Source organism: Streptomyces sp. NPDC004284, assembly GCF_042874035.1.
In the GTDB taxonomy this organism is placed as follows: domain Bacteria; phylum Actinomycetota; class Actinomycetes; order Streptomycetales; family Streptomycetaceae; genus Streptomyces.
The window spans coordinates 680,102-737,149 of the sequence record NZ_JBIAMJ010000002.1 but is presented as its reverse complement, the minus strand read 5'-3'; the positions used below and the strand labels follow the sequence as shown (position 1 = coordinate 737,149).

The following is a 57,048-nucleotide window of genomic DNA, read 5'->3' as shown; positions in this document are numbered from 1 at the left end:
GCCGCAGATGATGGCGGACCTGGGCGCGCTGTTCTCGGGGATCGTGGCGGGCAAGACGGAGCGGCCCGGCGACGACCTCACGAGCGCGCTGATCGAGGCGTCGGAGGGCGGCGACCGGCTGACCACGGAGGAGATCACCAACACCCTCCAGCTGATGGTGGCGGCCGGGCACGAGACGACGATCAGCCTGATCGTGAACGCGGTCGTCGCCCTGGAGACCCACCCCGAGCAGCGTGCCCTGGTGCTCAAGGGCGAGGTGCCGTGGGAGAACGTGATCGAGGAGACGCTGCGCTGGTCGACGCCCACCTCGCACGTGCTGATCCGGTTCGCCACCGAGGACATCGAGGTCGGTGACCGGATCCTGCCGAAGGGCGAGGCCCTGATCGTGTCGTTCGGCGCGATCGGCCGGGACGAGGAGCAGCACGGTCCGACGGCGGGCGAGTTCGACGTGACCCGTACCCCGAACCGGCACATCTCCTTCGGGCACGGCCCGCACGTGTGCCCGGGCGCGGCGCTCTCCCGTCTGGAGGCGTCGGTGGCGCTCCCCGCCCTGTACGAGCGCTTCCCGGACCTCCGTCTGGCGGTCCCCCGCGAGGAGCTCCGCAACAAGCCGGTCGTCACGCAGAACGACCTCTTCGACCTGCCGGTCCTGCTGTCCTGACGGCTTTCCGCGCGTTCGACCCACCGGCGCCCCGTGGTTTCCCGGTCACGGGGCGCTATGCTGGCTCCATGCATCTGTCGTCGTGCCTCAGCTGGTGGCGCTCCTCCTAGGAGCGGCCGCCATTCGCGCACGACCGGGCCGTTCGGACGAACGGCCCTTTCGCGTTTCCTGGCTCATGGGTCCTGTCGTCCCGACGGCGCCATCGACCCACACCGGGAGACCTCATGAGCACCCTCACCACCACCGTCACCGCCGCCTCCACCGACGCGCTCGGGACGTCCGCCGCCCGGGCGCGCAGCGCGGTCCTGGAGGAGCAGATCCGCAAGGACCCGGGGCGTTTCCGCATCCTGACCGGGGACCGCCCCACCGGGCGGCTGCATCTGGGGCACTACTTCGGCACCCTGCACAACCGGGTGCGGCTCCAGGACCTCGGGGTGGAGCTGTTCGTGATCATCGCGGACTACCAGGTCCTGACCGACCGCGACGTGGCGGACAGGCTCACCGAGCACGTCGAGGAGCTCGTCCTCGACCACCTCGCCATCGGCGTGGACCCGGAGCGCAGCACGGTCTTCGCCCACAGCGCGGTCCCCGCCCTGAACCAGCTGCTGCTGCCCTTCCTGAGCCTGGTGTCCGTGGCGGAGCTGAACCGCAATCCCACCGTCAAGGACGAGATCGCCCACTCCCGGCAGTCGGCCGTCAGCGGCCTGATGTTCACCTATCCCGTCCACCAGGCCGCCGACATCCTGTTCTGCAAGGCCGATCTCGTCCCCGTCGGCCAGGACCAGCTTCCGCATCTGGAGATCACCCGGACCGTCGCCCGCCGCTTCAACGACCGCTACGGCAACGGCACCGCCGTCTTCCCCGAGCCCGACGCCCTGCTGTCCGAGGCGCCGCTGCTCCTCGGCACGGACGGCACCAAGATGAGCAAGAGCCGCGGCAACGCCATCGCCCTGGCCGCCGACGCCGACGAGACCGCCCGGCTGATCAGGGGTGCGAAGACCGACTCCGAGCGGCACATCGCCTACGACCCGGCCGGCCGCCCCGAGGTGTCGTCGCTCCTGCTGCTCGCGGCGCTCTGCCAGGGCCGTACCCCCGAGGAGGTCGCCGACGACATCGGCTCCGCGGGGGCCGCGGCGCTGAAGCGGACCGTGACGGAGTCGGTCAACGAGTACCTGGCGCCGATCCGCTCCCGCCGCGCGGAGTACGCGCGGGACCGGGCGTACCTCCGCCAGGTCCTGCGCGAGGGGAACGAGCGGGCCCGGGCCGTGGCGGACGCGACCCTCGCCGAGGTGCGCGCGGCGATGAACAGTCACTACTGACCCGACGCGTGCTCCCGGCGGGGGATCCCGTGTCAGCCGGCCGTGCCGCTCTCCAGGATGCCCTTGAGGGTCATCTCGTCCCTGGGCATCTCCTTCCGCACGTGCGGGCGGACGACGAGGGGGACGAGGGCCTTGCCGATGCCGTGCCCCTCGAAGTCGAGGGAGAGCGTCAGCCGGGAGCGCTCGCCGTCGTCCAGCGGCTCGATGGTGCCCTGGATGTCGCCGCGTACGGGGCCGTCGATGCCGTGCACGTGCCAGTGCCTCGGCGGCTCCAGCTCGATGACCTGCATGGTCGTGGTGAACTCCCGCTTGCCGAGCCGCCGTGTGACGGCGACCTTGGAGCCGACCGCGAGGGGGGCGTCGCCGATCGCGCGGACCGAGACCGCGCTCTGCTGCCACTCGGGCAGATGCGTCGGGTCGGTCACGTAGGAGAAGACGTCCGCGGGTGTGCGGGAGATGTCGATGGTTTCCGTGATGGCGGGCATGTCGCCTTCTTCGTCCGACGGAAGGCCTCGCCGGAAGCGGATGCGCCGACGCGGGCCCGTTGTCGCTTCGTACAAATCCTCCCACTCCCGACGGCGCCCCGCCAGCCTCTCGCGATCACCACGGAGAGCGACCTTCGCGCACACCGTCCGCACCCACCGTCACCGCCGAGGGGTCTCCCGTCGGCGGGCCCACCCGCTTGCCGGTCCTCAGGTTGCGGCTAATGTCGATATATAGGCCATATGTACACCCTCGTTCCCGCGCTCACGAGGTGAGGGAGAAGGGGCGTACGAGAGGAGCCCCTCATGACCCGTACATTGCGGAGCGCGATAGCCCTGGCCGGAGCCGCGGCCCTCTCCCTGGGGGTGGCGGCGACGAGCGCGACGGCCCTGGGCGCGGGGAGCCAGAAGCAGGAGACCGTCAGGATCGGACTGCTGCTGCCGGAGAGCAAGACGACGCGGTACGAGAAGTTCGACCGGCCCTACATCGAGGCGAAGATCAACGAACTGGCGCCCGGGGCGCACATCGACTACTACAACGCCGCGGAGAGCGCCACCACCCAGCAGCAGCAGGTCAACACCGCCCTCGCCAAGGGCGACAAGGTCCTCATCCTGGACGCCGTGGACGCCAAGTCCATCCAGTCCTCCGTGCAGAAGGCCCATGACGCGGGCGTCAAGGTCGTGGCGTACGACCGCCTCGCGCAGGGCCCCGTCGACGCCTATGTCTCGTACGACAACCACAAGGTGGGCGAGCTGCAGGGCAAGGCGCTCCTCGACGCGCTCGGCGACAAGGCCAAGAGCGGCGAGATCGTGATGCACAACGGGTCTCCGACGGACCCGAACGCGGCCGAGTTCAAGGCCGGCGCGCACTCCGTCCTCGACGGCAAGGTGAAGATCGGCAAGGAGTACGACACTCCCAACTGGGACCCGAACAACGCCAACCAGCAGATGTCCGGCGCCATCAGCTCCCTCGGCAAGGACAAGATCGTCGGTGTCTACTCGGCCAACGACGGACTGGCCGCCGGTATCGCCACCGCCCTCAAGGCGGCCGGAATGAACGTCCCGTTGAGCGGTCAGGACGCCCAACTCGACGCGATCCAGCGGATCCTGATCGGCACTCAGACCTTCACCATCGAGAAGCCCTACAAGCCGGAGGCCGACATCGCCGCCACGATGGCCGTCAACCTGGCCGAGGGCAAGAAGCTCTCGTCCGACCTGGTGCCCACCACCGTCACCAGCGGCAGCAACCACAAGGTCGCGGCCCAGCTGCTCAACCCGGTCGTGGTGAACAAGACCAACATCAAGGACACCGTCGTCAAGGACGGGCTCTACACGGTCCAGGAGATCTGCACCCCGACCTATGCGGCGGCCTGCAAGGAAGCCGGTCTCGAATAGCCGGTCCCGAACAACCGGTTCCGAATAGCCGGTCCCGAACAACCGGTTCCGAACAACCGGCCCGGAACAACCGGTCCGGAACAACCGCGGAGCGGTTCGCGCGAGCGGAGGAGGCGGTTCCCTTGCCGGAGCCACCCGTGCTCACCCTGCGGGGGATCTCCAAACGGTTCGGCGCGGTCCAGGCGTTGAAGGACTTCGATCTGGAGGTCCACGCCGGCGAGGTCGTCGCCCTCGTCGGCGACAACGGCGCCGGCAAGTCCACCGCCGTCAAGTCGATCGCCGGGGTCAACCCGCCCGACGAGGGCGTCATCGAGTGGCAGGGCCGGGCGGTCTCCATCAACCGGCCCCACGACGCCCAGAACCTGGGCATCGCCACCGTCTACCAGGACCTCGCCCTGTGCGACAACCTGGACGTCGTCGGCAATCTCTTCCTCGGCCGCGAACTGCGCCGCTTCGGCGTCCTGGACGAGGTCCGGATGGAACAGCGCTCGCGCGAACTGCTCGACACCCTCTCCATCCGGATCCCCAGCGTCCGGATCCCGGTCGCCTCCCTCTCGGGCGGCCAGCGCCAGACCGTCGCGATCGCCCGCTCCCTGATCGGCGACCCCAAGGTCGTCATCCTGGACGAACCCACCGCCGCGCTCGGCGTGGAGCAGACCGCCGAGGTCCTCGACCTGGTCGAGCGGCTCCGCGAGCACGGTCTCGGCACCATTCTGATCAGCCACAACATGGTGGACGTGATGGCGGTCGCCGACCGCATCGCCGTCATGCGCCTCGGCCGGAACAACGGCTTCTTCGACAAGCGCGCCACGACCACCGAGGAGATCATCTCCGCCATCACCGGGGCCACCGACAGCGCCGTCACCCGCCGCCAGGCCCGCAAGCGGGAGGAGGAGGGGCGATGAAACGGGACCGCGCCCGGGGCGACTCCGCCTCCCAGGAACCGGCACGCGCCGCGATGCCGGCGGTCGACAGCCGACTGCTCGTCCGCGAGGAGGGCCTCAAGGGCTACCTCGGGGAGTTCCGCCGCAAGCTGCGCAGCGGAGAGCTCGGCTCGCTGCCGGTCGTCGTCGCCGTGATCATCATCTGGACGGTCTTCGGCAGTCTCAACAGCACGTTCCTCTCGGCCCAGAACCTCTCCGACCTCAGCCAGCAGATCGTCGGGACCGGCATGATCGCCGTCGGCATCGTCTTCGTCCTGCTGCTCGGCGAGATCGACCTCTCCGTCGGCTCCGTCAGCGGCCTGTGCGCCGCCATCTTCGCCGTGCTGAACGTCCTGAACGGCATGAACGAGTGGCTGGCGCTGCTCATCGCCCTCGTGGGCGGAGCGGCCGTCGGGCTCATCCACGGGTTCTTCTTCGCGAAGGTCGGCGTCCCGGCGTTCGTGGTCACCCTGGCGGGCAACCTCTTCTGGAACGGTCTGATGCTCCAGATCCTGGGCAGCAGCGGCACGGTCAACATCCCGAGCGAGAGCATCGTCTCCAAGCTCTACTCGACGATCTTCCACAGTCCCGCGACCGCCTACGTGGCCGCGGCCGTGGGGGTCGGGCTCTTCCTCGCGTCCTCGCTCCTGGACGCCCGACGCCGCCAGGCCGCCCGGGTGCCGTTCCGCCCGATCGCCGAGATCGTGCTGCGTACGGTGGTCATCGCCGCGATCGCGTTCGCCACGGCGTACATCCTCAACCAGTACCAGGGGCTGCCGCTGGCGCTCCTGATCTTCCTGATCCTGCTGGTGGTGCTGGACTTCGTGCTGCGCCGCACGACGTACGGGCGCCGGATCTTCGCCGTCGGCGGCAACATCGAGGGCGCGCGCCGCGCCGGCATCAGCGTGCCGTTCGTCCGGATGAGCGTCTTCTCGATCTCCGGGCTCATGGCGGCGGTCGGCGGCATCTTCCTCGCCGGGCAGATCCAGTCCGCGAGCCAGACCTCCGGCGGCGGCAACCTGCTGATGAACGTCATCGCCGCCGCCGTCATCGGCGGTACGAGCCTGTTCGGCGGGCGCGGCTCGGTCTGGTCCGCGCTCCTCGGCGCGCTGGTGATCGGGTCCATCCAGTCGGGCATGAACATCATGGGCGTCAGCAACGCCGTCCAGTTCATGATCACCGGATCGGTCCTGCTGGCCGCCGTGGTCGTCGACTCGCTGTCCCGCCGCAGCCAGAAGGCCGCGGGCCGCGCCTGACCCGCGGAGCGGCGCACCGGGCCGTACCCGGTCCCCGGGTCAGAACACCGGGGACGCCGCGAACAGTTCGTTCACCCAGTGGGCGCTCGCCTCCTCGCATCCCGTGGTCGGCGTGCCGGGGAAGAGGCGGAACCACGAGACCGCCCGGCCCAGCGCGGCGAGCCGGGTGGCGAGCACCGCGGCGCGGCGCAGCTCCGGGAGGGACGGCCCCAGATCGGACCAGGGTTCGAGGTAGGCGTCGCGCAGCCGGTGCACGTGCTCGGGGCCGTGGCGCTCCTGAACGGCCCGGGCGGGGACCAGCAGGCTGCTGAAGGGGTGGGCGACGTTGGCGTCGCCCCAGTCGAAGAAGGTGAAGCGGCCCGCGGCGGGGGCGAGGAGCTGCGCGTCGTGGAGGTCGCAGTGGTCGAGCGAGTCCGGGATGCCGTACGCGTCGAGCTCGGCGCACCAGTCCAGGAGCCTCGGCCGCTGCTCCCGGAGGGCGCGGCGGGTGTCCGGGGCGAGGGTGGCGTTGCCCTCGACGAGGCCGTCGAAGACGCCCGGCAGCTGACCGGTGCGCCCGCCGGGCACGCCGAGGTCGGTCATCCGGTCCGTGTACGGGGTCAGGGCCCGCTGCATCCGCGCGTACTGGCCGAGGGCCTCCGCCCAGGAGTCCGGCCCGGCACCGCCGGCGTCGAGGACGTGCCGGAAGAGGGGCCCGCCGTCGGGCAGGAGCGACCAGCCCCGCTCGGCGTCGACGGCGAGCGGGGTCACGACGTGTTCGGGCACCCAGTCGGCGAGCGCGCCCCCGAGGGCGGCCTCGAAGGCGGCGTCCGGGGCGCTCGCCTTGAACCACACGGCCTCGCGCTCCCCGGCTCCGGTCCGGAAGCGCACGAGGATCGACCAGGGCCGGACCCTGACCTCGCGGGGTCCGGTCTCGGCCAGGCCGTGCCGGGCGAGCTCCCGCTCCGACCAGCCGAGCGCGGCCGCCCGCCAGGCCGCTTCCTCCCAGGGGGTGACCGCGTCCGCGAACTGCCCGCGGTCGACCGTCATGGATATCGCTTGTCCCATCGGGTGATTCCACCACCGGACCGGCGCCCGGCGCACCCGAATATCCGTGGGGCCCGCACGGCGACGAGGACGACACGAGAAGAATTCGTATACCAAATCTCAGAGAAGCGGAACCCCTCGATGACAGCTCGACCTGAGCGGTAAGCCATTGCTGATCTTCACCCTTGTCCACCTCCCGCTACTTGGTATACAAAATCCGGAGTCCCTCCCGAAGGAGTCCCCATGCAGTCGTCCTCGCCCACCTCCGGCGCGCTCTCCCGTCGCACCATGCTGGCCGGAGCCGCCGCCCTCGCCGGCGCCACGGCCACCGGCGTCCCGGCGGCCGCCCCCGCCCAGGCGGCGACCGCCGGCACCGCGGCGGCCGGGCGCGACGGGCACCGGTCCAGGACCGTGGTGTTCCGCGACGTGCGCCCGTTCGGCGCGGCGAAGGCCACGGACCTCGTGGTCGTCGACGGCCGGATCTCGGACGGTCCCGCGCCGCACGGCGCGAAGGTCGTCGACGGCGGCGGCCGGATCGCCCTGCCGTCCCTCGTCGACGCGCACATCCACCCCGACAAGACCACCTGGGGCGGTTCCTGGGTGTCGCGGCGCCCGGCCTCCTCCATCGCCGACTACGTCGCGCAGGACGTGGACCTGTTCCGCGCCCAGCGCCGCCCGGTCGCCGAGCGCGCGTACGGCCTGATGAGCCACGCCGTCTCCCGCGGCACCCGCGGCATGCGCGCCCACGCCGACGTGGCCCCGGCCTACGGCCTGGCCGGGGTGGAGGGTCTGGCGGAGGCCCGCGAGAAGCTGCGCCACGCCCTCGACGTGCAGATCGTGGCCTTCCCGCAGCACGGTGTCATCCGCACCCCGGGCACGGCGGCGCTCCTGGAGAAGGCGGCGCGCGAGGGCCTCATCGACATGATCGGCGGCATCGACCCCATCGGCTTCGACAAGGCCCTCGACGAGCAGCTGGACACCGTCTTCGGCATCGCGGACCGGCACGGCGTCGGCGTGGACATCCACCTGCACGACCGCGGCGAGAACGGCATGAAGGCGATGCGCGGCATCGTCGAGCGCACCCGCGCCCTCTCCCTCGCCGGCAAGGTCACCGTCAGCCACGTCTTCTGTCTGCCGGGTCTGACGGACAGGGAACTCGGCGCCATCGCGACCGACCTGGGCGAGCAGGACATCGCCCTCACCACGGTCGCCCCGTCCGACTCCCTGGTGCTGCCGATCGCGCGGCTGCGCGAGCACGGCGTACGGGTCGGGCTCGGCTCCGACGGCGTGCGGGACTCCTGGAGCCCGTTCGGCGACGCCGACATGCTGCACCGCGCGCACATCCTCGGGTGGGTGACGGACATCCGCCTCGACGACGAGCTCAACGAGTGCTACCGGGTCGCGACCCACGGCGGCGCGGACGTCATGGGCCTCGCGCACGCCGACTTCCGGCCCGGCGCTCCGGCCGACTTCGTCCTGGTGCGGGGCGAGTGCCTGCCGCAGGTCGTCGTCGACATGCCGCGCCGGGACATGGTCGTCCACGGTGGTGTGGTCGTGGCCCGCGACGGGGAGTTCCTCGCCTGACGAAGCCGTGCGGGCCCGGTGCCCACCGGGCCCGCACGCGGGCACGGGGCGACTTACAAGTACGGCCGGGTGATCAGCTCGATCGCGTGCCCGGAGGGGTCCTTGAAGTAGACCCCGCGACCGCCGTGCTCGGTGTTGGTCTCGCCGGGGCGCTTCATCTGCGGATCGGCCCAGTGCTCGATGCCGCCCTCGCGCAGGCGCCGGTAGGTCCGGTCGAACAGGTCGTCGTCGACCATGAAGGCGTAGTGCTGCATCTGGATGTCCACCGGCGGTTCGGCGAACTGGAGCAGGACGCCGTCGGTGAGCTGGACGTTGCGGAAGGGACCCCAGGACGGCGCCTCGGGGAGTTCCAGCAACTCGCGGAAGAAACGCGCGGATTCGTCGCGGTTCTTGGACGCGATGATGGTGTGGTTGAACGTGACTGCCATGTGGATGACCTCGCTGTTGATTCGACACGGGGAAGGGACTCGCAGTGCTGGAGCACTGGGGGGTCCGCGTGCCGAACCGTCGGGGTGCCTGTCGCGCACCCGCCGAGCGGTCAGTCGTCCACCGGATGGCCCGTCTGTGCGTGGCTCGTCGCCGGTCCGGTGTTCATGACGGGCGACGCTACTCGATCGACCCGCGCCGGAACAAGGCGGACCGCGCGTTCCCGCCCCTCATATGGCCGAAATCGCGCGGCGCCCCGAGAAGTTCCCGCCGCGGTCCGCTCAGGGCGTGCCGGTGACGAACTCCCGGTCGCCGTACCGCACCTGGGCCCGGTCCCAGTCGGCACCGAGGGCGGTCGTGAGCCTGCGGGCCGGCGGCAGGTCGTCGACCGGGGCGACGAGGAGGAGCCGGCCGTCGACAGTGACGGAACCGCCGCCGAGCTTCTCGCGGGCCTCCGGGTCCGCGAGGAGCGCCTCGCGCAGGCCGCTCGCCCGGACCCCGGGGACCTCGATCTCGACGGCGTCGGTCTCCGGCGAAGTGCGCGGCAGGCAGCGGAAGGTGAGCACGGCCTCCTGGTCGTACCGCTCGGCGATGACGCCCGCGATGCGGCGGAGCCCGTCGCGGCCGACCCGTTCGACGTCGAACTCCCGGGACCGCTCGTACGTCGCCTGCCGCAGCTCCTCGGACCAGAAGACGCCGTCGAGCAGCTCCGAGGCGCCCGGCCGTGCGCCGTGGGCGCGGACGATCCGCCGCACCTCGTGGCCGAAGCGGGTGAGGCGGGTGTCGAGACGGGGGTCGTCGGGGTCCGTGATGATCGCGGTGTTGTCGGTCGCGAAGATCTCCGCGGCCGGGCAGTCCCGCGGGCCGGGGCCGGCGTGCGCGCCGGGCGCGCCGGCGGCGCCCAGGAGCAGGGCGGCGACGGCGCAGACGAGGAGGCGGGCGCGTCGCCCGGTGCCGACGTTCTTCACGGCGTGGTCAACGAGCCGGGGTGAAGATCGTCGCGCGGCGGGCTCCGGGCCCGCGTCCCTGCGCGCGGGCGGGTCAGCCGTTCGGGAGGATGACCGCCCGGCCGTCGATCCGGCCCTCGTGCAGCCGCTCGTACGCCTCCGGTGCCTCGTCCAGGCCGTAGGTCTCGACGTGGACGTCGACGGCGCCGGTACGGGCCAGGTCGAGCACCTCGATCAGCTCGGCGCGGGTGCCCCAGTACGGGGAGGCGACGGAGACCTCGTACGCCGGGCTGCCGAAGCCGACGGGCAGGGCGCCGCCGCCGAGGCCGACGATGGTGACGTCGCCCTCCACCGCGGCCATCGCGCCGGCGGCCGTCACCGTGGGCTGGACGCCCACGAAGTCGAGCACGACCTCCGCGCCCCGGCCGCCGGTCAGCTCGCGGATCGTGGGCGCGGCCGCGGCGTCGGACAGGACCGCGTCGTGCGCGCCGACCGAGCGGGCGAGGGCGAGCTTCTCCTCGGTGACGTCCAGGGCGACGACCCGGGCCGTGGTCATGGCGCGCAGCAGCTGGACGGCGACGTGGCCGAGCCCGCCGGTGCCGATGACGACGGCGGTGCTGCCGGGGACGAGCTTCGGCAGGGAGCGCTTGATGGCGTGGTACGGGGTGAGGCCGGCGTCCGTGAGCGGCACGGCCCGCACCGGGTCGAGGTCGCCGAGCGGCACCAGGTGGCGCGGGCTGTCGACGATCATGTACTCGGCGATGGCGCCGGGCGCTCCGAGGCCGGGCGGCCTGATGCCGAGCTCCGCGGCCCGCAGGCAGTAGTTCTCCTTGCCCTGGGCGCACATGAAGCAGGTGCCGCAGCCCCAGGGGCCGTAGACGGCGACGGGGTCGCCGACGGCGAACCCCTCGGCGCCGGGGCCGAGGGCGGCGACCGTGCCGACGCCCTCGTGACCGAGGGTCAGGGGCAGCGGGAAGGGCAACTGCTCGGCGGGCCAGCTCATCACGGCGATGTCGGAGTGGCAGACGCCGGCGGCGGTGACCTCGAGGAGCACCTGCCCGGGTCCGGGTTCGGGGTCGGGGACCGTGACGACCTCGGGCGGGGCGCCCACGGTGCGGTACTGGAGTGCCTTCATGACGGTGTCCTTTCCGGTGCCCCCGAGGATACTTGTAACATACACCGATCAATGTCCTCGCAGGACATTCAGCGATTTCGGTGACGAGTTGTCGCCAATCGCCCCCTCCCCCGGCCCGCGCGCGCCACAGTAAAACGGAACGCCCGCGGACCGGCGGAGGCCCGCGCGGAAAGGAGTGGTGCCGTGTTCTCCGACTTCTTCGACCGGTTCCTGCGCGGCGGCGGTTCCGGCGGGCGCGGTCCGGCGTCGACCCCCGCGAACCTCGTCCTCGACGCGGACTTCACCTCCGCCGACCAGTGGGTCGCGGGCCGCTCGTGGGCCTATCCCGACGGCGGACCGACCAATCGGGGCGACAACAAGCTCGACTACCTGGTGGAGGACCCCTCGTACAGCCGCACGGGGACCTTCCGGGCCACCCGCAGGGACGACGGGCTCTGGGACGCCGGGCTGCTCACGACGGAGGGCAGCGCGGAGGGATTCCTGGTGCGGACGGGCGACGTCCTGGAGACCCGGGTGCGGCTGCCCGTGGAGACGGGCGCCTGGCCGGCGATCTGGACCTGGCTCGACGGCGGCCAGGAGATCGACGTCTTCGAGTACCACCCCGACAACCCGGACCTCCTGGAGCTGTCGAACCGGGTGCGGGGCCGGTACCTCTACTTCCGGGACCCGGCGATCCGGCCGGGGGCGTGGGTGGACCTCCGGGTCGAGTTCGGGGCGCGCTCCGTGGTGTGGTGGGTGAACGGAGCGCGTGTCTTCGACGACCGCCGCGGAGTGGGGCGCTCCTGGCGGGCGCACCTCATCGTGAACCTCTCCGTCTGCGCGGGCCGGTACCACCCTGCGCCCGGCCCGGACGTCTCGGAGATGTCGTACGAGGTGGCGGAGCTGCGCGTGTACCGGAACCGATAGCCCCCCTCAGCCCTCCGCGAGCAGCGTGCGCAGGCCGGCGGCGAGGCGCTCGTACTCCTCGGGCCGGTTGTAGACCTGCCCGGAGATCCGGATGCCGCCGCCGTCCGGCCAGGGCCAGATCAGCACCCGGCAGCCGAGCCGGGCGGCGATCTCCTCGCGCAGCGCGGCGGCCTCCTGCTGGGTGCGGGCGAGGCCCCGGGGCAGGCGCAGCGAGCGCATCGCGAGGCCCTCGGTGTACGGCAGCGGGGTCAGGCCGGGGAGTCCGGCCAGCAGCTCGGCCCCGTGGCGTACGAGTGCGCCGTTGTGGGCGCGGACGCCGTCGGCACCGAGCCGGGCGATCAGGTCGAGGCCCTCGGGGGCGGCGAGCCAGCCCGTGTAGTCGGCGGTGGCCCGGTACTCGACCGCGCGCGGGAAGCCCCGGTCGTCCTCCCACGAGGGCACGGGCGCGGACACCCGGGCCCGGTGGGCGGGGGCCACCGCGAGGACGGCGCTGCCCGGCGGGGCGTACGCCCATTTGTGCAGGTTGCCGAACCAGAAGTCGGGGCGTCCGGCCAGCGGTTCGGCGAGCATGCCGGGTGCGTGGGCGCCGTCGACGACGGTGGTGACCCCGCGCTCGCGGAGCTCGGCGAGCAGCCGGGGCCCCGCCACGAGCCGGGCGGTGGGCGAGCTGATGTGGTCGAGGAGAGCCACCTTGGTCCGGGGGGTGAGCCCGGCGATCACCGCCTCGCGCACCGCGTCCTCGTCCGGGAGGGCGGGGTCGAGGGCGACGGTGACCGTCCGGGCGCGGCGGGCCGCCGCCGCGACGACCGTGCCGTAGCCGTGGTCGGTGACCAGGATCTCGTCGTCGGCGTCCAACCGGAGCGCATCGAGGGCGAGTTGCGCGGCCTCGGTGGCGTTGGTGACGAAGGCGACGCCCTCCGGGTCGGCGCCCAGGTGGGCGGCGACGCGTCCGCGGGCCTCGGCGACGCGGTCCGGGACGCCCAGGAAGAAGGCGTCGGGGTCGGTCGCCGCCTCGGCCACGAGGTCCCGGTGGACCCGGGCGACCGGGGTCGGCACGGCGCCGAAGGAGCCGTGGTTGAGGTGGGCCACGTCAGGGGTGAGGCGGAACAGCCTGGTCCCGCCCGGGAATTCGGCAGGCGTGCTCATCGGACCTCCACCGTGACGGTCCTGCCGGGGGCGACGTGGGTGCGGACGACCGTGTACGTCACTCCGTCGACGACCTCGGTACGGGCCGGGCGGCGGACTCCGTCGACGGTGACGGCGGTGTGGGCGCCGGGGAAGCGCGCCTCCCAGGTGTAGGCGGTGGTGCCGGTGGTGTGGGTGAGGGTCGAGCGGCGGTCCTCGTCGTGGCGGAGGGTGAAGGCGGAGTCCCCGATGCGCAGGTCCTCGACGCTCAGCCAGTCCATGCCGGAGGGCAGTCGCGGCTGGGTGGTGAGGGTGTGGGCGGGGGCGTTCGGGGTGACGCCCATGAGCCCCTGGACGGTCTGGGCGACGAGGGTGAAGGAGACCTCGGGGTAGTCGCCGTTGGTGCCCTGGCGGGAGTTGACGTGCTGGACGTCCTTCTGCGCGTAGATGTGGCGCATCCACTTCCAGGCGGTGTCGGGGCGGTTGCCGGCGAAGAAGGTGTCCGGGAGGTAGGTCAGGGCCTCGATGTTGTCGGGGCGTCCGTCGCCCTCGGCCTGGGCGTCGACGTAGTCGAGGTACGCCTCGCGGCGGGCGCCCGGGGCGATGATGCCCTTCATCGGCATGAACCAGCTGTTCTCCTTGCCCCAGCCGGTCAGGGCGCGTCCGTCGGTGGTGTAGCCGCGGACCATGTCGGCGCCCGAACCGGTTCCGCTCCAGGTGGAGTTGAAGTACGCCTTGAGGTCGCGGGCGCGGCGCCCGAAGAGGTCGGCCGTCGCGCGGTCGCCCTTGGCGCGGGCGAGGGCGGCCATCGCGCGGTAGGCCTGGTACTGGGAGCCGATGGCGTCGCCCGCCTCGGTGAGGGGTTCGTCGCTCTGCTCGTTGTAGCTGGCGGTGCCCTGGAAGATGCCCCGGCCGGTGCCCTCGGCGACCTTCACGGGGCCGTTGTCCTTCTGCCCGTCGTGGAGGGCGACGAACTCCTCGGTGGTGTGCCGGTAGAACTCCCAGAGGGCGGGGTCGTCGAGGTAGGCGGGGTCCCCGCTCCAGCGGTACGCCTCCTCGGCCTTCTGGACGAGTTCGAAGGGGGCGGGCACCTCGCGGACGAAGAGGCTCGGGCTCCGGTAGTCGATGGAGAGGGGCGTGCGGTTGTCGAAGTTGAGTGCCCAGACCGGGTAGTAGGCGTGCCCGGCGGTGGCGGAGGCGGCGAAGGCGCGCAGCATCTCCCGGTTCTCGGCGTGCAGGCCGAGGACTCCGGCGCCGGCGAGCTGGTGGGCCGCGTCGCGGGAGTAGTAGCCGCTCCGGTTGGCGTAACCGGCCCAGTAGGAGGGCGCGTAGACCCCGGTGCCCGTGCCGCCGGTCTGGCGTTCGTCGGCGTTCAGGGGGCCCTGGGTGCCGGGCAGGTGGACCCAGCTGCCGGCCTTGCTCTTCGCCCAGTCGAACATGGCGGCGATCTCGGGGTCGCTGGAGGAGACGCGGGGGTCGGCGGGGGTCGCCGGGGAGACCATGACGTCGTCGACGTTGATCCAGCCCTGGCCCGACTCGAAGGCGATCTCCAGGCGGTCGCCGGGGGCGAGCGTGACCCCGCCGAGGGTGTGGCGGCGGTAGTTCGCGGCGGCGGGCAGGGTGCGGGCGGCGACGTCGGCGCCGTTGACCCTGAGGACGTACCGGCCTCCGGGTCCGCCGGTGGCGATCCAGGCGGAGACGAGATAGCTGCCGTGGCCGGTGGCCGTCACGGTCTGGGAGACCGTCATGCCGCTGCCGGCGTCGAGGTAGGCGAGCCGGCTCCCGGCGTGCGGGTTGTTGACCGCGACTCCGGTGCCGCGGGTGAACTCCCATCCCGCACCGCCCTGTTCGAAACCGGGATCGGTCACGGCGAGCAGCGCGGGGGCCGGCGCGGACGGCCGCGCGGGGTCGGCGTGGGCCGTGGCGAGCGGAGCGAGGAACGCGAGGGCGGCGGCGAGCAGCAGCGTCGTACGGGAACGCGTCATGGGTTCTCCCGGATCGGGGGCGAGCGGTTCGGGGTGGGACCGCTTCGGGTGATCGGTCGGCGCGCGGCACGCTAACAACCCCACCTGACGGCTTGCAAGAGATCTGGCAATCATCAACAGCCTGTCGAACTGAAAGTTTTCTACGATGGATTGCAACTTCGATCGATCCGCTTGTAACGTCCCGCCCCATGACAGACAGAGACCCCGGAAGACGACAGGTCCTCCGCATGGGCGCCGGCGCCCTGACGCTCGCCCTCACCGGCTGCTCCGGCAGCGGCAGCGACACGGGCGGCGGCGCCGCCGGAGACGCGCGCAAGGGCCGGATCACGGTCTGGTCCTGGCAGGGCCCGGCCGCCGAGCTCAAGGCCCTGATACCGGAGTTCAACAAGACCTATCCGGACATCCAGGTGACCGTCGAGGACATCGGCAACCCGGCGATCTGGGACAAGATCACGGCCGGTCTCGCCGCCGGCGGCCAGGGCCTCGCCGACGTCCTGCACATCGGCGTCGACTACCTGCCGGGATACGTCGAGCGCTTCCCCGGCGCCTTCGCCGACCTCGCCCCGCTGGGCGCCACCGCGTACAAGGACGCCTTCGCGCCCGGCCTCTGGGGGACCGTCTCCCCCGACGGCAAGAGGGTCGACGCCCTTCCCTGGGAGGCGAACTCGGCCGGCTTCTACTACCGGGCCGACCTCTTCGAGCGCGCCGGCGTCGACGTCGAGGCCCTGCGGACCTGGGACGAGACCATCGAGGCCGGCAAGCGCCTCAAGGCGAAGACCGGCGTCCACCTCCTCGGCATCGACAAGCCGGCCTCGCAGCCCGACGCCGCCAACTTCTTCCAGATGCTGCTCCAGCTCCAGGGCGCCTTCTACTTCGACCTGGAGGGCCGCATCACCCTGGACTCCCCCGAGGCCGTCCGGGCCATGACGCTCATCAAGACGATGAACGACGCCGGGCTCGTCAGCGATCTCGCCGGCGGATGGAACGCCCTGATGAGCTCGCTCAAGCGGGGCACCGCGGCCGTCCTGCCCTGGCCCACCTGGTTCGGCGGGATCATCGAGGAGCAGGTGCCGGACGAGGCCGGCAAGTGGAAGGTCCGGCTGCCCCCGGCCGTCCGCCGCGGCGGTCCCACCGCGGCCACGGTGAACTCCACCCATCTCGCCGTCGCCGGCAGCAGCAGGCACCAGGCCGCCGCCTGGTCCTTCGTCGAGTTCGCGCTGACCCGCCCCGCCTCCCAGGTGCGGATCTACCGCGGCAAGGGCATCGCGCCCGCCCTCCTCAAGGCGTACGAGGACCCCGTCTTCCACCAGCCGTCGGCCTTCTTCAGCGGGCAGCGCAAGGGCGAGGTCTTCCTCGACGCCCTCAAGGCCCCCAGCCCCGCCGTGAACTACACCTCGGACTACGCCCGGGCCCTGAAGCTCGTCACCGACGCCCAGTCCAAGGTGCTCCTCAAGGGCGCCGACCCGGCGAAGGCGCTGACCGACGCGGCCCGTGAGCTGGCCCGCCAGACCGGCCGGAAAGCCGCCCGATGACCCAGGCCGTCAGCACGCGGCCCGCCGCCCCGGCCGCCGGACCCGCCCCGGCCGCCGGGCTCCGACGGCGGCGCGGCCGGGTCGCCCCGTACCTCTTCGTCCTGCCCGCGGTGCTGCTCTTCGCCGTGTTCAAGCTCTACCCCATCGGCCGCTCGTTCCTGCTCAGCCTGCACCGCACGACCGGCGGCACCGAGACCTTCGTGGGCGCCGACAACTACGTCCGGCTGGCCGACGACCCGCTGTTCTGGACCGCGCTGCGGAACACGGGGGTGATCCTGGCCGTCCAGGTCCCGGTGATGCTGGCGCTCGCCACGGCGCTCGCGGTCGCGCTCGACTCGAAGCTGCTGCGCGGCCGTCCGGTCTTCCGGCTCGGGTTCTTCCTGCCGATGGTCACGGGCCTCGTCGCGTACGGCATCGTCTTCTCCGTCCTCCTCAACAAGGACTACGGGCTCGTCAACTGGCTCCTCGGGCTGCTCGGCGCGGACCCGGTGCCCTGGCTGACCGACCCGCTGTGGGCGCGGATCTCCCTGGGCCTGGCGCTGACCTGGCACTACACCGGCTACAACGCCGTCATCCTGCTGGCCCGGCTGCAGACCGTCCCGCGCGAGCTGTACGACGCGGCCGCCGTGGACGGCGCCGGGGCCTGGGGCGCGTTCCGCCACGTCACCCTGCCCGGACTGCGGCCCGCGCTGCTGCTCACCACCGTCCTGTCGACCATCGGCACGCTCCAGCTCTTCGACGAGCCGTACGTCCTCACCGGCGGCGGACCGGACAACGCGACCCTGACCATCGGCGTGTACCTCTACCAGAACGCCTTCAAGTACTTCGACTTCGGCTACGCCTCGGCCATCGCGTACGCCCTCACCGTCCTCGTCGGACTGCTCGGTCTGATCCAGTTCCGCCTCCTCGGGGAGAAGACGTGACCACCCGAAACCCGGGCCGGAGCATCCTGCTCACCTCCGGGCTCGCCCTCGCCCTGGCCGCCGTCGCGGTCCCCTTCTACTGGCTGGCCGTCGGCGCCACCCACAGCTCGCGGGAGCTCTTCGACAGCCCGCCTCCCCTGCTGCCCGGCGGGCACCTCGCCGAGAACCTCGCCACCCTCCAGGACACGGCGGACTTCGGCCGGGTCGTCCTCAACTCCCTGGGCATCGCCCTCGTCTACACGCTCCTCGCCGGCACCGTGTGCACCCTCGCCGGATACGGCTTCGCCACCTACCGCTTCCGCGGCCGCGAGGCCCTGTTCGGCCTGCTCATGCTCGGCCTGGTCGTACCGGCGCAGATCACCCTCGTACCGCTCTTCACGATGATGGCCGAGCTCCGGTGGCTCGACACCTACCAGGCGGTGATCGCCCCCAACCTGGCGCTGCCCTTCGGCATCTTCCTGATGCGCCAGTCGATGGCCGCGCTCCCGGCGGAACTCCTCGACTCGGGCCGGATGGACGGCTGCGGAGAGCTCCGGCTGCTCTGGCGGGTCGCCCTGCCCCCGATGCGCCCGGCGCTCGCGGCGCTCGCCCTGTTCCTCTTCCTGTACCAGTGGAACGACTTCGTCTGGCCGCTGATCGTGCTGCGCGACGACAGCACGTTCACCCTCCCCGTGGCGCTCGCCTCCCTCCAGGGCCTGGACGAGACCGACTACGGCGCCATCCTCGCCGGCACCGCCGTCGCCGCCGTCCCGATGGCGGTGGTCTTCCTCGCCCTCCAGCGCCACTTCGTCTCCGGCCTCCTCGCGGGCGCCGTGAAGGAATGAACGAGATCATGCACATGGACCACTCGCACCCGACCGTCCCCGTGACCACCGCGCACGCCGCCCCGGCCCCCGCCGAGCCGCTGCTCGACGACGTGTCGATCGCCGTCCTCGCCCCCGACCACCCCGGGGTGACGCCCCGGTGGGACCTGGCCCCGCCCGCGGACGGGCTGCGCCTGCTCACCGTCCGCGCCGAGGGCGTCCCCGTCGAGATCCGCCTCACGGTGCCGCTCGGCGACGCGACCGGATACTGGCACCCGCAGGGCGGCTGGCGGCGCACCCTGGTCGCCGACTGGGCGGGCCGCACCCGGGCCGGCCTGGTCGAAGGACCCGCCGCCGGCTGTCTGTACGAGCACTCCGGCGCCACCCTCCTCACCTTCGCCGCCGCCGACCCGGTCCCCGAGGCCGACGTCCGCTTCGGGGTCTCGGAGGAGAACGACACCCACGTCGTCCACCTGAGCCTCCCCGCCTCGGCGGAGCCGCACCGGCTGCTGCTCGTGCCGCGCGCGCCGTCGGTCGCGGCCGCGCTGCGGCCGCTGCGCGCCTGGTTCGCCGCCGCCCACCCGCCGATGCCCGTACCGGACGCGGCCAGGCTCCCGGTGTACTCCACCTGGTACGCCTTCAACCAGGACGTCACCGCCGCGGCCGTCGAGGCGCAGGCCGGGCCGGCCGTCGACCTGGGCTGCGGCGTGCTGATCCTGGACGACGGCTGGCAGCGCCACGGCAACGGCCGGGGCTACGCCGGCTGCGGCGACTGGCAGCCGGACCCCGCCAAGTTCCCCGACCTGGCCGGGCACGTGGCACGGGTGCGCGCCCGGGGGCTGCGCTATCTGCTCTGGGTCGCGCCCCTCCTCCTCGGCCCGGAGGCCGACTGCCACGACCGCTGGGCCGCTTCGGCGCCCGCCCCGGCCACCGTGCCGGGCGCCCGGGTGCTCGACCCGCGCCTCCCCGAGGTCCGCCGGCACGTGATCGAGCTGTGCGTCTCCCTCGTCGACGCGTACGGACTCGACGGGCTCAAGCTGGACTTCCTCGACGAGGCCGCGGTGTACGCCGGGGACGGCGCGGGGGACGTGGGCCGGGCGATGGCCGGGCTCCTCGCCGAGCTGCGCCGGGCCCTGGAAGCCGTACGGCCCGGGCTGCTGCTGGAACTGCGCCAGCCGTACACGGGTCCCGGCATGGCGCCGTTCGGGAACATGCTGCGGTCCGTGGACTGCCCCGCGGACGCGACGGCCAACCGGATCCAGACCCTCGACACCTCGCTGCTCGCCGTGGGCGGCGCCGTCCACGCCGACATGCTGATGTGGTCCCGGACGGCGCCGGTCGAGGCGGTGGCCCGGCAGCTGATCGGGGCGCTGCACGCGGTGCCGCAGATCTCCGTGCGCCTGGACGAGGTGCCGCCCGCGCACCTGGCGGCCGTACGGTTCTGGCTCGGGCGCTGGCTGCTGCACCGGGAGCTGCTGCTCGACGGGACCGTGGAGCCGGGGCGGCCGGACGAGCTGTACCCGCTGGTGGTCGCGGCCCGGGGCGACGAGTGCCTGATGAGCGTGCACGGCGACCGGGTCGTGGGGCTCGACTTCACCGCGTACCGCCGGATCCACCTCGTCAACGGCTCCGACCGGGACCGGCTGGTGGTGGACGTGACCGGGGGCGGCGGCCGGGTGACCGCCCGGGTCCACGGGCCGGACGGCCGTATGATGGCTGATCCGCCCGCGCACCTGCCGGAAGGACCCCGCCCGCTGGCCGTCCCGCGCGGCGGCCTGGTGTCGCTCGTACTCACGGAAGGACCGCGATGAAGGTCGGCATCACCGACGTCGCAGCCCACGCACAGGTCAGCGAGGCCACCGTCAGCCGGGTGATCAACCGGCGGCAGGGGGTGTCGCGGAAGACCCGCGAGGCGGTCGAGCGGGCGATGGCCGAGCTCGGCTACGAGCGCCAGACGCAGGGCCAGCTGGTGGCGGTCGTCACCGAGTTCGTGTCGAACCCCTTCTTCGCGGACGTCGCCGAGCGCATCGAGTCGGCGCTCGCCCCGCACGGCCTGAAGACGGTGCTGTGTCCCGTCTTCGCCGGCGGGGTGCAGGAGCTGGACTATCTGACCTCCCTGGTCGACAAGGGCATCGCGGCCGTCGTCTTCCTCTCCTCCTCCAACACGGTGGAGGGCGCGGACACCGACGGCTACGAGCTGCTGCGCCAGCGGCGCGTGCCGTACGTCGGGATCAACGGCGAGTTCGCCGACGGCGTGCCCGTCCCGGTCTTCTCCACCGACGACGCCCTCGCGGCCGAGCTGGCCGTGGACCACCTCCACCGGCTGGGGCACCGGCGCATCGGCATGGCCTCGGGCCCCTCGGGGAACCGGCCGGCCGACCGGCGGGTCCGGGGCTTCGTCGAGGCGATGGCCCGGCGCGGCATCGACGACGCGGAGGGCTGGGTGGTCCGCCAGTCGTACAGCGTGGAGGGCGGGCAGGCGGCGGCCACGGCCCTGGTCGGGCTCGGCGCCACCGCGATCGTCGCGGCCAGCGACTTCATGGCGCTCGGCGCCGTCCGGGGCATCCGCCGCCAGGGCCTGTCCGTGCCGGACGACGTCTCGGTGGTGGGCTACGACGGCTCGTCCGTCACCGAGTTCACCGACCCGGCGCTCACGACGGTCCGTCAGCCCGCCGACCGGCTGGCCCTGGAGGTGGGCCGCAGCGTCCTCGCCCTGGTCGGCAACCGCGAGGTCCCCACCGGCGAGCTCCTCTTCGACCCGGAACTGGTCATCCGCGCCTCGACGGGCCCGGCCGCTCGGTAGCGGGGGCGGGTGTTGCGTAGGCTCGAACGGAGCGTTCCGTGAAGGGCCGCGCGATGCCGTACGCCTAGGCGAGGAGGACCCTGTGAGTACCGCCGGAGAAGGACCGCAGCAGCTGGACGAGGCCAGTGTCGTCAACGCGAAGCGGACGCTCCTCCAGCTGCTCGCGCGGGCGGGGGTCTGGTCCGGCGACGCCGAGGAGCTGATCGGCTTCGTCGAGGCGGGCGCGCTGGCCCTCGCGTACGAGGAGGTCGGCGCGGCCGGGCGGAGCGCGCCCGAGGGGAAGGGCGAGGCGTACGCCTCCGGCTGGCTCGACGGGGTCCGCACCGTCACCGAGGAGCTGGGGGCCGTCTCCGAGCGGGCGCTGCGGCACGCCGTCGCCGCGGATCCGTCGGCCGCCTCGCCGGACGACCGTCCTCCCGTGGGGCGGACGGAGCTGGAGCGGACCAATGTGGCGGTCACCCCGCTCTACCTCTCCTTCACCGAGGTCTCCGATCTCGACCCGGAGGTCACCGAGCAGGTGCTGCGGGCGCTCCTCGGCACGATGAGCTCGCGTCAGCGGGCGGGGTACGCGGGGCGGCTGACGGAGTTCACCTCGACGCACCGGGCGCGGCTCGAGCGGCTGTACGCCGAGTACGGGCCCGGCAGCGCGATCGCGATCCACGGCCGGTACTCCCTCATCCACTCCCCCACGAGCGTGGCCGTCCTGGAGCGGCTCGCCACCGCGTCGGCGGACCTGCACGAGGAGTGGGACGCCGCCGAGCTGCCGCCGGCGTGGCTGGACGGGCTGACGACGGCGTGGGAGGCGTCGGCCTGACGGCGCTTCACGGAGGGGCGACGGCACTTCACGGAGGGCGGGCCGAGGGGCGCGGCCCGGCGTACCGGACCGGGCGAGAATAGGTTAGGCTCACCTAACAAGCGCCTCGCGAGGGCCGCTGCCTCGGCATTCCCGTGCCTGGAGGAGCGCCGGGCGGGGCGTCAGCACACCTCTGCCCGGAGACAAGGATCCGCCATGCCTGCAGTGTTCACCCCCTTCCGCCGCCGCGTTCTCGTGGCGGGTGCCGCCGCGGTCTCGCTCGGCCTCATGGTGACCGGGTGCGGCTCGGACGACACGAAGGACGCCCCGAAGGACTCGGCGGCCAAGGCTCCGGCGGGGGCGTTCCCCGTCACCATCAAGAGCGCGCTCGGCGAAGCCGTCATCAAGGAGAAGCCGAAGCGGGTCGTCACCCTCGGCCAGGGCTCCGCCGAGACCGCCATCGCCCTGGGCGACGTCCCCGTCGGCATCGAGAGCTACCCCTGGGGCAGCGACAAGACCGGCTACCTGCCCTGGATCCACGACGCGGTGAAGAAGGCCGGCGCCACGCTGCCCCAGCAGTTCGACGGCGGTGAGGAGCTCGACATCGAGGCCATCACCGAGCTGGAGCCCGACGTCATCCTCGCCCCCTGGTCGGGCATCACGCAGAAGCAGTACGACCTGCTCAAGGACATCGCGCCGACCGTCGCCTACCCCGACAAGGCGTGGAGCACCGACTGGGACCAGCAGATCGACATCGTCGCCAAGGCGCTGGGGCAGCCGGAGAAGGCCAAGGAGCTCACCGCCGAGATCGACAAGCAGCTCGCCGACGCCGCCGCCTCGCGCCCGAACTACAAGAACGTCACGTTCTCGTACATCTACAACACCGGCCCCGGCACCCTCGGCGTCTTCAAGCCCGAGGAGCAGCGCGTCGCGATGGTCTCCAAGCTGGGCCTCAAGGTCGACCCGGTCGTCAACACCTTCAAGGAGACCGAGGGCACCGACTCCGCCCTCATCGGCCTGGAGAACGCCAACAAGCTCTCCAAGAGCGACATCGCCTTCACCTTCTACACGGACGACAAGTCCCGCAAGGAGATCGAGGCGCAGCCGCTGTACGCGGCCATCCCCGCGGTCGAGAAGGGCGCGCTCGTGTACAGCGACGACCAGCCCTTCGTCACCGCCTCGTCGATGATCAACCCGCTGACGGTGCCGTACAGCATCGAGCGGTACCTCCCGATGATCGACAAGGCCGTCGCCAAGGCCGGGAAGTAGCAGCGGGTCCCGAGCGTGACCACTCTCTCCCGGACCGGGCGGGGCCCCGCCGTCGTACGGCGGGGCCCCGCCCGGCACTTCGCAGCCGCCGCCCTGTGCCTGGTCCTGCTCGCCCTGGCGGTCCTGGCCAGCGTGATGTTCGGCAGCAAGCCGACGTCCGCGGCCGACGTCCTCCGGGTCGTCACCGGTGACGGCGAGGGCTATGTCCGCACCGTCGTCGAGAGCCGCTATCCGCGCACCGCGCTCGGCCTGCTCGCCGGCCTCTGCCTGGGCGTCGCGGGCACGCTGATGCAGGGCATCACCCGCAATCCGCTCGCCGAGCCGGGACTCCTCGGCATCAACGCGGGCGCGTCCGCCGCGATCGTCGCCGCGACCGCGTTCCTCGGCGCCTCCGGGCAGCAGGAGACCGTCTGGTGGGCCCTCGCCGGCGCCCTGGCGACCGGTGTGGTCGTCCACCTCGTCGGCACGGCGGGCGGCAGCGGGCCGGTCCGCCTGGTGCTCGCCGGCGCGGTGCTCTCCGCCGTCCTCGCCGCGTTCATCCAGGCCGTCGCGCTGTCCCGGCCGCAGGTCTTCGACACGTACCGCTACTGGGTGGTGGGTTCGCTCGGCGGGCGCGGCTTCGACGCGTTCTGGGCGGTCCTGCCGTTCGCCGCCGTCGGCCTCGTCCTCGCGGTGCTGCTCGCGCCCGGGCTCAACGCCATGGCGATGGGCGACGACAAGGCCGCGTCCCTCGGCATCAGCCCCGCGCGCGTCAAGGGCGCCGGACTCCTCGCGGCGACGCTGCTCAGCGCCGCCGCGACGGCCGCCGTCGGCCCGATCGCCTTCGTCGGGCTCGCCGTCCCGCACCTCGTCCGGGTGCTCGTGGGCGCCGACTTCCGCCTGCAGATCCTGTTCACCTCGCTCGCGGGGCCCACGCTGCTGCTGTTCGCCGACGTCATCGGCCGCGTGCTGCTCCGCCCGCAGGAGCTGATGGTCGGTGTCGTCACCGCCTTCGTGGGCGCGCCCGCGCTGCTCTTCGCCGTCCGTCGTATGAGGGGAGCGGCATGAGGACCGCCGAGCTGAACGAGAACCCGGCCGGGGCGGCTTCGCGGCCGCTCCGGCCCGCGGGCCGGAGCCTGCTGCGGATCGGCCCGTGGGTCGCGATCCCCGTCCGCCGTCCCACCGTGATCGCCGCCGTGGTGACGCTGCTGCTGCTCCTCGGGGCGGCCGTGGCGACCCTGTCGATGGGCAGGCTCGGCATCGACCCGGCCGACCTTCCGTCGGCGCTCATGGGCGAGGCCACCGGCAAGAACGCCTTCGTGCTGAACCGGCTGCGCGGCCCGCGGCTCGTCGTCGCGATCGGCACCGGCGCGGCCTTCGGCCTGTCCGGGGCCCTCTTCCAGTCGGTCACCCGCAATCCGCTGGGCAGTCCCGACGTCATCGGGCTCGGCGCGGGTTCCGGGGCGGGTGCGGCGGCCGCCGCGCTGTTCTTCCCGGACGTCGTGCCGGTGCCCGTGGGCGCGCTGCTCGGTGCCGTGACCGCGATGGCGGTCGTGTACTTCTCCACGGGGACGGGATTCCGCAACCCGGGGCGCCTGGTCGTGGCCGGCATCGGTGTGGCCGCGATGTCGACGGCGCTGACCCAGTACGTGGTCTACGCCGTCGAGCGGGACAAGGCCAGCGCGCTGACCGCCTACATCAACGGAAGCCTCGCCGCCCGCTCCTGGGACGACGCGACGACGATCTGGCTGGTGCTGCTCGTCTGCCTGCCGCTCGCGGCGCTCCTCGCACGGCCCCTGGGCATCGGCGAGATGGGCGACGACCTCTCCACCGGCCTCGGCGCCCGCCCGGCCCGTACGGCGACGGCGGCGGTCACGCTGTCGATCCTCCTGTCCGCCGGCGCCGTCGCCGTCGCCGGGCCGATCGCCTTCGTCTCCCTGACGGCGCCGCAGATCGCCAAGCGGGTCACCCGGAGCGGCGGCCCGCACCTGGTCATGTCGACCCTGCTCGGCGCGCTGCTCCTGGTCCTCGCCGACCTCACCGCCCAGCAGCTGCCGCTCTTCGACAACCTGCCGGTCGGCCTGTACACGATGGCCGTCGGAGGCGCGTACCTCGGCTATCTGCTGCTGCGGGAGTGGAAGCGCCCGGCCTGATCCGACGCGACGGGCCGACGGACCGCATCCGGAGGTCGACCGGTGCGGGGCCGAGGTGACGGCGGGCCGGGTGGTGCGGAGATCCGCCGGTGCCGAGGTGCCGCCGTCACACCACGGTGTGCGGCGGCCGGACCGGAGGGAGTCACCCGGACTGTCGGAATCCGGCATGTCAGGAACCGGACACCACCGAGCGGGTGACACGCACAGATCGGCGATGCCAGGCTCTCGGTCGGCCGCACGGAGCAAGGCGTTCCCCACGGGAATCTCGTATTGCCGCGGCCGTGTCCTCCTCACCGCACCGCCAGCTCTCCTCGGGCAGCACCCCCTGCCCGGGCTGTTACCGACCTCGACCCAGGTCGCCACAGAAGGAGTTCCGTGTGAGATCGACCCCTCGCAAGGCTGCCGCCGCCAGCGCGCTCATGGCGAGCGCCGCGCTGATCGCCGTTGCGTTCCCCACCTCCGCCACCGCCGGCACCCGGGCCGACGCACCCGAGGCACAGGTCCGGGCCGGCGCGCTGCAGGTCCGGCTCAGCCCGAGTGAGCGCGCCATGCTGCTCGCCGACGCGCAGGCCACCGCTGCCACCACCGCCGAGACCCTGGGCCTGGGCGGCCAGGAGCGGTTATGGGTGAAGTCCGTCCTGAAGGACGCCGACGGCACGGTGCACACCCGCTACGAGCGGACCTTCGCCGGGCTGCCGGTCCTGGGCGGCGACCTGATCGTCCACACCGCCGCGAACGGCTCCGCCAAGGGCGTCACCAAGGCCACCGACGCGACCATCACCGTCGCCTCCACCACCGCCGCCGAAAGCGCCGGCTCCGCGAAGGCCTTCGCGCTGGACCGCGCCGAGGCCGAGGGCGTCGCGGAGGCCGAGGCCGACACCGCCCGCAAGGTCGTCTGGGCCGCGTCCGGCACCCCGGCCCTGGCCTGGGAGACGGTGGTCGGCGGCACCCAGGCCGACGGCACCCCCTCCGAGCTGCACGTCGTCACCGACGCCACGACCGGCGCGAAGCTGTTCGAGTTCCAGGGCATCGAGACCGGCGTCGGCAACAGCAAGTACTCCGGTCAGGTCACCATCGGCACCACACCGGCCGACGGCGGCCACTCGATGACCGACGGCGCCCGCGGCGGCCACAAGACCTACGACCTCAACGGCGGCAACGGCACCGGCACCGGCACGCTGTTCACCGACCCGGACGACACCTGGGGCGACGGCACCACCGGCGACCGGCAGACCGCCGCCGTGGACGCCGCCTACGGCGCCCAGCTCACCTGGGACTACTACAAGGCCGTCCACGGCCGCAACGGCATCAAGGACGACGGCGTCGGCGCCTACACGCGCGTCCACTACGGGACCAACTACGTCAACGCGTTCTGGTCCGACACCTGCTTCTGCATGACCTACGGCGACGGCGCCGGCAACGCCAAGCCGCTCACCTCCATCGACATCGGCGCCCACGAGATGACCCACGGCGTCACCGCCAACACCGCGGGCCTGATCTACCGCGGCGAGTCCGGCGGTCTCAACGAGGCCACCTCCGACATCATGTCCGCCGCGGTGGAGTTCTGGGCCGACAACGCTTCCGACGCCGGCGACTACCTCGCCGGCGACAAGATCGACATCCGTGGCAACGGCACCCCGCTGCGCTACATGGACAAGCCCTCCAAGGACGGAAGGTCCGCCGACGCCTGGTACTCCGGCATCGACTCCCTCGACGTCCACTACTCCTCCGGTCCGGCCAACCACTGGTTCTACCTGGCCTCCGAGGGCAGCGGCGCCAAGACCGTCAACGGCGTGGACTACGACTCCCCGACCTCCGACGGCCTGCCGGTCACCGCGATCGGCCGGGACGCCGCCGCCAAGATCTGGTATCGGGCCCTCACCACCTACATGACCTCGTCCACCGACTACGCCGGTGCCCGCACCGCCACCCTCCAGGCCGCCGCCGACCTGTACGGGACGGGCAGCGACACCTACGTCAACGCCGCCAACGCCTGGGCCGCCGTCAACGTCGGCCCGCGCATCGTCGACGGCATCATGCTGACCAACCCCGGCCCCCGGACCAGCGCGGTCGACACCGCCACCGACTTCCAGATCCAGGCCACCGGCTTCAACCCCGGCGCCCTCACCTACTTCGCCACCGGCCTCCCCGAGGGCCTGACCATCAACCACCACACCGGCCTCATCACCGGCACCGCCACCACGGTGGGCACCAGCGACGTCACCGTCACCGTCAGGGGCTCCGTGCACGGCCTCAGCACGGCGACCTTCACCTGGTACGTCGCCCGGGGCATCTTCGAGAACACCACCGACGTGGCGATCCCGGACGGGGGCGCGGGCGTCCCGGGCACCCCGGTCTTCTCGGACGTCGACGTCACCGGGCTCTCGGGCCGGGCGCCGAGCGACCTCAGGGTGGACGTGGACATCAAGCACGCCTACCGCGGTGACCTGGTCGTCGACCTGGTCGCCCCCGACGGCACGGTGTACCCGCTGAGGAAGTGGAACTGGCGCGACTCGGGCGCCAACCTGCGCGCCACCTACACCGTGGACGCCTCCAGCCAGGTCGCCGACGGCACCTGGAGGCTCCGGGTCCAGGACATGGAACGCCGCGACACGGGCTACATCGACAGCTGGAGGCTCGTCTTCTGACCTCGGTGACGGCGCACTGACGCGGCGGGGCCCCTCCCGCCCGGGTCCGGCCGGCCATGACCGGCCGGACCCGAACGCCGTTCCGGGCTCCGGACCGCAAGAGCTCGGGACCGCCGGGGTCATCGCCCTCGGGATCGCCACCCGCCGCGGCGGGAACCGCCGGATCGTGCGAAGCCGCTGTCGCCCTCGTCATCCCTGCTGCGGGCGTGACACGCGACGGCAGAACTAGCGCGGTACGAGCTCCTCTCCCGCGCGCAGGTTCCAGCGCCCGGCGCGGCCGCTCAGGTGGACGGCGGTCAAGGGGCGGACGTCCAGGCGCCAGGCCGTCGCGTCCGGTGCCGCGAGGGCGTGGACCGTCGCGGCGCGGATCACGTCCGGTTCGACGACCGCGGTGATCCGCCCGGCGCCGTCCTGGAGGCCGTCGAGCCAGGCGCCGACCCGGACGCGCAGGTCGCGCAGGGACTCCCCGCCGTGCGGGGCCGCCGTCGGATCGGACAGCCAGGCGGAGAGCGCGGCCTCCTCGACGGCGGCGACGGCCTCCAGGGTCCGGCCGCGCCACCGGCCCATCGCGCAGCCGACCAGCTCGTCCAGCGGCTCGGCGCGCAGGCCGAGGGCCTCCGCCGTGCCGCGGCAGCGCCGGGACGGCGAGGTGTACGCGCGGGGGGACGGGCCGACGGCGGACGCGACGGCCTCGGCGCGGGCGAGGCCCGCCGGGTCGAGCGGACCGTCGTCGTCGAAGCGGACCTCACGCAGCGCCTCGCTCGTCGCGGGCGAGATCAGCGTCAACCGGACTGTCATCGGGGTCCTTTGCGGCGGATGGGGCGGTGGGGGCCGGCGGGATCGGAGTGGTGCGCGGGGACTCTACCGGGGGGTGTACGGAAAGTGATCCCGGCCTCACGCCCTTGGCTGCGGTCCCCGCACGCGGTACCGTCAGGCGACATTTGAACAGCGTGACGACGGCGAGACGGAAGTCCGGTGGGAATCCGGCACGGTCGCGCCACTGTATGCCGCGGCGTCCCCCGAGGGTGACGTCACGGCGAGTCAGACCCGTGGACCGTCGTCCTGCACCACCGTCTGGGACGCGAGTTCCCACAGGAGGTTTCATCATGGCCGAGGCCGTCGTCTCCGCTGCTGTTTCCGCCCCTTCCGTCGCCGTTCCGGCTCCGCTGCCCGTGCGCGCCGTACTGCCCTGGGCCTTCTTCGTCGGGCTCCTCGCTCTGATCGCGCTGTACTTCGTGGGCGCCGAGCAGGGCGCCACCTCCGTGTTCTCCGGCACCGACGTGCACGAGTGGGTGCACGACGGCCGTCACCTGCTCGGCTTCCCCTGCCACTGAGGGGCGCCCCGCACATGCACGCCTCAACTGTCAGATCCCTCCTGGTCCGCGGCATGCTCGCGGGCCTGATCGCCGGGCTGTTCGCCTTCGCCGTGGCCTACGCGGTGGGTGAGCCGCCCGTGAACGGGGCGATCGCCGTGGAGGAGACGCACGCCGCCGGGGAGGCCCCGGCGTCCCACGGGGCACACGCCGGGCACGGCGGCGGCACGGCCGCCGCGGAGCCCGCCGAGGAAGAGGAGGGGATCAGCCGCACCGCGCAGTCGACCTTCGGCCTCGCCACCGGCGTCCTCGTCTACGGCGTGGCGCTCGGCGGCATCGCCTCCCTCGCGTTCTCCTTCGCCCTGGGTCGCGTCGGCCGCTTCAGCCCGCGGGCGACGGCCGCCCTCACCGCCGCCGCCGCGTTCACCACCGTCTACCTGGTGCCGTTCCTCAAGTACCCGGCGACCCCACCGGCCGTCGGCAATCCGGACACCATCGGGAAGCGCACCACCCTGTTCTTCCTGATGATCCTGCTCAGCGTGCTCCTCGGGATCGCCGCCGTGATCGCCGGGCGCCGGCTCGCGCCGCGCCTGGGGAACTGGAACGCGACCCTGGCGGCCGGCGCCGGGTTCGTCGTCGTGACGGCGGTCGCCTTCGCCGTCCTGCCGGACAACACCGACGCCGTCGCCGCGGACTTCCCGGCCGCGCTCCTCTGGGACTTCAGGCTCGCCTCGCTCGCCATCCAGGCCGTGATGTGGGCCGTGTTCGGGATCGTCTTCGGCGTCCTCGCACAGAAGGCGCTGGCCCCCCGGACGGCCGACGCCGACGTCCAGGCGGCGGCTCCCGCCGCCGGCTGAACCGCACGCGCTCCGACGACGCCGCCCCGTCCGCCACCAGGTGGGCGGGGCGGCGTCGTCAGGTCTCAGAGCCTGTCCCAGGCCTCCTCGAACATCTCGTGGAGGGGTGCCGTCGGCAGCACCCGTACGAACGGGGAGCGGATGAGGTCGTCCCACATCGGCCGCACCAGGTGGGTCGTCAGCTTCACGGTCTCCAGCGGCAGGTGCGGGGCCTTGAGTTCGGTCCAGTCGCCGGGCAGGAACAGGGTCCGGCCGGCCCGTGCGCGCTTGGCCTCCAGGACCGTGCCGGTGGCGAGGAGTTCCGCCCGGACCTCCGTGTGCCGCTTGGTCGACCAGCCGTTCCACCGCCGTACGTTCCGGTCGGTGGGCGCGGCGAGGGCCGCCAGCTGGAGGTACAGGGCCGCCGCGTCCGCGCCCGTGCCGAGCTCCGCCGCCACGCGGGTGACGAGCTCCGGGCAGGAGCGGCGCGGATCCGCCTCGTACGCGCCGTCCGGTACGGCTCCGGACCGGGCGCGGACCGCCATCCGGGCGAGCCCGCCGCCGGCGAGGAACGGTGCCGCGCGGTCCAGTTCCTCGGCGAGGTCGGTGAGTTCGCGGAGCTGCCGCCACGTCCCGGGGTCGGTGACCGCCGCGGGGCGCAGGAAGGCCTTTCCGCCGGAGGCGCACACGACGAGCGGTCCCGAGTCGTACGCGCTGATCGGGGCGGACCGGTTCTCCGGGTGCCAGGCCACCGGCAGCCGTCGGGGTCCGAACCGCTCGGCGATCCGCTCCGACGTGTCCTTGACGCGGCCGCCCGCGAGGTCGAGCAGCAGTTCCGGGCGGTCCAGCTCGGCGCGCAGCCGTTCGTACAGGGCCTGCGCGCCGGCCACCGCCGGATCGCCGACGGGCCGGTCGGTCCACGCCCACACGAGGGCGCTCGCGATGTCCGTCAGGGCGAGCCCCACCGGGGTGCGGTAGGACAGTTCGGGTCCGGCCGGCGGCACGGCCCTGACCTCCACTCCCGTGCCGTGCCTGGTCCCGGCCAGCTCCCAGCCGACCGCCGGGACGGTCGCGTCCTCGGCGGCGTCGTAGCCCCCGGCGAGACGGCGGGCCCACACCTCGCCGAGGCCGAGGTCGGCCTCCAGGCCGTCGGCCGTCCCGTCGTGCACGGCGGGCCGCGCCCCGAGGAGCTCCCGCCACACTCCGGCCATGCGCTCCACGGCCGCTTCGACGCCGCCCGGCCGCCACAGCTCGGCCGGGTCGTCGGGCAGGGCGGCGGCGAGGACGGCCCGGCGGCCGGCGCCGCCGAGCCCGGTGCGGAGCTCCTCGTACGTCTCCGCCGCCAGCGGGGTCGCCTTGTAGGGGGCCTTGCGGATCAGGGCCCGGTGCTCCTCCCGGTCGGCCCGGCCGACGAGACCGGCGACGACGAGCCGGGCCACGGACCGTCGCACACCCGTCAGTTCGGCGAAACGCGCGGCCGCCGACTCCGGCACCGGGACCGGCCCGTGGGCGTCGACCGCCGCCACGAGGGCGCGCAGCCGCTCGGCGTCGTCCCGCTCCACGCGCACGTGTCGTGCCTCCCTGGCCACGCCCGGGACCGGATCGGCGTGCGGGTTCCCGGCGACGGGCGCGACGAACCAGCACTCCGCGCCGCCGTCCCGTACGCCGGCGGACGCGATGACCGTGCCGTCCGCGCGCATGACGTCGACGAACCCGGGGCCCGACGTCCGCCCCGCCCACCAGCGGCTGCCCGCGCGGGCGAACGGCTGCTCGGCCCAGGTGTCCAGGAGCGCGAGGAGAGCGGCCCGGTCGGCGTCGGGGGTCGGTGCGACCGCCGCCCGCCAGGCGGCGGCGTCGATCGCGCCGAGGAGCTGCGACCAGTCGTGCGGCGGGGCCGGCGGCGACAGCCGGCGCACCTCCTCGACGAGCGTCCCGGCCAGGCAGGCGCCGTCGGCGGCGAGCGCGGTCAGCGTCGCCGGCAGGGCCACGTCGGGGGTCCGCCGCCACTGGTCGGCCCCGCCGGTGTCGACGAGGCCGAAGAGCGCCGGGACGAGTGCGGTGTCCGGCGCGGACCGGCGGAGCCGCACGGGCGGCGCCTCGGCGAGCAGGGTGACCCGCCGGTGCAGGGCGCGCCGCCGCTCCTCCACCCGGGCGGCCCGCTCCGCCACGGCGACCACGGCCTCGACCAGGACGGGGTCGGTGACGTCCGGCAACTCCCGTGCCACGACCGCCCGGAGCGCCGCCGTGGCGTCGGACGCCGCCGAACGGCCGGAAGCGTCCGCGTGGTCGGGAACGGCCGTCCCTTCGCTCACCGCCGTCCCCCCGGACGCCGCCGTCAGCAGGGCGTCCGCCGTCTCCCCGCTCATCGTCCGCAGTGCCCGGGATCCGGCCGCGTCCCGGGTCCGCAGCAGGTACCAGAAGGCCGGGGGCAGGGCCACGCCGCCGGAGGCGGTGGCGCGGCGGGCCGGCTGCACCCGGGGGTTCCGGGGCGAGTGGTGCCCGTCCAGTTCCCACAGCAGGACGCCGTCGGCGGTGTACGCGCGCACGCCCGTCCGGGTCTCGGCCTCGGCGAGGACCACGTCCTCCGGGGCGCCCTCCGGCGGCGCCCACAGCGCCCAGGGCTTCTGCCCCTGCCGGTCGACGTCGAAGCGGGCGGTGCGCCCGTCGACGCTCTGCACCAAATAATGGTCGGGCGCGGGGTCGCGGTGCGGGGTGCGGAACAGGATCCGGGTCCCGACGAGACCGTCCCTGCTGCCGAGCGGGGAGTCGGGCAGGCCGGCGGGCAGCGGCGCGAGGTGGAGGGCCTCCTGGGCGAGGGCCATGCCCTCCTCGGACGGTTCCGTCGCCGGGTCGGTGCTCGCGGGGCGGCCGGGGAAGTCGGGCACCTCGGCGCCGCCCCGCGGCTCGCCGGTGACCGGGTCCACCGCCTCCCAAGGGCGCCGCCGGTACACGCCGTTGGTCCAGACGCGGGAGCCGTCGCCGAGTTGCAGTTCGTTCCCGTCGATGCCCTCCGTGCCGCCGGGCCGCAGCGCGCGCAGGCCGCCGTGCCGTCCTCCCCCGTCGGCGGTCTCGAACTGGAAGCCGTAGGCCCCGTCCAGCTTCCCGCCGAACGGCACCAGTCCGCTCTGCTCGTCGGGCGTGAACGGCTCCTCGGGCCGGTCCGCCCAGCACGCGGTGTCGCAGAAGTAGGGATCCGGTGTGACCGTCCAGCTCACGAGGAAGGATCCGCCGACGTGGTGGACGGCGTACATCGTCGCGTCCTCCGGCACCGTGAACCGGCAGGAGGCCCGCACCCCGTCCGGGTCGACGGCGACCGCCCGGTCGGCCCCGAAGACGGTGAGCACGGGCCAGGTGCAGGTCACTCCGGCGACGCCGGAGACCCCCGGGACGGGTCCGTCCTCGCCCTCGGCTTCCGCCGCGAACTCCGCGTACACCGACTCGAGCGCCGGCCAGGCCAGTTCCTCGGGAAGTCCGGCCGTGAGCGAGCGGTGCAGGGCGCCCGCCGCGCTCGTCGCGCCGAGGGCGTCGGCGATGCCGCCGAGCGCGGTCACGGTCGGCCGGTCGAGGAGGGTCTCCAGCTCGGCCACGGACTCCTCGGCGCCCGCCATGCCGCCGCCCCCGACGATGTCGACGAGCTTGCCGACCCGTCCGGCCACCTCGTGGGCGATGCCCTCGTTGCCCGGGAGCAGCGTCACCGCGGAGCCGGGCTGCCGCCCGCGCGCCATGGGCCAGCTGGGCAGCAGGTCGGCGTGCACGGTCCCTTCCAGGCGGGGGCCGAAGACGGGGTCGGCGGCGAGCGCGGCGAGGTCGCGGCGGGACTTCTCGCCCCAGAAGCGCATCCGGACGTCCGGGCCCGGGTCGGCGACGGCGACCCCGGCCGCCAGGCAGGCGTCGAGGACGTCCGCGTCGAAGCCCTGGTAGTGGTGGCGGGTGGTGTGCAGGGTCACCGGTGCGGCCTCGGCCCGCAGGCGCGGCCCCAACCGGCCTATCAGGTCGAGGAGTTCCGCCGGGAGCGCTGCCTCGCGACGCCGCCGCCGGACTGGAGGGCGTACTGGTACATGCGGACGAAGGTGCCGAGCCAGTGGTGCAGTCCGCCCTCCGGTACGACCCGTCCGTCCTCCATCGCCCCGGTCGCACCGGAGCCGATCAGCAGCCGCAGCCACGCGCCTCCGTCGGTGACGCCGTCGGGGAAGACCTCCACGAGGCCGGCCGCGATCGCGTCCGTCGGCGGATGGGCCGTCAGGACCGGTTCGGCCGCCGTCAGCAGGGCGTCCGGCACGGCCTTCTTCCGGGTGACCGAGAGGATCGCGCCCACGAGCCGGGCGACCTCCGCGTCGCCGAGCCCGGCCTTCTTGGCGGAGGCCCGTACCCGGCGCACCAGATCGGCGGGCAGGTCGGCGGGCGAGGCGGCCCAGGCGGTGAGGAACGCCTCCAGGGCGGTGTGGGCCGCCGCCGGGTCCGACGTCTCGGCGAGGAACCGCTGGTGGGCGCCGAACTCCTTGGCGGGCATGGCCCCGCCCTGGGCGAACAGCAGCCCGTTGGCCCGGCGGTAGGCGGGGTCCACGGGCAGTCCGTGCTGGGCCTCGGCGGCGCGCGCCGCCGCGTAGGCCCGCCCGCCCGGCCTGCTTCCGTAACCGATCAGCCGGTGGCCCACGGTGTCCCAGAACCAGGGCAGATGCGCCGGCGGCAGCTGCCGCGCCCGCCGGGCCATGGCGTCGACGAACGCGCCGGGCTTGGTCCAGGACCGGTTGAGCTCGGCCCCCATGTCCTGGACCAGCGCACGCGCGCTCTCGACCGCCCCCGGGTCGTGGGCGGCGACCCAGTCGGCGTACGTGGTCGACACGTGCGTACCGGCGGTGGGCAACAGGGCATCCGGCGAGACGATCATGCCGTGGATCGTCGCACGCCCCACTGACACCGCCGCCCGCCCGGAACCCGGAGCCCCCCGTTCGTCCCTCCGAAGGGAGGGTGCCGGGTCAGCGGGGAGAACGCGCCTGCGCCCGAGTCGGTCGAAGGCGAGGAGCACGGGGTGGCGATCACGCTCGCGGAAGAGATCACGCTGCTGTCGCTGGACGACGAGTCCGGGGCGCCGAGGGAACGGCCGTCCGCAGCGTGGGCCGTCGCCGGGAGCATCCTCCTCGATCTCGCCCTGGCCGGGCGCGTGGCCGTCGAGGCGGGGCGCCTGAGGGTGGCGGACCGGACGCCGACCGAGGTGCCGCTCCTCGACGAGCGGCTGCGGCAGATCGCCGAGTGGACGGCCCGGAAGAGCAGTGCTCCCGAGGTCACCGAGTGGCTGACCAGGGACCGGGGCAAGGCGCTGGAGGCCGCCATCGAGAGCCTGTGCGCGCGGGGCCTCGTCCGCGAGGAGCGGCACAGGGTCCTGGGCGTCCTGCCCGTCACCCTCCACCCGGAGGCGGACGGCGCCGCCGAGCGCGAACTCGGGGACAGGCTGCGGGCGGTGGTCCTCGACGGCGCCGAGCCCGACGCCCGTACCACGGGTCTCATCGCCCTGATCCACGGGGCGAAGCTCCACCGCCTCGCCTTCCCGGGCGTCCCCCTCAAGGAGATCGCCCCGCGCCTGGACGGCATCGCCACGGACAGTGGGCGGCGGAGGACGTCCGCCGCGCCATCCGCGACGTGCAGGCCGCCATGATCGCCGTCATGGCGGCCACGATCGTGACCATCACGAGCTGACCGTCACGAGCCGGTCCTCGCGTCCGTCCCCTCCGGCCGCGTCCCGGCCGGAGGGGGAGGACGGCGGAGGGGACGCGGCGTCAGGAGGCGTTCGGGCCGACGTCCGTGGAGGTGAGAGGGCGGCGGACCGGGGCCAGGGTCGTGTACTCGTCGGAGCCGATGTCGCGGGCGGTGCCGCGGGCGTGGCCGTCGATGTCCTCGGGGACCGAGACGCTGCTCAGCGTCGCCGCGCCGATCGCGGGGCTGCCCGCCGTGAGCCGGAAGACGCCGTCGGAGGACTGCGCCAGGCGGGGGTCGACGCGGGTGTAGCCGGCGTTGGGGAGGGTGCCGTCGGCGGCCGCGCCCCAGAGGATGTTGCCCTGCCAGAGGAAGCCGGTGGTCGCGCCCATCGCGACGAGGCTGCCGCTGTCCCCGACGATGAGGTTGTCGGCGACGACCACGTCGCTCGGCTCGTAGGTGCGGGTCTCGCCCGAGAGGGAACTCTTGTTGGCGCGCAGCGTGTTGTGGACGATCACCGCGCGGTCGCAGGCGTCGTTGCCGCGCCGCTCCTCGGTGGTCTCGCCGTCGTGGTGGTCGCGCGTGGTGCCGCTGCCGATGACGAGGGCGCGGCCGGTGAGGCCGGCGAGGTGGTTGTTCACGACCAGGTGGTCGTTGCCGTACAGGCGGATGCCCTCCTTGCCGCCGAGCAGCCAGTTGCCCTCGACGGTGGAGTGGTTGCCGTGGCGCAGCACGATGCCGCCCTGGCTGTCGCGGAGCGTGTTGTACCGGATCGTGTTGCCGGAGGACTTCACCGAGATGGCCTCGGGGTCTCCGTTGCAGCGCTCGAAGAGGTTGTACTCCACGATCGCGTCGGCCGTGGACAGCGCCCGGCTGCTGACGCCGAGCCGGATCGACTCGCCGCCGTTGGAGCCCGTGTACGCGTGGCCGGAGAAGTGGTTCTTGAAGACCTGGAGGCGCTGGGCGATGGCGGTGGTGCCGGGGCCGTCGACGACGAGGAAGATGCCCTGGGTGGTGCGGTCGTGGAAGTGGTTCCGGTCGATCTTGGCGTCGTTGCCCTCCACGAGGACCCAGTCGAGGCCGTCCACGTCGGCGAACCGGATGTCGTTGCGGGTCAGACGGATGCCGGTGCTGTCGGCCGGGATCGTGAGGGTGCCGCTCTGCCGCAGCGCGAAGCCGCTGATGGTGATGGAGCTCGCGCCGTCGAGGAGGAAGCTGCGCGGGCCGTTCAGGACGGCGCCGCCGCGGCTCTGGGAGACGATCGTGATGCCGCTGCGCCCCGAGAGGTCGATCGCGCCGCCGGAGGGGACGGTGTACGTGCCGTCGGCGACGACGATCCGGTCGCCGGGCACCGCGCGGTCGATCGCGCTCTGCAGCGCGCTCAGGGAGGTGACCGGTGCCGGTTCGGCCGCCGAGGCGCCGGTGGCGAGCAGGGTGTCGAGCGGGACGGCGGCGGCCGCCGCGCCCAGCAGGGAGCCCTTGAGGAAGGTACGTCGTCGCATGATGCCTCCTGGTGGATGGGGAAGTGGTCGTTCCGTGTCCCGCGACCAGGAAGCTCCGGACGCCGAGGCGGCCGGGGCCCGGTGCGGTCCCTCACGGCCCGCGCCGGGTCCCGGCCGCCGGGGCCGGTTCCGGACGCCGCCTCCCCGGCGGCGTCGCCCCGTCCCGGCGGGTGCCGCCCCCACGACGGCACCCGCCAGGACGGCGGGCGCCACGGCGCCCGCCTCGGTCCTGCTCATTCCGGTCTGCTCTTCGGAACGCGTCGGCGGGCGCGCCGGGCGGGTGGTCGCCCCTCCCTGGCCTGCCGACACGCACCACTCTGCTCGATGCCTCTCACGTTCCGCTCACGTTCCGCTAACGCCGGGGGCGGGGCGGACCTGCGCGAACGGCCCCCGGCCCGCCCGCCGATCGGGTAGACCTGGGGGCGGAGCCGGCCGGTGGGGTGCACGCGCGCGAGGGCCGGTTCGCGGCGAGGCCGGCGGCGCGCCCCGGTCCTCGTCCCCGTGCGTCCACGTGATGGGGGAGACATGGCCGGCCGACGCAGGGCGATCGCCCGACTCCTGACGATGTCTCTGGCGGTGGGCCTGTGGGGCGGGGCGGCCGGCGGGACCGCCGTCCCCGCCCCGCGCGCGGCGGCCGCGTCCGAGGCCGACCAGACGACGATCTCCCACGACGACCTGCGCACCGGCTGGGACCCGGACGAGCCGGGGCTCGCCCCCGAGCAGGTGTCCGGCTCGGACTTCGGGCTGCGGTTCTCCGCCGCGGTCGACGGGCAGGTGTACGCCCAGCCGCTGGTGGTGGGCCGGACCGTGGTCGCGGCCACCGAGAACAACAAGGTGTACGGGATCGACGCGGCCACCGGCGCGATCGGCTGGACGAAGAGCCTCGGCGCGCCCTGGCCCGCCTCCGCCATCGGCTGCGGCGACCTGGTGCCGAACATCGGGGTCACCTCGACGCCGGTGTACGACCCGGCGAGCAACGCCGTGTACCTCACCGCGAAGGTGGACGACGGCCCGGACGTCCGGCATCCCGGCTGGTACGTGCACGCGCTCGACCCGGCGACGGGCGCCGAGCGCGCGGGCTGGCCGGTGAAGGTGGCGGGCGCCCCGGTGAACGACCCGGGCCGGGCGTTCAACCCGTACACCGCAGGCCAGCGCCCCGGGCTGCTGCTGATGGGCGGTTCGGTGTACGCGGCCTTCGCCTCGCACTGCGACCGGGGGCCGTACGTCGGCTACGTCATGGGCGTGAACACCTCGACGCGGAAGACGACGCTGTGGGCCACCGAGGACGCCTCCGCGAACGGCATGGCGGGGGTGTGGATGAGCGGGGGCGGTCTGGTCTCCGACGGTCCCGGCCGGATCCTGTTCTCGACGGGCAACGGGGTCTCCCCCGCTCCGGGTCCCGGCAACCGGCCGCCGGGCCAGCTCGCCGAGTCGGTGGTACGGCTCGGGGTGAACAGCGACGGCACGATGTCGGCGCAGGACTTCTTCAGCCCGTCCGACGCCTCGGTCCTCGACCTGAACGACACCGACCTCGGCTCGGGCGGCCCGGTGGCCCTCCCCGAGCCGGCCTTCGGGACCAGCCGGTATCCGCGGCTCCTCGTCGAGATCGGCAAGGACGGGCGGCTGTTCCTGCTGAACCGGGACGACCTCGGCGGGCGGAGCCAGGGCCCGGGCGGCACCGACAAGGTGCTCGGCACCTTCGGTCCGTACGAGGGCGTCTGGGGGCATCCCGCGGTGTACGGCGGGCAGGGCGGTTACGTGTACACCACCGGCAGCCGGGGTCCGCTGCGGGCGTTCGCGTACGGGCTCACCGGCTCGGGACTGCCGGGGCTCACCAACACGGGCAGCAGCGCTCAGGCCTTCGGCTACACGTCGGGCTCGCCGGTGGTGACGTCCACGGGGACGAATCCGGGTTCGGCGCTGGTGTGGGCCGTCACGGCGGACGGGGCGAACGGCGCCAACGGGCAGCTGCGCGCGTACGACGCGGTGCCCGTGAACGGGGCGCTGCGGCTGCGCTGGTCGGCTCCGATCGGCGTGGCCTCGAAGTTCTCGGTGCCGGCCACCGCGGGCGGGCGGATCTACGTGGGGACGCGGGACGGGCACGTGATGGCCTTCGGCCGTCCCGCCGACGCGGCGCTGACGGGTGGGCCGGTGGACGCCGGCGAGGTCGCGGTCGGGGCGACGGGGACGGTGACGGCCACCGTCACGGCGACCCGGGACGTGACGATCACCGGGGTGCGCACGCCGGCGGGCGGCGCGTTCTCGGCGTCCTCCACGGGGCTGCCCCGGACGCTGCGGGCGGGGCAGACCCACACCGCCCAGGTGTCGTTCTCGCCCTCCGGCCCCGGTCCGGACACCTCGGCCCTGACCTTCACCACCGACCTGGGCGACAGCGCGCTCGGCCTCACCGGGTACGGGACCCGGCCCGGCCTCCTCGCGTCCCCGGCCGCGCTCGACTTCGGCACGGTGCCCACGACGACGCGGAAGGCGCTCGGCGTGACGTTCACCAACACGGGGACGGCCGACGAGACGATCTCCTCGGTGTCGCCGCCCGGCAGCCCGTTCACCGCGTCCGACGCGCCGGCCGCCGGCACGGTCGTCCCGCCGAGGCGGTCCGTCACCGTGCAGGTGGCGTACGCGCCGACCGCCGCGGGGCAGCACACCGGGACGCTCGCCGTCACCGGGACGCACGGCACGGCGTCCGTCGCCCTGAGCGCCACCGCCGTGACCGGCCGGGCGCAGCTCACCATCACGCCCACCTCGACGGGCTTCGGGCAGGTGAAGGTCGGCGAGTCCGTGACGAAGACCTTCGACATCAGCAACACCGGCAACATCCCCCTCACCCTCACCAAGGCGAAGCCTCCGGCGGCTCCCTTCCACGTCACCAATCCGATCAGCGAGGGCCAGGTCCTCGGCCCGGAGGACGTCGTCCACCAGGCCGTCACCTTCTCCCCCACGGCCGTCGGCACGGCGTCGGCCGCGTACGAGCTGACCGCCGACGACGGGAGCGGTCCGCACGTCGAGACGCTGACCGGGTCGGGGGTCGCCGGGGGCACGGTCACCGTCCCCACGCCCGGCGCGGGCGGCTGGAAGCTGAACGGCTCCGCCCGGATCTCCGGGAACGACCTCCAGGTGACCCAGGCGAGCCCCTCCCAGCGGGGTTCGGCGGTCTGGCCCGTGCCGGTGCTGACCGACGGGCTCAAGGCCTCGTTCACGACGGTGATCGGCGGCGGCACCGGCGGCGACGGCCTCACGTTCTCGCTCCTCGACCCGGCGAGGACCACGCCTTCGGCGCTCGGCGGCGTCGGCGGCGGCCTCGGCTACGTGGGACTCCCGGGCGTGGCCGTCGCCTTCGACACCGTGCGGAACGCGGGCGATCCGTCGGCCAACTTCGTCGGCATCGCCACCGGGGGCTCCGGCTCGGCCCTCGCCTACGCGTCGACGACGTCGAGCGTGCCCGTCCTGCGGTCGGGGACCCACACCGTCTCCGTCGCGGTCGCCGGCAAGACCGTCACCGTCTCCGTGGACGGCACGCAGCGGCTGCGGACCACGGTCGCCTCGCTCACCCCGACCGCGCTGCTCGCCTTCACCGGCGGGACGGGCGGCGCGACCGACATCCACGCCGTGCGGGGCGCGTCGATCACCGCCGCCTCGTACGCCGTACCGCCGCCGGGCCCCAACGGCTGGAAGTACAACGGCAGCGCGGCGCTGTCGGGCACGAGCCTCGTCCTGACCCCGGCCCAGCCGTACCTGAAGGGCTCGGCGATCCAGGCCACCGCCGTGCCCTCCGCCCGGCTGCGGGCCCGCTTCACCGCCACCCTCTCGGGCGGCACCGGGGGCGACGGGCTCGCGCTGCTGCTGCTCGACGCGACCCGCGCGACCCCCACCGCCCTCGGCGGCGGGGGCGGCGGCCTCGGCTTCAGCGGTCTGGCGGGAGCGGCGGTCACCCTGGACACGCACCGCAACACCGGGGACCCGGCGTCGAACTTCGTGGGCGTCGCCACCGGCGGTTCGGGCACCACCCTCCGGTACGCGGCCACGTCCTCGGCCGTGCCCGCGCTCCGTACGGGCAGCCATGTGATCGACGTCAGCATGACCGCCGCCGGCCGTCTCGTCGTCCTGGTCGACGGCACCCGGATCATCGACGCGGCGGTGACGCTCCCCAGGAACGTCCTGGTCGGATTCTCCGCCGCCACCGGCGGACTGACGGACCGTCAAGTCGTCACGGGAGTACGGATCGGGTACTGAGGTCCTCCGCCCACCCTTCGAAGCACGTGCCCGGTCCCTTCCGACTGAAGCGAGCGATACCGATGACCGAACTGAGCCGGATCTACGTGGACGCGTGCCTGCGCGGGGACGGCGGGCTCGCGACGGCCGTCGCACGGGCCGAGCTGCCTCCCGCCTTCGAGGAGGCCTGGCGTCCGCACCTGCTACCCCGGCCCTGGTTCTTGTGCGCCGAGGAGACGGCCGCGTTCGCCCGGGACCTGGAGGGGCTGTTCGACCTCCTGCTCTCGCTGCCGGAGCGGCTCTTCGACGGGGACGTCGAGCGGTACGCGGCGGAGATCGGGCTCGAACCGGCGCTGGTGGCGCTGCTCCGCCGGGCCGGGTCGGGCGTCCCCGCCAAGCTGGGCCGCGCCGACGCGTACCACGACGGCACCGCGTTCAAGCTGCTGGAGTTCAACCTCGGCAGCGAGGTCGGCGGCCTCGACATGGACGTCTTCAACCAGTCGCTGCTGCGGGTCCCCGAGTTCGCCGGCTTCGCGCGCGAGCACGGCCTCGGCCATGTGGACATCGCCGCGCGGATGGCAGCCGTCCTGCGCGACCGGGCCCGTCCCGCCCTGTCCGGCTCCGCGGAACCGGTGATCGGGCTGATCGAGGGGCGCGGCGGTGTCGCCCCGTACGGACGGCTGATGCGCGCCACCCAGGAGGCGATGGCCGAGCAGGGCCTCGACCTGAGGATCGGCGAGATCGGCGCCGTACGCGCGCGTGCCGACGGAAAACTCACCCTGGACGGCACCCCGCTCGATCTGGTGCTGCGGAACTTCGCGGCGAGCCAGCTGCTCGACGACCCGGAGGGCCCGGAGGCGGCGGAGCCCTTCTTCCGTGCCCACGAGGCGGGCAGGACCGTGCTGTTCACGTCCCTGGAGAGCGGCCTCTACTCCCACAAGAGCGCCCTCGCCCTGCTCTCCGACCCGCTCCGGAGCGACGCCTTCGACGCCGGCGAGCGGGCTCTGATCGAGCGGGTCCTGCCGTGGAGCCGCACCCTGCGCGCCTCCGGTCCCGCCGAGCTGGTCGAGCTCTGCCGGGAGCGGCGGGAGCGGCTCATCCTCAAGCCCGGGGCCGGGTACGGAGGCCTGGACACGTTCGTCGGCTGGGAGCACACCGACGCCGAGTGGGGGAAGGCGCTGGACCTCGCGGTCGAGCGCGGCGGCTACGTGGCGCAGGAGCGGGTCGTGCCCCGCCCCGAGCCCGTCCACGACCCGGTGACCGGGACCGTGGACGACTGGATCGCGGCGCTGGGCCTCTTCCTCACCGACGACGGCTACGCGGGCGCGCACGCGCGCGTGAACCGTGCCGACGGCGGGGCGATCGTCGGGATGAGCAGCAACCCGGACACCCGCATGGTCGGGGTCTTCACACATCCCTGAGGGTGTTCCGTCCCCCGCCCCTCCGGTCCGGAGGGGCGGGGAACCGGCGAAGGGCCGGCGGGGTCAGCCGCCGTGGACGACGGTGGGTTCCGTGGTCCAGACGCGCATCGCGCGGGTGTCGGAGGTGTGGCGCGGCCAGGACTCGCCGGGGTCGAGGTCGCGGACGAAGCGGACCCAGGCCTCGTGGACGGCGTCGGCGAGGGCCTGGGGCGGGTTGTCGCCGAGGGCCTCGGGGACGCCGGGGGCGTCGAGGAGGTCGAAGGCGAAGGGGACGTCCACGCAGTGGTGGGCCAGGCCCTCGTAGCCGGGGGCGGTCGCCTCCCAGTCGAAGCGGTAGAGCCAGGTCGGGCGGCCGGCCCAGGCGCGGGCCTCGGCGATCTCCATGACGGGCTCCCGGAACATGGCCTCGGTCATCGCGGCCCCCAGTTCACGGGGCTCGACCATGTCGAACTCGTGGGCGGTGTGGCCGAGCATGAGCGGGACGTCCGCTCCGGCCAGACCGTCGACGAGCGCCTCGTGCACCGGTTCCGGCACGAGCTCGCCGTCGGCGAAGGGGGCGAGGACGACCATCGGCAGCTCGTCGCGGCCGGGACCGTCCACGTCCAGGTGGTCCTGGAGGTCGAGGAGTTCGTCGTCGGTCAGGTCGCGCAGGGCGGCGGCGGTGGCCGGGACGCCGGTGCGGGAGGTGAAGAGCGCCGCCACCGCCTCGGCCAGGTCCCTGCCCTGGGGTCGCATGACGGCGCCGGAGACGGATATCGCACCCCGGAACAGACCCCGCGCCGACGGGACGGCCAGCAGGGTCTGCACCGCGCCGCCGCCCGCCGACTGACCGGCGACGGTCACCTTGGCCGGATCCCCGCCGAAGGCCGCGATGTTGTCCCGCACCCACTCCAGGGCCGCGACCCAGTCCCGCACGCCCCGGTTGTCCGGAGCGTCCTCCAGGTGCAGGAACCCCTCGACACCCAGCCGGTAACCGACCGAGACCAGCACGACACCGTCCCGGTTGAACGCGGCCCCGTCGTACCACGGACTCGCCGCCGACCCCGCCACGTACCCACCACCGTGGATCCACACCAGCACCGGCAGACCCGCCCGCGGATCGGCCTCCGGCGTGAACACGTTCAGGTTCAACACCCCCTCCCCCGGGACCGACGGCTCCGGAATCGTCGTGACGTCCGCGAACGGACGACGCTGGGCCGTCGGCCCGTACGCCGTCGCGTCCCACGGCTCCGCCCACGCCTCCGGCGGCACCGGCGCCGCGAACCGCAGCTCACCCACCGGCGGCTGCGCGTACGGAATGCCCAGGAAACGCAGACTCCCGTCCGCGCGGCGCTCGCCGCGGACGGGGCCTCGGAGGGTGGTGACGAGGGGCTCGGTCATGAGAGGGGCTCCTGATGGGGGGTCAGTGTCGCGGGGCGTCGTGTTGGACGTACTGGCGGCGGAGACGTCGGGGCGGAGTTGATGCCGGTCAGCACCAGGTCGGGGGCCTGGTTCCGGCCGGCCTTGGCCTTCAGGCCGGCGCGCAGGGCGAGCTTGACGGTGTCGGCCGGGGTCGCGGACGGGGAGTTCCCGGTGCAGGGGCCGTCGGCCAGGCAGACGCCGTACACCGCGCCGCCGGAGGGCGCCTGGGCGCAGTCGTCCTGGTAGCCGGCGGGCAGGACGGCCCCCACGGCCGCGGGTCCGAGTCTTCGCGTGGTCGACGTCCTCGGCGGCATGTGCGTGTTCCCTTCGGTGGGGAGGGGTGCCGGGCGGCGCTCGGTCAGGTCGCGCCGCCCGGCGTCGCGGCTCCGGTGGGACCGCGAGTCCGGGAAGGGGTGTACCGCGCCTCAGCGCACCGACTTGATCGGGATGACCGCCGCCGCGCCGACCAGGGTGATGAGGGCTGCCGTGACGTACAGCCCGTCGTAGCCGACCGCGCCGACGAGCAGGGAGGCCAGGAGCGGGGCGAGGATCTGCGGGCCGGCGTTGGCGATGTTGAGGACGCCCATGTCGCGGGCCGCGTCGTCGGCGCTGGGCAGGACCAGGGTGACGAGGGCGGTGTCCACGGCCATGTAGCAGCCGAAGGCGAGGCCCGCGACGACGGTGAAGACCAGCATGCCGGTCCAGTCCGGCATGACGACCGGCACGAGCATCGCGAGGCCGGAGAGGGCACAGGACATGCCGACCAGGGGCTTGCGGCGGCCGATGCGGTCGGAGAGCACTCCGCCGAGGACGGTGGCGAGCAGGGTGGTGCCGGCGTCGATCGGGGCGAGGAAGGCGACGGCCTCGTTGGCGTCGAGCCCCTCGGGGAGCTTGATGTGGTCCTGGAGGATGTACATCTGGAAGAGCGAGACGGAGAAGAAGCCGAGCATCATCAGGAAGCGGCCGATGAAGACCCAGCGGAAGTCGGCCGACCTCATGGTGTCCGCGAAGGCGGCCAGCTGCTTGCGCAGCGGCACCGGTTCCGTCCTCGGCCGCTTGCGCTCCCGGACGACGGCGGTGAAGAGGACGGCCGCGCCGGCGATCACCGCGCCCATCACGAGGTAGCCGAAGGAGATGTCGGAGGGGACGAACAGGGCGGCGGTGGAGATGCCGACGGCGGAGCCGATGGGGGTGCCGATGCCGACCATCGCCGAGGCGAGGCCCCGGCGCTCGACGGGGACGCGGTCGGGGACGACGGCGGTGAGGGCGGCCTGGTAGATGTTCATCATCGCCTGGACGAGACACCAGCCGATGGTGACCAGGAGGACCGTGCGGGCGGCGCCGAGGAGCGCCAGCGCGCCGAGGGCCCCCAGACCGCCGCACAGGATCCAGGGGTTGCGCCGTCCCGAGCGGTCGGAGAGGAGTCCGGCCATCGGGTTGAAGAGGGTCGCGAAGATCGCGGCGACGCCGGAGACGAGACCGAAGTTGGCGACCTTGTTCGCCGGGTCGATCAGTTCGACCTGGACGGGCAGGAGGACCGCGCCGATGCCCATGTACAGCATGAACATGGCGGCGTTGGCCACCGTGAGCATGGGCATCAGACGGAACAGGTCGCCTCGGCGGGCGGCCGGGGCGGCGGCCTGCGGCTCCGTCGCCGCCGGGGCGGCCGGCCGGACTTCGGATGCGTTCATGTCGGGTCTCCTCGGCCGCGGCCCCGGGAGGCGGGCCGTGCGGCGGGTCATGCGTGAGCGGGGGGTGGTGCGTGAGGCGCGGTGGGCCGGTCAGCTGTCGAAGCCGAGACCGAAGCGGTCGAGGGTGCGCAGCCAGAGGTTGCGGCGTCCTTCGTTCAGGTCCGCGCGCGCCATGGACCACTTGGTGATGTTGATGCCGATCGAGCGGACGGGCTCGGGCGGGAAGGGCAGCGGCTTGCGGCGTACGAGTTCCAGGCGGGTGCGCTCGGTGTACTCGCCCGCGAGCAGGTCGAGCAGCACGTCGGCACCGAAACGGGTGGCGCCGACACCGAGGCCGGTGTAGCCGGCGGCGTAGGCGACCTTGCCGTGGTGACTCGTGTCAAAGAAAACGCAGAAACGGGTGCTGGTGTCAATGGCCCCGCCCCAGGCGTGACTGAACCGAAGCCCTTCCAGCTGCGGGAAGGTCGTGAAGAAGTGCTCGGCGAGCGTCGCGTACGTCTCGGGCCGGCGGTCGTGCTCGGCACGGACGGGACCACCGTGGTAGACGGCGTCGTACCCGCCCCAGAGGATGCGGTTGTCGGCGGACAGCCGGACGTAGTGGAACTGGTTGGCGCAGTCCGCGAAGCCCTGGCGGCGGCTCCAGCCGACGGAGGCGAGCTGCTCCTCGCTGAGCGGCTCGGTCATCAGCGCGTAGTCGTACACGGGCACGGTGTACGGGCGGTGGCGCCGGAGCAGGGAGGGGTAGGCGTTGGTGGCGAGGGCGACGCGGCGGGCGGTGATCCGGCCGTAGGGGGTGCCGACGCTCACGACCGCGCCGTGCTCGTCGAGCGAGGTCGCGGGGGTGTGCTCGTGGATCCGGACGCCGAGGTCGAGGCAGGCCTGCTTGAGACCCCAGGCGAGGCGGGCGGGGTTGACCATGGCCACGTCGTTCTTGTTCCACAGGCCGCCGAGGAAGGTCGGGGAGTCGATCTCCGCGCGGACGGCGTCGGCGTCGAGCAGGAGGTGCTCGCCTCCGTGGCGGGCGGCGGCCTCGGCCTCTTCCGCGAGGCCCGCGAGCTGGTAGCGCTCGGTGGCGACGACGAGGGAGCCCGTGCGCTCCCACTCGCAGTCGATGCCGTGGCGCTCGATGGCGTCCTCGATGGCCTGGAGGTTCTCGCGGCCGAGGCGTTCCAGTCGGCCGATCTCGTCGGGCCAGCGCTCGATGCCGTTGGCCAGGCCGTGGGTGAGGCTGGCCTCGCAGAATCCGCCGTTGCGACCGGAGGCGGCGCCGCCGACCTCTTCGGCCTCGACGAGCACGACGTCGGCGGAGGGGTCGCGCTCCTTGGCGATGAGGGCGGTCCACAGGCCGGTGTAGCCGCCGCCGACCACGAGGAGGTCGCAGGTGGTGCCGCCGACGAGGGCGGGGGCGGCCTGCGGCCGGCGGGGGTCGTCGAGCCAGAACGGAGTGTGGTCGACGTCCCGGAGCGAGCTGAGGTGGTCCATGGGGGTTCCTTCGGGGTCGCGGAGACGCCCGGGCGCCGGGAATCTCCGAAGTGCCGCCATGAGACTCCGCCGCGCGCAACAAGGTCAATGGTGTTGACATAAGCGCGCCCACCGGGGCGCGGCCGCGGGACGCCCGCAGGTGACGCCCCCGGGCCGGGGAGCCGCACCGGTCACACCGGGCACGCCGACCGCACCGAAGTCGCCCTGGTCACACAGGAGTCACCCTGGTCGAACCGACCGCTCCGGCCGCTCCGGCCGCACCGGAGTCGCCCCGCCGCACCGGAGCCCCGCCCCGGCCGCCCCCGCCGTCACACCTCCGGCTCCCAGCGGTCGAGGATCTCCTCCGCGATGCGCCGGGCGCCCGGCTCGAAGCGGCTGGAGAGTGCGCGGAAGAGCGTTTCGGCGGACTCGGCGGGCCAGTCGGCGGGCAGGTGCTCGGCGGGCAGGTGGGGGTCGCGGCGGACCAGGTCGAGCCAGTCGGTGTGGAGGAGGAGGAGCCGGCCCAGGTCGTCGTGCGCCTCGGCGGGGGCGGCGGTGTCCCAGCGGGCCAGGAAGGCTCGGTAGCCCTCGGCGATCGCGTCGATGTCGAAGGCGGCGCGGAGCAGGGGGCCCGCCTCGGTGGGCGCGGCGGCCTCGCCGTGGAAGGCCCTGATACGGTCCCCGAGCCCGAGCTCGGCCGCGAGGGGGGCGACGTCCACCCGCCCGGGGGCCGCCCAGAGGCCGCTCTGCAGCGGGCCGAAGCCCGCCCACACGAGCCGCGAGCGCAGGTCGTGGCGTTCCCGGCGCCAGGATTCGGGCAGCGAGAAGCCGACCAGGGTCCAGGTGCCGTCCCAGTCGCGGTTGACGGCGCCGGTGCGGTGGATCCGCTCCTGCCCGTCGGTGAGGACCTCCGCGGCGCGGGGCGTGAGCGAGAAGTACATCCGGCGGCCGCGCCGGTGCCGCGCGAGCAGTCCGCGGGCGACCATGCGGGTCAGCGTGGAGCGGACGGCGTCCTCGCCGACGTCCACGCGGGCGAAGGCGTCGATCACGCTCGCCGAGGACAGGGCTGTCCCGGTGCCGAGGACGTGGATGCCGAAGAAGGTCAGCATCAGGGACTGGGGGCGGGGCGGAGCGCCGGGCTCGGCGGGAGGTCCGGTCTCGGCGGTCGGGGCGGGCTGTGTCACGGGGACAGCGTAGGGCGGGTTCCGGGAACCCGTACCCGACATTCGGCAATTCATTGACGGCCGACAAAAGAATGCCTAACTTGTTCGCTCGACGGTGTGCGACCGGTCGCGATCCCCCGCGCCCCACGCCGTGTTCACGGGAAAGGACCCCCGTTCATGACTCATGTGGATCTCTCCGGCAAGGTCGCCGTCGTCACCGGCAGCGGCCGCGGACTCGGCCTCGCCTACGCCCGCTCGCTGGCCGCCGCCGGCGCCTCCGTGGTGATCAACGACGTCGACACCGACGCCGCCGTCGAGGCCGTGCGCCTGATCGCCGCCGACGGCGGACAGGCCGTCGCCGAGGTGGTCCCGGTCGGCTCCGCCGAGGCCGCCGAGGCCCTCGTCGCCCGCGCCGTCGACACGTACGGCCGGCTCGACGTCATGGTCACCAACGCCGGCGTCCTGCGGGACCGGGTGCTGTGGAAGATGACGGACGAGGACTTCGACACCGTCGTCGAGGTGCACCTGCGCGGCACCTTCACCTGCGTCCGCGCCGCCGTCGAGCGGATGCGCGCCCAGGGCGAGGGCGGCAGGATCGTCGTCGCCGGCTCCCCCGCCGGACAGCGCGGCAACTTCGGGCAGACCAACTACGCCGCCGCCAAGGCCGGGATCGCCGCCATGGTGCGCACCTGGGGCATGGAGCTGGCGAAGGCCGGCATCACGGCGAACGCCGTCATCCCGGTCGCCGCGACCGCCATGACCAAGACGATCCCCGTCTTCGCCCCGCACGTCGAGGCCCTGGAGAAGGACGGCATCGCGTTCCCCGACAGCCTGCGCAAGGGCGAGGGCTTCGGCACGCCCGAGGACGTCGCCGGTCTGGTGACCTTCCTCGCCTCGGACGCCGCCGCCGGGGTCACCGGCCAGTGCGTCGGCATCGGCGGCGACAAGCTCTCCCTGTGGTCGCACCCGCAGGAGGTGTCGGTGGCGTACGCCGACGGCGGCTGGAGCGCCGAGGCGATCGCGGCCGCCTGGCCGGTGACCGTCGGCCGCACCCCCGAGACCTTCGGCATCCCGGCGCCGCAGCTGTGAGCGGCGACGTCCCGGCGTCCTCGATGAACCTGGACGCGCTCGTCGCCATCGACATGCACACCCACGCCGAGGTGTCCGAGAAGGGCGGGGCGTCGCTCTCCGCCGAGCTCGACGCCGCCGCGGGCGCGTACTTCAAGGCGGAGCACCGCCACCCCACGCTGCCGGAGATCGCCACGTACTACCGTGAGCGACAGATGGCCTGCGTGGTGTTCACGGTGGACGCGGAGTCGGCGACCGGCACCCCGCCGGTGCCGAACGAGGAGATCGCCGAGGCCGCGCTGAAGAACCCGGACGTGATCATCCCGTTCGCCGGCGTCGACCCGTACAAGGGGAAGGCGGCGGTCCGTCAGATCCGGCGGCTCGTCGAGGAGTTCGGGGTCAGGGGCTTCAAGTTCCACCCGAACATCCAGGCCTTCCACCCCAACGACCGGATGGCCTACCCGCTGTACGAGGCGATCGAGGAGGCCGGCGCGATCGCCGTCTTCCACACCGGGCAGACGGGCATCGGCGCGGGCGCTCCCGGCGGCGGGGGCATCCGGCTGAAGTACTCGAACCCGATGGACGTGGACGACGTCGCCGCGGACTTCCCGGGGATGAGGATCGTCCTCGCCCACCCGTCCTTCCCCTGGCAGGACGAGGCGCTCGCGGTGGCCACCCACAAGCCGCAGGTGTACATCGACCTGTCGGGCTGGTCGCCGAAGTACTTTCCGCCGCAGCTGGTCCGGTACGCCAACAGCCTCCTGAAGGACAAGGTGCTGTTCGGCTCCGACTTCCCGCTGCTCGCCCCGGACCGCTGGCTGGCGGACTTCGCGGAGCTCCCGATCAAGGACGAGGTCCGTCCGAAGATCCTCAAGGAGAACGCGGCCGCGCTGCTCGGTCTCACCGGACGCTGAGGGGTACCCCATGCGCAACCAGGGCATCGGCTCCTGGCCCGCCCGCCGCGACCGCAAGTCGCCCCGGCGCGCGGCCCTCCTGCACGAGGGCCGCGCGATCGACTACGCCGAACTCCACGACCGCTGCGCCCGGTTGGCCCACGCCCTGCGGGGCGTCGGGGTCGAGCGCGGCGACCGGGTGGCGTATCTCGGCCCCAACCACCCGGCGTACCTGGAGACGCTCTTCGCGACCGGGCTCCTCGGGGCGGTGTTCGTCCCGCTCAACACCCGGCTCGCCGTACCGGAGTTGCTGCACCAACTGGCCGACTCCGGCAGCAACGTCCTGGTGCACGCCGGGCAGTCGGCCGAGCGGGTGACGGAGCTCGCGGAAGGGGCGGCCCTCGCCACCCTCCTCGCCGTGGACGGCGGGCCGGGAAGCTCGTACGAGGAGCTGCTCGCGGCCGCCCCGGCGGAGCCGCTCGACGAGGAGGTGGGGCACGAGGACGTCTGCCTCATCATGTACACCTCGGGCACCACCGGCCGCTCCAAGGGCGCCGTCCTCACCCACGGCAACATCGTCTGGAACAGCCTCAACGTCCTCGTGGACACCGACCTCGCCGGCGACGAGGTGGCACTGGTCTCCGCGCCGCTCTTCCACACGGCGGCGCTCAACATGAGCTGTCTGCCGACCCTGCTGAAGGGCGGCACGGTCCTCCTGGAGTCCTCCTTCGACCCGGACCGCACCCTGCGGCTCATCGAACAGCACCGGGTGACCTGCATGTTCGGCGTGCCGACGATGTACGACGCGATGGCGGCGGCCCCCGGCTGGGCGGACGCGGACCTGACCAGTCTGCGCACCCTGCTCTGCGGCGGCGCCCCGGTGCCCAGCCGCACCGCCTCCGCCTATGTCGACCGGGGGCTCGCCTTCGTCCAGGGGTACGGCATGACGGAGACCGCGCCGGGCGCCCTCATCCTGGACCGGGCGGACTCGCTGAGCCGGGCCGGTTCGGCGGGCGTCCCGCACTTCTTCACCGACGTACGGGTGGTGCTGCCGTCCGGAGAGGAGGCGGCGCCCGGCGAGAAGGGCGAGGTCGTCGTCTCGGGGCCGAACGTCACCCCGGGCTACTGGAACCTCCCGGAGGCGACCGCCGCGGCCTTCCGCGACGGAGGGCGCTTCCGGTCGGGCGACGTGGCCACCGTCGACGAGGACGGCTACGTCCGGCTCGTCGACCGCCTCAAGGACATGATCATCTCGGGCGGGGAGAACATCTACCCCGCCGAGGTCGAGGACGCCCTGCTCGGGCACCCGGACGTCGCCGAGGCGGCCGTCATCGGCGTGCCCGACGCCCGCTGGGGCGAGGTGGGACGGGCCGTCGTCGTCACCCGCGAGGGCGCGACCGTCACCGAAGCGGAGCTGATCGTCCACCTGGAGGGCCGGCTCGCCCGCTACAAGATCCCGCGGAGCGTCGTCCTCGTTCCCGAACTCCCCCGCAACGCCGCCGGAAAGCTGCTCAAGGCCCCCATCCGGGCGCTCTACGGCACCGACAACTGACACCGTTCCCCGAGGAGTACCACCATGGCTCTCACCGTCCACGGCATCGACGAGATCAAGGCCCAGGCAGGGGCCGACCTCGGCCACAGCTCCTGGGTCGAGATCGCCCAGCCGCGCGTCGACACCTTCGCCGACGCCACCGACGACCACCAGTGGATCCACGTCGACGCCGAGCGCGCCGCCGCGGGCCCCTTCGGCGGCACCATCGCCCACGGCTATCTGACGCTCTCCCTGCTCATCCCGATGTGGAGCGAGCTGCTCCAGGTCGAGGGCGTGTCCATGGCCGTCAACTACGGCCTGAACAAGGTCCGTTTCCCCTCCCCCGTGCGCGTCGGCTCGAAGATCCGCACGCACGGCCGCGTGGTGTCCGTGGAGGACGTCAAGGGCGGGGTCGAGGTCGTCGTGGACCTCACCGTGGAGATCGACGGCGTCACCAAGCCGGCGTGCGTCGCCCAGGCGGTGTACCGCTTCTTCGCCTGACCCACCCGGCACGAGAAGGGGGCGGCTGCTTCGAGCAGCCGCCCCCTTCCGCTTGCCGACACCCAGTCAGTTCGTCCTGAATCCGACGTAGTTCTCGGCGAGGGAGGCCGAGGCAGCTTCCGAGCCGGCGAGGTAGCGCAGGTGCGAGAGGCGCAGTTCACGGTCGAAGCCGGACTCGGCGGGGTCGGCGTGGAGCAGGGTGGTCATCGTGTACGAGAAGTGCTCGGCCCGCCAGATCCGGCGCAGCGCGGTCTCCGAGTAGGCGTCGATCGCCGTCTCGTCCCCCTGCGTGTGGTGGCGGGTGAGGGCCTGGGCGAGCAGGGTGACGTCGGCGACGGCGAGGTTGAGGCCCTTGGCGCCGGTGGGCGGCACGATGTGGGCGGCGTCGCCGGCGAGGAACAGGCGTCCGTGGCGCAGGGGTTCGGCGACGAAGCTGCGCATCGGGGTGATGCTCTTCTCGGTGATCGGGCCGCGCCGGAGCGTCCAGTCGCCGTCGACGGCGAAGCGGGTGTCGAGCTCGTCCCAGATCCGCTCGTCGGACCAGTTGTCGACGGTGTCGTCCGGGTCGACCTGGAGGTAGAGGCGGCTGACCTGCGGTGAGCGCATGCTGTGCAGGGCGAAGCCGCGCTCGTGGTGGGCGTAGATCAGCTCGTCGCAGGAGGGCGGGACGTCGGCGAGGATGCCGAGCCAGGAGAAGGGGTACGTCCGTTCGACGACCTTGAGCAGGTCCTCGGGGAGGGAGCGGCGGCCGATGCCGTGGAAGCCGTCGCAGGCGACGACGTACGCGCACTCCAGGGTCTCCTCGGCGCCCTCGTGGCGGTAGCGGATGGTGGGGCGGTCGGTCTCGGCGCCGTCCACGGAGAGGGCCTCGGCCTCGAAGAGGACGGTTCCGCCGTCCTTGAGGCGCAGTTCGATGAGGTCCTTCACGACCTCGGTCTGGGCGTAGACCATGACGGAGCGGCCGCCGGTCAGGGACGGGAAGTCGATGCGGTGGGAGCGGCGGTCGAAGCGGAGCTCGATGCCGTGGTGCTCCAGGCCCTGGCGGTCCATCCGGGCGCCGGCGCCGGAGGCGCGCAGCACGTCGACGGTGTCCTGTTCGAGGATGCCGGCGCGCTGGCGGCGCTCGACGTACGCGCGGTCGCGGAGTTCGAGGACGACGCTGTCGATGCCCTGCCGGTGGAGCAGGTGGGAGAGGAGGAGGCCGGCGGGGCCGGCTCCGATGATGCCGACGGTGGTGGTGCGGGACGTGGACATGCGTGGCTCCGTGGAAGGTCAGGAGGCGGTCGCGTCTTCGGCGAGGACGCGCTGGGCCGTGGCGAAGGCGGCGTTGGCGGCGGGGACGCCGCAGTAGACGGCGGAGTGCAGCAGGACCTCCCCGATGTCCTCGGGGGTGAGTCCGTTGCGCAGCGCGGCCCGGACGTGCAGGGCGAGCTCCTCCAGGTGGCCGTGGGCGACCAGGGCGGTGAGGGTGATGCAGCTGCGGGTGCGGCGGTCGAGTCCCGGGCGGGTCCAGATCTCTCCCCAGGCGCAGCGGGTGATGTAGTCCTGGAAGTCGGCGGTGAGCGCGGTCGTCCGGGCGACGGCCCGGTCGACGTGCTCGTCGCCGAGGACCGCGCGGCGGACGGCCATGCCCTGGGCGTGTCGGCTGCCGTCGTCGGCGGGGGCGCCGAAGTGGCCGAGGAGCGCGGTGAGGACGGCCTGCGTCCGTTCGGCGGGGGCCAGGTGGGCGGCCCCGGCGAGTTCGAGGAGGTTCGCGTCGGGGATGCCGTCGGCCAGCTCGCGGGAGTGGGCGGGCGGGGTGGCCGGGTCGTCCCGGCCGGCGACGACCAGGGTCGGGGCGGTGATCCCGCCGAGTGCCGCGCGCAGGTCGTACGCGGCGAGGGCGTCGCAGCAGGCCGCGTAGCCGTCCGGGTCGGCCGCGCGCAGGTCGTCGAGGAGCCGGTCGGCGGTCCGGGTGGAGGCGAAGCCCGGTGTGAACCACCGCGAGGCCATCACCTCGGCCAGCGGCCCGGTGCCCTCGTCCCGGACGAGCGCGGCACGCTCGCGCCAGCCCTCCGGCGCGCCGAAGCGGGCCGAGGAGCAGACCACGGCGAGGCCGGTGACCCGCTCGGGGTGGTGGACGGCGAGGTGGGTGCCGACGGCGCCGCCGAGGGAGATGCCCGCGTAACCGAAGCGCTCGGCGCCGAGGTGATCGGCGAGTTCGAGGACGAGCGCGGCGATGTCGGCGACGGTGGCCGCGCCGGGAGCGGTGTCGGGCAGGACGTCGGCCGGGGTGCCGCCGTGTCCGGGAAGGTCCCAGCGGACCACCCGGTGGTGCCGGGCGAGCGCGGCCGTCTGCGCGTCCCAGACGGCGAGCGAGGTCCCGAGGGAGGGCCCGAGGATGAGGACGGGGGCATCGGCGGGGCCGTCGACGCGGTGATGGAGGACGGGGGCGCGGTGCCCTCCGGGGGCGCGGTGCCCTCCGGAAGTACGGGCCGCGTCGGGCGCCTCGGCAGCGTCACGCGCCCGGGCGGGGGCGGTCGCCTCGGGAACGGCGGTCGCTCCTGCGGGGTCGGGTGCCCCGGTGGCACCGGTCGCGCCGGGGGCATCGGCCGGCGCGGCGGTGTCGGGGGCCGCCGGTACGGGCTGGGTACGGTCGGATGTCATGCGGGGCCTTCGCGGTCGGCGGAGGGGTGTCTCCGTAGGGCGTGGTCGACGAGTCGGGGGGCGGCACCGGTCGCGGTGGACGGATCCGTGAGGGCGCCGAGGCGGTCCGGGGTGATCACGTCCGTGAGTTCCGGGGCCTCGGCCAGGACGTCCGCGAGGCGGCGGTGTTCCGTCAGGGCGCGCTGGGCGGCCGTGTCGAGGAGTCGCCGGGCGGCGGCGCGGCCGAGGAGGGCGGAGAGCTCCGCGGCGAGGCGTTCGCTCGTCACCAGGCCCTGGGTCAGGTGCAGGTTCTCCCGCATCCGGGCGGGGTGGACCTGGAGGTCTTCGGCGAGCGCGGCCAGGTGGTGGGCGGCTCCTCCGGCGAGGCGGAGGAGTTCGCGGAGGGCCTGCCATTCGGCGTGCCAGGCGCCGGCCGGCCGTTCGTCCTCGGCGGTGAGCGAGCCGAGGAGGACCGCGGCGAGCGCGGGTGCCTGGCGGGCGGCCGCGGCGATGAGGGTGGCGTGGACGGGGTTGTTCTTGTGGGGCATCGCGGAGGACCCGCCGCCCTCGCCCTCGGCGACTTCCCCGGTCTCGGTGCGGCTGAGGAGCAGCACGTCGGCGGCCGGTTTGCCGAGCGCGGCCGCCGTGAAGGCGAGCGCGGTGCCGAGGTCGGCGACCGGGGTGCGCAGGGTGTGCCAGGGCAGGACGGGGGCGGCGAGGCCCAGCTCCCGCGCGTACGCCTCCGCGAGGGCGGGGCCGCTGCCGGGCGCGCCGGCCAGCTGCTCGAAGGCGGCCAAGGTGCCTGCGGCTCCCCCGAGTTGGGCGGGGACCGTGAGGGCGGTGAGCCGGTCGGCCGCGTCGAGGACGAGGCTGCGCCAGCCCGCCGCCTTGAGCCCGAAGGTGGTCGGGACGGCGTGCTGGGTGAGCGTGCGGCCCACCATGGGCGTGTCGCGGTGGTCGGCGGCGAGCCGTCCGAGGGCGGCGGCCGCGCGGTGCAGCGGGGCGGTGATCAGCGGCAGGGCGCGGGACGCGACGAGCATCGCGGCCGTGTCCATGATGTCCTGGCTGGTCGCGCCCCGGTGGACGTAGGGGGCGGCCTCCGGCGGTACGGCGGCGGTCAGTTCGGCGACCAGCGGGATGACCGGGTTGCCGCCGCTCGGGGCACGGAGGGCCAGCGCGCGCGGGTCGAACCGCTCGCTGCGGGACGCGGCCTCGGTGACGGCGGCGGCCGCCTCGGCGGGTGCCTGGCCGAGGGCGGCCTGGGCCCGGGTGAGGGCGGCCTCGGCGTCGAGCATCGCGCGGAGGAAGGCGCGGTCGCCGGTGGCCGCCTCGACGTCGGTGCCGGCACGGACGGGGTCGAGGAGTCCGACGTCGTACGGTCCGCCGTCCTCGTACTCAACGGAAGTCAAGGAACACCGTCTCCTCCGGCCCCTGGAGCCGGACGTCGAAGCGCAGGGTCCGGGGTCCGGTCCCGGTCGCGAGCAGGGTGGCGCGCCGCTCCGGCGGGAGCGAGGCGAGCAGCGGGTCGGCGTCGGCGGCCGGTCCCGGCAGGTAGATCCGGGTGAAGAGGTGGTGCAGGAGACCGCGGGCGAAGACGCAGACGGAGAGGTACGGCGCTCCCGCCGGCGCCAGGGTGCGTATCGCCCACCGG

The 57,048-nt window shown here is 73.5% G+C and carries 46 protein-coding genes and 1 riboswitch (2 of these 47 only partly in view); of the genes, 26 read left to right on the top strand and 20 right to left on the bottom strand.

Translation table 11 applies throughout. The features are described from left to right. A protein-coding gene (locus tag ACFYUS_RS08465) for a cytochrome P450 (protein ID WP_388847255.1) crosses the window boundary here: on the top strand, positions 1-661 show its 3' portion. The gene continues 584 nt to the left of window position 1, outside the view; the window shows 661 of its 1,245 coding nt (coding positions 585-1,245); its start codon lies beyond the left edge, outside the window; the stop codon is at positions 659-661. A 224-nt stretch (positions 662-885) separates the two neighbouring features. Beyond that, positions 886-1,980: a tryptophan--tRNA ligase gene (gene trpS, locus ACFYUS_RS08460; protein ID WP_388847253.1), complete on the top strand. Its 1,095-nt coding sequence runs from the start codon at positions 886-888 to the stop codon at positions 1,978-1,980. Positions 1,981-2,012: 32 nt separating this feature from the next. Here the strand turns inward: trpS and ACFYUS_RS08455 are convergent, their stop codons facing one another. Next, on the bottom strand, positions 2,013-2,465 hold the full coding sequence (locus ACFYUS_RS08455) for an SRPBCC family protein (protein WP_388847251.1): 453 nt from the start codon (positions 2,463-2,465) through the stop codon (positions 2,013-2,015). 303 nt (positions 2,466-2,768) lie between these two features. On the opposite strand from ACFYUS_RS08455, the gene ACFYUS_RS08450 reads away from it, so the two are divergent. From ACFYUS_RS08450 to ACFYUS_RS08440, 3 genes are all read left to right on the top strand, one after another. Then, positions 2,769-3,857 carry a substrate-binding domain-containing protein gene (locus tag ACFYUS_RS08450; RefSeq protein WP_388847249.1) on the top strand — a complete coding sequence of 363 codons (1,089 nt, stop codon included), beginning with the start codon at positions 2,769-2,771 and terminating at the stop codon, positions 3,855-3,857. 122 nt (positions 3,858-3,979) lie between these two features. Continuing rightward, positions 3,980-4,762 carry an ATP-binding cassette domain-containing protein gene (locus ACFYUS_RS08445; RefSeq protein WP_388847247.1) on the top strand — a complete coding sequence of 261 codons (783 nt, stop codon included), beginning with the start codon at positions 3,980-3,982 and terminating at the stop codon, positions 4,760-4,762. After that, a complete protein-coding gene (locus ACFYUS_RS08440; RefSeq protein ID WP_388847245.1) occupies positions 4,759-6,036 on the top strand; it encodes a sugar ABC transporter permease in 1,278 nt (425 codons plus the stop codon). The genes ACFYUS_RS08445 and ACFYUS_RS08440 overlap by 4 nt, the downstream gene beginning before the upstream one ends. 39 nt (positions 6,037-6,075) lie before the next feature. On the opposite strand, the gene ACFYUS_RS08435 is transcribed toward ACFYUS_RS08440, so the two are convergent. After that, positions 6,076-7,083 (bottom strand): aminoglycoside phosphotransferase family protein, encoded by a 1,008-nt coding sequence (locus ACFYUS_RS08435; RefSeq protein WP_388847243.1) that lies wholly within the window; start codon positions 7,081-7,083, stop codon positions 6,076-6,078. A gap of 222 nt (positions 7,084-7,305) precedes the next feature. On the opposite strand from ACFYUS_RS08435, the gene ACFYUS_RS08430 reads away from it, so the two are divergent. After that, complete coding sequence (locus ACFYUS_RS08430) at positions 7,306-8,646, top strand: amidohydrolase family protein (protein ID WP_388847241.1); 1,341 nt, start codon at positions 7,306-7,308, stop codon at positions 8,644-8,646. Between the two features lie 53 nt (positions 8,647-8,699). On the opposite strand, the gene ACFYUS_RS08425 is transcribed toward ACFYUS_RS08430, so the two are convergent. The 3 genes from ACFYUS_RS08425 to ACFYUS_RS08415 form a co-directional block, all read right to left on the bottom strand. Continuing rightward, positions 8,700-9,074: a VOC family protein gene (locus tag ACFYUS_RS08425; RefSeq protein WP_388847239.1), complete on the bottom strand. Its 375-nt coding sequence runs from the start codon at positions 9,072-9,074 to the stop codon at positions 8,700-8,702. A 279-nt stretch (positions 9,075-9,353) separates the two neighbouring features. Then, positions 9,354-10,040, bottom strand: coding sequence for a hypothetical protein (locus tag ACFYUS_RS08420; RefSeq protein ID WP_388847237.1), 687 nt, complete (start codon positions 10,038-10,040; stop codon positions 9,354-9,356). A 73-nt stretch (positions 10,041-10,113) separates the two neighbouring features. Then, entirely contained in the window at positions 10,114-11,154 is a 1,041-nt protein-coding gene (locus tag ACFYUS_RS08415) for an NAD(P)-dependent alcohol dehydrogenase (protein WP_388847235.1), read from the bottom strand. Positions 11,155-11,364: 210 nt separating this feature from the next. On the opposite strand from ACFYUS_RS08415, the gene ACFYUS_RS08410 reads away from it, so the two are divergent. Continuing rightward, positions 11,365-12,060, top strand: coding sequence for a beta-glucanase (locus tag ACFYUS_RS08410; protein WP_388847774.1), 696 nt, complete (start codon positions 11,365-11,367; stop codon positions 12,058-12,060). Between the two features lie 6 nt (positions 12,061-12,066). Here ACFYUS_RS08410 and ACFYUS_RS08405 read toward each other — a convergent pair whose 3' ends face one another. Together ACFYUS_RS08405 and ACFYUS_RS08400 are read right to left on the bottom strand one after the other, a co-directional pair. Beyond that, positions 12,067-13,206 carry an aminotransferase class V-fold PLP-dependent enzyme gene (locus tag ACFYUS_RS08405; protein ID WP_388847233.1) on the bottom strand — a complete coding sequence of 380 codons (1,140 nt, stop codon included), beginning with the start codon at positions 13,204-13,206 and terminating at the stop codon, positions 12,067-12,069. Beyond that, complete coding sequence (locus ACFYUS_RS08400) at positions 13,203-15,170, bottom strand: hypothetical protein (RefSeq protein ID WP_388847231.1); 1,968 nt, start codon at positions 15,168-15,170, stop codon at positions 13,203-13,205. The genes ACFYUS_RS08405 and ACFYUS_RS08400 overlap by 4 nt, the downstream gene beginning before the upstream one ends. 188 nt (positions 15,171-15,358) lie before the next feature. Here ACFYUS_RS08400 and ACFYUS_RS08395 point away from each other — a divergent pair, with 188 nt between their 5' ends. From ACFYUS_RS08395 to ACFYUS_RS08350, 10 genes are all read left to right on the top strand, one after another. Continuing rightward, a complete protein-coding gene (locus tag ACFYUS_RS08395) occupies positions 15,359-16,702 on the top strand; it encodes an ABC transporter substrate-binding protein (RefSeq protein ID WP_388847229.1) in 1,344 nt (447 codons plus the stop codon). Then, the gene (locus ACFYUS_RS08390; protein ID WP_388847227.1) at positions 16,699-17,625 is read left to right on the top strand and encodes a carbohydrate ABC transporter permease; all 927 of its coding nucleotides are present in this window, start codon (positions 16,699-16,701) and stop codon (positions 17,623-17,625) included. The genes ACFYUS_RS08395 and ACFYUS_RS08390 overlap by 4 nt, the downstream gene beginning before the upstream one ends. Continuing rightward, positions 17,622-18,449: a carbohydrate ABC transporter permease gene (locus tag ACFYUS_RS08385; RefSeq protein WP_388847225.1), complete on the top strand. Its 828-nt coding sequence runs from the start codon at positions 17,622-17,624 to the stop codon at positions 18,447-18,449. The genes ACFYUS_RS08390 and ACFYUS_RS08385 overlap by 4 nt, the downstream gene beginning before the upstream one ends. Further along, positions 18,446-20,239, top strand: a complete 1,794-nt coding sequence (locus ACFYUS_RS08380) for a glycoside hydrolase family 36 protein (RefSeq protein WP_388847223.1) — start codon at positions 18,446-18,448, stop codon at positions 20,237-20,239. The genes ACFYUS_RS08385 and ACFYUS_RS08380 overlap by 4 nt, the downstream gene beginning before the upstream one ends. After that, positions 20,236-21,231, top strand: coding sequence for a LacI family DNA-binding transcriptional regulator (locus tag ACFYUS_RS08375; RefSeq protein ID WP_388847221.1), 996 nt, complete (start codon positions 20,236-20,238; stop codon positions 21,229-21,231). Before ACFYUS_RS08380 ends, ACFYUS_RS08375 begins: the two co-directional genes overlap by 4 nt. Before the next feature lie 82 nt (positions 21,232-21,313). Then, the gene (locus tag ACFYUS_RS08370; RefSeq protein WP_388847219.1) at positions 21,314-22,045 is read left to right on the top strand and encodes a hypothetical protein; all 732 of its coding nucleotides are present in this window, start codon (positions 21,314-21,316) and stop codon (positions 22,043-22,045) included. Positions 22,046-22,240: 195 nt separating this feature from the next. Beyond that, a complete protein-coding gene (locus tag ACFYUS_RS08365; protein ID WP_388847217.1) occupies positions 22,241-23,293 on the top strand; it encodes an iron-siderophore ABC transporter substrate-binding protein in 1,053 nt (350 codons plus the stop codon). A 15-nt stretch (positions 23,294-23,308) separates the two neighbouring features. Then, positions 23,309-24,340 (top strand): FecCD family ABC transporter permease, encoded by a 1,032-nt coding sequence (locus tag ACFYUS_RS08360; RefSeq protein ID WP_388847215.1) that lies wholly within the window; start codon positions 23,309-23,311, stop codon positions 24,338-24,340. Further along, entirely contained in the window at positions 24,337-25,425 is a 1,089-nt protein-coding gene (locus ACFYUS_RS08355) for a FecCD family ABC transporter permease (RefSeq protein WP_388847213.1), read from the top strand. The genes ACFYUS_RS08360 and ACFYUS_RS08355 overlap by 4 nt, the downstream gene beginning before the upstream one ends. A gap of 377 nt (positions 25,426-25,802) precedes the next feature. Continuing rightward, entirely contained in the window at positions 25,803-28,073 is a 2,271-nt protein-coding gene (locus ACFYUS_RS08350; protein ID WP_388847211.1) for a M4 family metallopeptidase, read from the top strand. A gap of 225 nt (positions 28,074-28,298) precedes the next feature. Here the strand turns inward: ACFYUS_RS08350 and ACFYUS_RS08345 are convergent, their stop codons facing one another. Then, positions 28,299-28,871, bottom strand: coding sequence for a histidine phosphatase family protein (locus ACFYUS_RS08345; protein WP_388847209.1), 573 nt, complete (start codon positions 28,869-28,871; stop codon positions 28,299-28,301). A 168-nt stretch (positions 28,872-29,039) separates the two neighbouring features. Then, a riboswitch (cobalamin riboswitch) is annotated at positions 29,040-29,120 on the top strand. Positions 29,121-29,179: 59 nt separating this feature from the next. On the opposite strand from ACFYUS_RS08345, the gene ACFYUS_RS08340 reads away from it, so the two are divergent. Then, on the top strand, positions 29,180-29,407 hold the full coding sequence (locus ACFYUS_RS08340) for a CbtB-domain containing protein (RefSeq protein ID WP_388847207.1): 228 nt from the start codon (positions 29,180-29,182) through the stop codon (positions 29,405-29,407). 14 nt (positions 29,408-29,421) lie between these two features. Beyond that, positions 29,422-30,243 carry a CbtA family protein gene (locus ACFYUS_RS08335; RefSeq protein WP_388847205.1) on the top strand — a complete coding sequence of 274 codons (822 nt, stop codon included), beginning with the start codon at positions 29,422-29,424 and terminating at the stop codon, positions 30,241-30,243. A 65-nt stretch (positions 30,244-30,308) separates the two neighbouring features. Here the strand turns inward: ACFYUS_RS08335 and ACFYUS_RS08330 are convergent, their stop codons facing one another. After that, complete coding sequence (locus ACFYUS_RS08330; RefSeq protein ID WP_388847203.1) at positions 30,309-34,169, bottom strand: hypothetical protein; 3,861 nt, start codon at positions 34,167-34,169, stop codon at positions 30,309-30,311. Positions 34,170-34,210: 41 nt separating this feature from the next. Further along, on the bottom strand, positions 34,211-35,110 hold the full coding sequence (locus ACFYUS_RS08325; RefSeq protein ID WP_388847201.1) for a hypothetical protein: 900 nt from the start codon (positions 35,108-35,110) through the stop codon (positions 34,211-34,213). 141 nt (positions 35,111-35,251) lie between these two features. On the opposite strand from ACFYUS_RS08325, the gene ACFYUS_RS08320 reads away from it, so the two are divergent. After that, a complete protein-coding gene (locus tag ACFYUS_RS08320) occupies positions 35,252-35,875 on the top strand; it encodes a GPP34 family phosphoprotein (RefSeq protein ID WP_388847199.1) in 624 nt (207 codons plus the stop codon). A 121-nt stretch (positions 35,876-35,996) separates the two neighbouring features. On the opposite strand, the gene ACFYUS_RS08315 is transcribed toward ACFYUS_RS08320, so the two are convergent. Then, a complete protein-coding gene (locus ACFYUS_RS08315; RefSeq protein ID WP_388847197.1) occupies positions 35,997-37,415 on the bottom strand; it encodes a chondroitinase-B domain-containing protein in 1,419 nt (472 codons plus the stop codon). Positions 37,416-37,979: 564 nt separating this feature from the next. On the opposite strand from ACFYUS_RS08315, the gene ACFYUS_RS08310 reads away from it, so the two are divergent. Both ACFYUS_RS08310 and ACFYUS_RS08305 read left to right on the top strand, forming a co-directional pair. Beyond that, positions 37,980-41,663, top strand: coding sequence for a choice-of-anchor D domain-containing protein (locus ACFYUS_RS08310; RefSeq protein WP_388847195.1), 3,684 nt, complete (start codon positions 37,980-37,982; stop codon positions 41,661-41,663). 62 nt (positions 41,664-41,725) lie between these two features. Next, the gene (locus ACFYUS_RS08305) at positions 41,726-43,063 is read left to right on the top strand and encodes a hypothetical protein (protein ID WP_388847193.1); all 1,338 of its coding nucleotides are present in this window, start codon (positions 41,726-41,728) and stop codon (positions 43,061-43,063) included. A 63-nt stretch (positions 43,064-43,126) separates the two neighbouring features. Here the strand turns inward: ACFYUS_RS08305 and ACFYUS_RS08300 are convergent, their stop codons facing one another. From ACFYUS_RS08300 to ACFYUS_RS08280, 5 genes are all read right to left on the bottom strand, one after another. After that, positions 43,127-44,443, bottom strand: a complete 1,317-nt coding sequence (locus tag ACFYUS_RS08300) for a carboxylesterase/lipase family protein (protein WP_388847191.1) — start codon at positions 44,441-44,443, stop codon at positions 43,127-43,129. Further along, positions 44,440-44,778 carry a hypothetical protein gene (locus ACFYUS_RS08295; RefSeq protein ID WP_388847189.1) on the bottom strand — a complete coding sequence of 113 codons (339 nt, stop codon included), beginning with the start codon at positions 44,776-44,778 and terminating at the stop codon, positions 44,440-44,442. The genes ACFYUS_RS08300 and ACFYUS_RS08295 overlap by 4 nt, the downstream gene beginning before the upstream one ends. A gap of 111 nt (positions 44,779-44,889) precedes the next feature. Beyond that, on the bottom strand, positions 44,890-46,155 hold the full coding sequence (locus ACFYUS_RS08290) for an MFS transporter (protein ID WP_388847187.1): 1,266 nt from the start codon (positions 46,153-46,155) through the stop codon (positions 44,890-44,892). A gap of 90 nt (positions 46,156-46,245) precedes the next feature. After that, a complete protein-coding gene (locus ACFYUS_RS08285) occupies positions 46,246-47,637 on the bottom strand; it encodes an NAD(P)/FAD-dependent oxidoreductase (protein ID WP_388847185.1) in 1,392 nt (463 codons plus the stop codon). 308 nt (positions 47,638-47,945) lie between these two features. Next, a complete protein-coding gene (locus ACFYUS_RS08280) occupies positions 47,946-48,800 on the bottom strand; it encodes a PaaX family transcriptional regulator C-terminal domain-containing protein (protein ID WP_388847183.1) in 855 nt (284 codons plus the stop codon). Positions 48,801-48,956: 156 nt separating this feature from the next. Here ACFYUS_RS08280 and ACFYUS_RS08275 point away from each other — a divergent pair, with 156 nt between their 5' ends. The 4 genes from ACFYUS_RS08275 to ACFYUS_RS08260 are packed head-to-tail and all read left to right on the top strand — an operon-like array spanning position 48,957 to position 52,772. Next, positions 48,957-49,868, top strand: a complete 912-nt coding sequence (locus ACFYUS_RS08275) for an SDR family NAD(P)-dependent oxidoreductase (RefSeq protein WP_388847181.1) — start codon at positions 48,957-48,959, stop codon at positions 49,866-49,868. A 23-nt stretch (positions 49,869-49,891) separates the two neighbouring features. Continuing rightward, the gene (locus tag ACFYUS_RS08270; RefSeq protein WP_388847772.1) at positions 49,892-50,761 is read left to right on the top strand and encodes an amidohydrolase family protein; all 870 of its coding nucleotides are present in this window, start codon (positions 49,892-49,894) and stop codon (positions 50,759-50,761) included. Positions 50,762-50,771: 10 nt separating this feature from the next. After that, complete coding sequence (locus ACFYUS_RS08265) at positions 50,772-52,292, top strand: long-chain fatty acid--CoA ligase (protein ID WP_388847179.1); 1,521 nt, start codon at positions 50,772-50,774, stop codon at positions 52,290-52,292. A 24-nt stretch (positions 52,293-52,316) separates the two neighbouring features. After that, the gene (locus ACFYUS_RS08260) at positions 52,317-52,772 is read left to right on the top strand and encodes a MaoC family dehydratase (RefSeq protein WP_086823628.1); all 456 of its coding nucleotides are present in this window, start codon (positions 52,317-52,319) and stop codon (positions 52,770-52,772) included. A 66-nt stretch (positions 52,773-52,838) separates the two neighbouring features. On the opposite strand, the gene ACFYUS_RS08255 is transcribed toward ACFYUS_RS08260, so the two are convergent. The 4 genes in view from ACFYUS_RS08255 to pcaG are tightly spaced (at most 18 nt apart) and all read right to left on the bottom strand, a layout consistent with a single transcriptional unit that may run on beyond the window. Beyond that, positions 52,839-54,026: a 4-hydroxybenzoate 3-monooxygenase gene (locus ACFYUS_RS08255; RefSeq protein ID WP_388847177.1), complete on the bottom strand. Its 1,188-nt coding sequence runs from the start codon at positions 54,024-54,026 to the stop codon at positions 52,839-52,841. An 18-nt stretch (positions 54,027-54,044) separates the two neighbouring features. Then, the gene (pcaD, locus tag ACFYUS_RS08250; RefSeq protein ID WP_388847175.1) at positions 54,045-55,418 is read right to left on the bottom strand and encodes a 3-oxoadipate enol-lactonase; all 1,374 of its coding nucleotides are present in this window, start codon (positions 55,416-55,418) and stop codon (positions 54,045-54,047) included. Continuing rightward, positions 55,415-56,806: a 3-carboxy-cis,cis-muconate cycloisomerase gene (gene pcaB / locus ACFYUS_RS08245; RefSeq protein ID WP_388847173.1), complete on the bottom strand. Its 1,392-nt coding sequence runs from the start codon at positions 56,804-56,806 to the stop codon at positions 55,415-55,417. The genes pcaD and pcaB overlap by 4 nt, the downstream gene beginning before the upstream one ends. Then, positions 56,793-57,048 carry the 3' end of a protocatechuate 3,4-dioxygenase subunit alpha gene (gene pcaG / locus ACFYUS_RS08240; protein ID WP_388847171.1) on the bottom strand. Its footprint extends 320 nt past the window's final position, so 256 of the gene's 576 nt are visible here — the last part of the coding sequence; the start codon falls outside the window, past its right edge — the gene reads right to left on this strand; the stop codon is at positions 56,793-56,795. The genes pcaB and pcaG overlap by 14 nt, the downstream gene beginning before the upstream one ends.

Bases quoted from the DNA above. Each gene is read 5' to 3' on its own strand.
- ACFYUS_RS08415 (WP_388847235.1), bottom strand. From the start codon at position 11,154: ATGAAGGCACTCCAGTACCGCACCGTGGGCGCCCCGCCCGAGGTCGTC.
- ACFYUS_RS08265 (WP_388847179.1), top strand. From the start codon at position 50,772: ATGCGCAACCAGGGCATCGGCTCCTGGCCCGCCCGCCGCGACCGCAAG.
- trpS (WP_388847253.1), top strand. From the start codon at position 886: ATGAGCACCCTCACCACCACCGTCACCGCCGCCTCCACCGACGCGCTC.
- ACFYUS_RS08315 (WP_388847197.1), bottom strand. From the start codon at position 37,415: ATGCGACGACGTACCTTCCTCAAGGGCTCCCTGCTGGGCGCGGCGGCC.
- ACFYUS_RS08275 (WP_388847181.1), top strand. From the start codon at position 48,957: ATGACTCATGTGGATCTCTCCGGCAAGGTCGCCGTCGTCACCGGCAGC.
- ACFYUS_RS08380 (WP_388847223.1), top strand. From the start codon at position 18,446: ATGAACGAGATCATGCACATGGACCACTCGCACCCGACCGTCCCCGTG.
- ACFYUS_RS08290 (WP_388847187.1), bottom strand. From the start codon at position 46,155: ATGAACGCATCCGAAGTCCGGCCGGCCGCCCCGGCGGCGACGGAGCCG.
- pcaD (WP_388847175.1), bottom strand. From the start codon at position 55,418: ATGACATCCGACCGTACCCAGCCCGTACCGGCGGCCCCCGACACCGCC.
- ACFYUS_RS08270 (WP_388847772.1), top strand. From the start codon at position 49,892: ATGAACCTGGACGCGCTCGTCGCCATCGACATGCACACCCACGCCGAG.
- ACFYUS_RS08390 (WP_388847227.1), top strand. From the start codon at position 16,699: ATGACCCAGGCCGTCAGCACGCGGCCCGCCGCCCCGGCCGCCGGACCC.
- ACFYUS_RS08345 (WP_388847209.1), bottom strand. From the start codon at position 28,871: ATGACAGTCCGGTTGACGCTGATCTCGCCCGCGACGAGCGAGGCGCTG.
- ACFYUS_RS08405 (WP_388847233.1), bottom strand. From the start codon at position 13,206: ATGAGCACGCCTGCCGAATTCCCGGGCGGGACCAGGCTGTTCCGCCTC.
- ACFYUS_RS08325 (WP_388847201.1), bottom strand. From the start codon at position 35,110: ATGATCGTCTCGCCGGATGCCCTGTTGCCCACCGCCGGTACGCACGTG.
- ACFYUS_RS08255 (WP_388847177.1), bottom strand. From the start codon at position 54,026: ATGTCCACGTCCCGCACCACCACCGTCGGCATCATCGGAGCCGGCCCC.
- ACFYUS_RS08295 (WP_388847189.1), bottom strand. From the start codon at position 44,778: ATGCCGCCGAGGACGTCGACCACGCGAAGACTCGGACCCGCGGCCGTG.
- ACFYUS_RS08260 (WP_086823628.1), top strand. From the start codon at position 52,317: ATGGCTCTCACCGTCCACGGCATCGACGAGATCAAGGCCCAGGCAGGG.
- ACFYUS_RS08435 (WP_388847243.1), bottom strand. From the start codon at position 7,083: ATGGGACAAGCGATATCCATGACGGTCGACCGCGGGCAGTTCGCGGAC.
- ACFYUS_RS08450 (WP_388847249.1), top strand. From the start codon at position 2,769: ATGACCCGTACATTGCGGAGCGCGATAGCCCTGGCCGGAGCCGCGGCC.
- ACFYUS_RS08300 (WP_388847191.1), bottom strand. From the start codon at position 44,443: ATGACCGAGCCCCTCGTCACCACCCTCCGAGGCCCCGTCCGCGGCGAG.
- ACFYUS_RS08425 (WP_388847239.1), bottom strand. From the start codon at position 9,074: ATGGCAGTCACGTTCAACCACACCATCATCGCGTCCAAGAACCGCGAC.
- ACFYUS_RS08455 (WP_388847251.1), bottom strand. From the start codon at position 2,465: ATGCCCGCCATCACGGAAACCATCGACATCTCCCGCACACCCGCGGAC.
- ACFYUS_RS08365 (WP_388847217.1), top strand. From the start codon at position 22,241: ATGCCTGCAGTGTTCACCCCCTTCCGCCGCCGCGTTCTCGTGGCGGGT.
- ACFYUS_RS08285 (WP_388847185.1), bottom strand. From the start codon at position 47,637: ATGGACCACCTCAGCTCGCTCCGGGACGTCGACCACACTCCGTTCTGG.
- ACFYUS_RS08340 (WP_388847207.1), top strand. From the start codon at position 29,180: ATGGCCGAGGCCGTCGTCTCCGCTGCTGTTTCCGCCCCTTCCGTCGCC.
- ACFYUS_RS08310 (WP_388847195.1), top strand. From the start codon at position 37,980: ATGTCTCTGGCGGTGGGCCTGTGGGGCGGGGCGGCCGGCGGGACCGCC.
- ACFYUS_RS08375 (WP_388847221.1), top strand. From the start codon at position 20,236: ATGAAGGTCGGCATCACCGACGTCGCAGCCCACGCACAGGTCAGCGAG.
- ACFYUS_RS08305 (WP_388847193.1), top strand. From the start codon at position 41,726: ATGACCGAACTGAGCCGGATCTACGTGGACGCGTGCCTGCGCGGGGAC.
- ACFYUS_RS08440 (WP_388847245.1), top strand. From the start codon at position 4,759: ATGAAACGGGACCGCGCCCGGGGCGACTCCGCCTCCCAGGAACCGGCA.
- ACFYUS_RS08335 (WP_388847205.1), top strand. From the start codon at position 29,422: ATGCACGCCTCAACTGTCAGATCCCTCCTGGTCCGCGGCATGCTCGCG.
- ACFYUS_RS08355 (WP_388847213.1), top strand. From the start codon at position 24,337: ATGAGGACCGCCGAGCTGAACGAGAACCCGGCCGGGGCGGCTTCGCGG.
- ACFYUS_RS08395 (WP_388847229.1), top strand. From the start codon at position 15,359: ATGACAGACAGAGACCCCGGAAGACGACAGGTCCTCCGCATGGGCGCC.
- ACFYUS_RS08400 (WP_388847231.1), bottom strand. From the start codon at position 15,170: ATGACGCGTTCCCGTACGACGCTGCTGCTCGCCGCCGCCCTCGCGTTC.
- ACFYUS_RS08430 (WP_388847241.1), top strand. From the start codon at position 7,306: ATGCAGTCGTCCTCGCCCACCTCCGGCGCGCTCTCCCGTCGCACCATG.